Origin of the sequence: Rhodopirellula halodulae, assembly GCF_020966775.1 — a bacterium.
GTDB classification, from domain to species: Bacteria; Planctomycetota; Planctomycetia; order Pirellulales; family Pirellulaceae; genus Rhodopirellula; species Rhodopirellula halodulae.
In genome coordinates, this window is sequence record NZ_JAJKFV010000010.1 from 57,672 (window position 1) to 115,342 (window position 57,671).

At 56.7% G+C, this 57,671-nt stretch carries 44 protein-coding genes (2 of these 44 cut by a window edge); 22 read left to right on the forward strand and 22 right to left on the reverse strand.

What is annotated here, in order from left to right; translation table 11 throughout:
* Window positions 1–187, forward strand: the end of a protein-coding gene (locus LOC70_RS07820; RefSeq protein ID WP_230253049.1) for a hypothetical protein. The gene continues 875 nt to the left of window position 1, outside the view; 187 of the gene's 1,062 nt are visible here — the last part of the coding sequence; its start codon lies beyond the left edge, outside the window; the stop codon is at window positions 185–187.
* Window positions 188–667: 480 nt separating this feature from the next.
* Here the strand turns inward: LOC70_RS07820 and ribA are convergent, their stop codons facing one another.
* Window positions 668–1,888, reverse strand: a complete 1,221-nt coding sequence (ribA, locus tag LOC70_RS07825) for a GTP cyclohydrolase II (RefSeq protein ID WP_230253050.1) — start codon at window positions 1,886–1,888, stop codon at window positions 668–670.
* Between the two features lie 132 nt (window positions 1,889–2,020).
* Here ribA and LOC70_RS07830 point away from each other — a divergent pair, with 132 nt between their 5' ends.
* The gene (locus LOC70_RS07830; RefSeq protein ID WP_230253051.1) at window positions 2,021–3,145 is read left to right on the forward strand and encodes an alpha/beta hydrolase; all 1,125 of its coding nucleotides are present in this window, start codon (window positions 2,021–2,023) and stop codon (window positions 3,143–3,145) included.
* Between the two features lie 33 nt (window positions 3,146–3,178).
* Here LOC70_RS07830 and LOC70_RS07835 read toward each other — a convergent pair whose 3' ends face one another.
* A complete protein-coding gene (locus tag LOC70_RS07835) occupies window positions 3,179–4,090 on the reverse strand; it encodes a DMT family transporter (protein WP_230253052.1) in 912 nt (303 codons plus the stop codon).
* A 347-nt stretch (window positions 4,091–4,437) separates the two neighbouring features.
* On the opposite strand from LOC70_RS07835, the gene LOC70_RS07840 reads away from it, so the two are divergent.
* Window positions 4,438–5,940 carry a serine/threonine protein kinase gene (locus tag LOC70_RS07840; protein ID WP_230253053.1) on the forward strand — a complete coding sequence of 501 codons (1,503 nt, stop codon included), beginning with the start codon at window positions 4,438–4,440 and terminating at the stop codon, window positions 5,938–5,940.
* Here the strand turns inward: LOC70_RS07840 and LOC70_RS07845 are convergent.
* Window positions 5,930–7,948 carry a hypothetical protein gene (locus LOC70_RS07845; RefSeq protein WP_230253054.1) on the reverse strand — a complete coding sequence of 673 codons (2,019 nt, stop codon included), beginning with the start codon at window positions 7,946–7,948 and terminating at the stop codon, window positions 5,930–5,932. The two genes, LOC70_RS07840 and LOC70_RS07845, sit on opposite strands and share 11 nt — an antisense overlap.
* 330 nt (window positions 7,949–8,278) lie before the next feature.
* On the opposite strand from LOC70_RS07845, the gene LOC70_RS07850 reads away from it, so the two are divergent.
* A complete protein-coding gene (locus LOC70_RS07850) occupies window positions 8,279–9,286 on the forward strand; it encodes a DUF1573 domain-containing protein (RefSeq protein ID WP_230253055.1) in 1,008 nt (335 codons plus the stop codon).
* A 147-nt stretch (window positions 9,287–9,433) separates the two neighbouring features.
* Here the strand turns inward: LOC70_RS07850 and LOC70_RS07855 are convergent, their stop codons facing one another.
* The 6 genes from LOC70_RS07855 to LOC70_RS07880 all read right to left on the reverse strand — a co-directional run bounded on the left by LOC70_RS07855 (window position 9,434) and on the right by LOC70_RS07880 (window position 15,988).
* Window positions 9,434–11,062 (reverse strand): flagellar hook-length control protein FliK, encoded by a 1,629-nt coding sequence (locus tag LOC70_RS07855; protein WP_230253056.1) that lies wholly within the window; start codon window positions 11,060–11,062, stop codon window positions 9,434–9,436.
* Between the two features lie 93 nt (window positions 11,063–11,155).
* Complete coding sequence (locus LOC70_RS07860; protein WP_230253057.1) at window positions 11,156–11,806, reverse strand: hypothetical protein; 651 nt, start codon at window positions 11,804–11,806, stop codon at window positions 11,156–11,158.
* Window positions 11,803–12,297 (reverse strand): flagellar export protein FliJ, encoded by a 495-nt coding sequence (gene fliJ, locus LOC70_RS07865; RefSeq protein ID WP_230253058.1) that lies wholly within the window; start codon window positions 12,295–12,297, stop codon window positions 11,803–11,805. Before fliJ ends, LOC70_RS07860 begins: the two co-directional genes overlap by 4 nt.
* A 129-nt stretch (window positions 12,298–12,426) precedes the next feature.
* Entirely contained in the window at window positions 12,427–13,833 is a 1,407-nt protein-coding gene (locus tag LOC70_RS07870) for a FliI/YscN family ATPase (protein WP_230253059.1), read from the reverse strand.
* Entirely contained in the window at window positions 13,830–14,702 is an 873-nt protein-coding gene (locus LOC70_RS07875) for a FliH/SctL family protein (RefSeq protein ID WP_230253060.1), read from the reverse strand. Before LOC70_RS07875 ends, LOC70_RS07870 begins: the two co-directional genes overlap by 4 nt.
* 2 nt (window positions 14,703–14,704) lie before the next feature.
* The gene (locus tag LOC70_RS07880) at window positions 14,705–15,988 is read right to left on the reverse strand and encodes a flagellar motor switch protein FliG (protein WP_230253061.1); all 1,284 of its coding nucleotides are present in this window, start codon (window positions 15,986–15,988) and stop codon (window positions 14,705–14,707) included.
* Between the two features lie 273 nt (window positions 15,989–16,261).
* Here LOC70_RS07880 and LOC70_RS07885 point away from each other — a divergent pair, with 273 nt between their 5' ends.
* Both LOC70_RS07885 and LOC70_RS07890 read left to right on the forward strand, forming a co-directional pair.
* Complete coding sequence (locus LOC70_RS07885) at window positions 16,262–16,636, forward strand: STAS domain-containing protein (RefSeq protein ID WP_230253062.1); 375 nt, start codon at window positions 16,262–16,264, stop codon at window positions 16,634–16,636.
* On the forward strand, window positions 16,633–17,385 hold the full coding sequence (locus LOC70_RS07890) for a sensor histidine kinase (protein ID WP_230253063.1): 753 nt from the start codon (window positions 16,633–16,635) through the stop codon (window positions 17,383–17,385). Before LOC70_RS07885 ends, LOC70_RS07890 begins: the two co-directional genes overlap by 4 nt.
* A 73-nt stretch (window positions 17,386–17,458) precedes the next feature.
* On the opposite strand, the gene LOC70_RS07895 is transcribed toward LOC70_RS07890, so the two are convergent.
* Window positions 17,459–18,514, reverse strand: a complete 1,056-nt coding sequence (locus tag LOC70_RS07895) for a 3-deoxy-7-phosphoheptulonate synthase (protein ID WP_230253064.1) — start codon at window positions 18,512–18,514, stop codon at window positions 17,459–17,461.
* A 108-nt stretch (window positions 18,515–18,622) separates the two neighbouring features.
* On the opposite strand from LOC70_RS07895, the gene LOC70_RS07900 reads away from it, so the two are divergent.
* Window positions 18,623–21,448 (forward strand): PSD1 and planctomycete cytochrome C domain-containing protein, encoded by a 2,826-nt coding sequence (locus LOC70_RS07900; protein ID WP_230253065.1) that lies wholly within the window; start codon window positions 18,623–18,625, stop codon window positions 21,446–21,448.
* Window positions 21,445–22,926, forward strand: coding sequence for a DUF1501 domain-containing protein (locus LOC70_RS07905; protein ID WP_230253066.1), 1,482 nt, complete (start codon window positions 21,445–21,447; stop codon window positions 22,924–22,926). The genes LOC70_RS07900 and LOC70_RS07905 overlap by 4 nt, the downstream gene beginning before the upstream one ends.
* Window positions 22,927–22,961: 35 nt before the next feature.
* On the opposite strand, the gene LOC70_RS07910 is transcribed toward LOC70_RS07905, so the two are convergent.
* The 3 genes from LOC70_RS07910 to LOC70_RS07920 all read right to left on the reverse strand — a co-directional run bounded on the left by LOC70_RS07910 (window position 22,962) and on the right by LOC70_RS07920 (window position 26,922).
* A complete protein-coding gene (locus LOC70_RS07910) occupies window positions 22,962–23,945 on the reverse strand; it encodes an antibiotic resistance protein VanZ (protein WP_230253067.1) in 984 nt (327 codons plus the stop codon).
* Entirely contained in the window at window positions 23,945–26,380 is a 2,436-nt protein-coding gene (locus LOC70_RS07915; protein ID WP_230253068.1) for a flagellar hook-basal body complex protein, read from the reverse strand. Before LOC70_RS07915 ends, LOC70_RS07910 begins: the two co-directional genes overlap by 1 nt.
* A 74-nt stretch (window positions 26,381–26,454) precedes the next feature.
* The gene (locus tag LOC70_RS07920) at window positions 26,455–26,922 is read right to left on the reverse strand and encodes a flagellar hook assembly protein FlgD (protein ID WP_230253069.1); all 468 of its coding nucleotides are present in this window, start codon (window positions 26,920–26,922) and stop codon (window positions 26,455–26,457) included.
* Window positions 26,923–27,125: 203 nt separating this feature from the next.
* Between LOC70_RS07920 and LOC70_RS07925 the strand changes: the two genes are divergently transcribed.
* The 8 genes from LOC70_RS07925 to LOC70_RS07960 all read left to right on the forward strand — a co-directional run bounded on the left by LOC70_RS07925 (window position 27,126) and on the right by LOC70_RS07960 (window position 39,136).
* A complete protein-coding gene (locus LOC70_RS07925) occupies window positions 27,126–28,337 on the forward strand; it encodes a peptidase MA family metallohydrolase (protein ID WP_230253070.1) in 1,212 nt (403 codons plus the stop codon).
* A gap of 44 nt (window positions 28,338–28,381) precedes the next feature.
* Window positions 28,382–30,520 (forward strand): HlyD family efflux transporter periplasmic adaptor subunit, encoded by a 2,139-nt coding sequence (locus tag LOC70_RS07930; RefSeq protein ID WP_230253071.1) that lies wholly within the window; start codon window positions 28,382–28,384, stop codon window positions 30,518–30,520.
* Window positions 30,520–31,614, forward strand: coding sequence for an HlyD family secretion protein (locus LOC70_RS07935; protein WP_230253072.1), 1,095 nt, complete (start codon window positions 30,520–30,522; stop codon window positions 31,612–31,614). The genes LOC70_RS07930 and LOC70_RS07935 overlap by 1 nt, the downstream gene beginning before the upstream one ends.
* Complete coding sequence (locus LOC70_RS07940) at window positions 31,611–33,740, forward strand: peptidase M50 (RefSeq protein ID WP_230253073.1); 2,130 nt, start codon at window positions 31,611–31,613, stop codon at window positions 33,738–33,740. The genes LOC70_RS07935 and LOC70_RS07940 overlap by 4 nt, the downstream gene beginning before the upstream one ends.
* Before the next feature lie 44 nt (window positions 33,741–33,784).
* Window positions 33,785–34,432 carry a peptide chain release factor family protein gene (locus LOC70_RS07945; protein WP_230253074.1) on the forward strand — a complete coding sequence of 216 codons (648 nt, stop codon included), beginning with the start codon at window positions 33,785–33,787 and terminating at the stop codon, window positions 34,430–34,432.
* 6 nt (window positions 34,433–34,438) lie between these two features.
* A complete protein-coding gene (locus LOC70_RS07950; RefSeq protein ID WP_230253075.1) occupies window positions 34,439–35,209 on the forward strand; it encodes a rhomboid family intramembrane serine protease in 771 nt (256 codons plus the stop codon).
* 109 nt (window positions 35,210–35,318) lie between these two features.
* Window positions 35,319–36,605 (forward strand): DUF1552 domain-containing protein, encoded by a 1,287-nt coding sequence (locus LOC70_RS07955; protein WP_230253076.1) that lies wholly within the window; start codon window positions 35,319–35,321, stop codon window positions 36,603–36,605.
* Between the two features lie 26 nt (window positions 36,606–36,631).
* Window positions 36,632–39,136 (forward strand): DUF1592 domain-containing protein, encoded by a 2,505-nt coding sequence (locus tag LOC70_RS07960; RefSeq protein WP_230253077.1) that lies wholly within the window; start codon window positions 36,632–36,634, stop codon window positions 39,134–39,136.
* A 77-nt stretch (window positions 39,137–39,213) separates the two neighbouring features.
* Here LOC70_RS07960 and LOC70_RS07965 read toward each other — a convergent pair whose 3' ends face one another.
* The 4 genes from LOC70_RS07965 to LOC70_RS07980 all read right to left on the reverse strand — a co-directional run bounded on the left by LOC70_RS07965 (window position 39,214) and on the right by LOC70_RS07980 (window position 43,072).
* On the reverse strand, window positions 39,214–39,468 hold the full coding sequence (locus LOC70_RS07965) for a hypothetical protein (RefSeq protein ID WP_230253078.1): 255 nt from the start codon (window positions 39,466–39,468) through the stop codon (window positions 39,214–39,216).
* Between the two features lie 39 nt (window positions 39,469–39,507).
* Complete coding sequence (locus LOC70_RS07970; RefSeq protein ID WP_230253079.1) at window positions 39,508–40,191, reverse strand: hypothetical protein; 684 nt, start codon at window positions 40,189–40,191, stop codon at window positions 39,508–39,510.
* Window positions 40,188–41,672: a hypothetical protein gene (locus LOC70_RS07975; protein WP_230253080.1), complete on the reverse strand. Its 1,485-nt coding sequence runs from the start codon at window positions 41,670–41,672 to the stop codon at window positions 40,188–40,190. Before LOC70_RS07975 ends, LOC70_RS07970 begins: the two co-directional genes overlap by 4 nt.
* A gap of 134 nt (window positions 41,673–41,806) precedes the next feature.
* The gene (locus tag LOC70_RS07980; RefSeq protein ID WP_230253081.1) at window positions 41,807–43,072 is read right to left on the reverse strand and encodes a THUMP domain-containing class I SAM-dependent RNA methyltransferase; all 1,266 of its coding nucleotides are present in this window, start codon (window positions 43,070–43,072) and stop codon (window positions 41,807–41,809) included.
* Window positions 43,073–43,253: 181 nt separating this feature from the next.
* On the opposite strand from LOC70_RS07980, the gene LOC70_RS07985 reads away from it, so the two are divergent.
* The gene (locus tag LOC70_RS07985) at window positions 43,254–44,624 is read left to right on the forward strand and encodes an arylsulfatase (RefSeq protein ID WP_230253082.1); all 1,371 of its coding nucleotides are present in this window, start codon (window positions 43,254–43,256) and stop codon (window positions 44,622–44,624) included.
* Between the two features lie 58 nt (window positions 44,625–44,682).
* Here LOC70_RS07985 and LOC70_RS07990 read toward each other — a convergent pair whose 3' ends face one another.
* On the reverse strand, window positions 44,683–45,801 hold the full coding sequence (locus LOC70_RS07990; protein WP_390889018.1) for a DUF3500 domain-containing protein: 1,119 nt from the start codon (window positions 45,799–45,801) through the stop codon (window positions 44,683–44,685).
* 49 nt (window positions 45,802–45,850) lie between these two features.
* On the opposite strand from LOC70_RS07990, the gene LOC70_RS24230 reads away from it, so the two are divergent.
* Window positions 45,851–45,979 (forward strand): hypothetical protein, encoded by a 129-nt coding sequence (locus LOC70_RS24230; protein ID WP_255715751.1) that lies wholly within the window; start codon window positions 45,851–45,853, stop codon window positions 45,977–45,979.
* A gap of 137 nt (window positions 45,980–46,116) precedes the next feature.
* Here LOC70_RS24230 and nagA read toward each other — a convergent pair whose 3' ends face one another.
* Window positions 46,117–47,316, reverse strand: coding sequence for an N-acetylglucosamine-6-phosphate deacetylase (gene nagA / locus LOC70_RS07995; protein ID WP_230253083.1), 1,200 nt, complete (start codon window positions 47,314–47,316; stop codon window positions 46,117–46,119).
* 250 nt (window positions 47,317–47,566) lie between these two features.
* Between nagA and LOC70_RS24455 the strand changes: the two genes are divergently transcribed.
* A complete protein-coding gene (locus tag LOC70_RS24455; protein WP_230253084.1) occupies window positions 47,567–49,654 on the forward strand; it encodes a right-handed parallel beta-helix repeat-containing protein in 2,088 nt (695 codons plus the stop codon).
* A complete protein-coding gene (locus LOC70_RS08005) occupies window positions 49,651–51,966 on the forward strand; it encodes a TonB-dependent receptor (RefSeq protein ID WP_230253085.1) in 2,316 nt (771 codons plus the stop codon). The genes LOC70_RS24455 and LOC70_RS08005 overlap by 4 nt, the downstream gene beginning before the upstream one ends.
* A gap of 19 nt (window positions 51,967–51,985) precedes the next feature.
* On the opposite strand, the gene LOC70_RS08010 is transcribed toward LOC70_RS08005, so the two are convergent.
* A complete protein-coding gene (locus LOC70_RS08010; protein WP_230253086.1) occupies window positions 51,986–52,948 on the reverse strand; it encodes a GGDEF domain-containing protein in 963 nt (320 codons plus the stop codon).
* Window positions 52,949–53,042: 94 nt separating this feature from the next.
* Window positions 53,043–56,048 (reverse strand): serine/threonine protein kinase, encoded by a 3,006-nt coding sequence (locus tag LOC70_RS08015; RefSeq protein WP_230253087.1) that lies wholly within the window; start codon window positions 56,046–56,048, stop codon window positions 53,043–53,045.
* Between the two features lie 255 nt (window positions 56,049–56,303).
* Between LOC70_RS08015 and LOC70_RS08020 the strand changes: the two genes are divergently transcribed.
* Window positions 56,304–56,867, forward strand: a complete 564-nt coding sequence (locus LOC70_RS08020; protein ID WP_230253088.1) for an elongation factor P — start codon at window positions 56,304–56,306, stop codon at window positions 56,865–56,867.
* 16 nt (window positions 56,868–56,883) lie between these two features.
* On the opposite strand, the gene LOC70_RS08025 is transcribed toward LOC70_RS08020, so the two are convergent.
* Complete coding sequence (locus LOC70_RS08025; RefSeq protein ID WP_230253089.1) at window positions 56,884–57,228, reverse strand: hypothetical protein; 345 nt, start codon at window positions 57,226–57,228, stop codon at window positions 56,884–56,886.
* A 316-nt stretch (window positions 57,229–57,544) separates the two neighbouring features.
* Between LOC70_RS08025 and LOC70_RS08030 the strand changes: the two genes are divergently transcribed.
* On the forward strand, window positions 57,545–57,671 hold the start of the coding sequence (locus LOC70_RS08030; RefSeq protein WP_230253090.1) for a DUF4437 domain-containing protein. It continues 770 nt past the right edge of the window; only the first 127 of its 897 coding nucleotides appear in the window; it begins with the start codon at window positions 57,545–57,547; its stop codon lies off the right edge, out of view.

The window sequence follows — 57,671 nt, forward strand, 5'->3', positions numbered from 1 at the left end:
CAACGACGCCGCTGGTGAATCGTCACGAACGTCGCTGCGTGGACGTCGCGCCGACGCGCAGAGTCATGGCACCAAATCAACGCCCGATTCGTCCGCGGGCAATCGCTGGATCGTGAGGAAGCCATCGCACGCGACACCGGCTGTGTACCGGGAGGCATCGGAAGACGCCTTCGCCGATTTCCAGTGACCTGTTTGAAAGGTCAGTCGCAGATTGACGATGACAGCATCCTTGTCCGGCCCGTGTGAGGCTTCGCGTGATCGCATCCTGACGACAGTCTGCAACGCGACTTGCTCGTTGGGATCGCAGTCAGGCGAGAGGGTCTCCATCGCGTGCAAACCCTCCGCGATTCGCGAAACGTGGCCTCGGTTGCGTGAGATCGGGCCTTCGTACTCCAAGTAGGCCGCGCGGTGATCCAGCAACCGGTGAAACGGAATGGTTTGCTCGCGATGCCATTCAATGACCGGGGTCGCGAATGTTCGCAGTCTTTCAGCGACGGTTGTGGGAGCACGTTGGTCAGCGATCGACGTTGCAGCAACGATTTCGAACATCCAGTCCAGATGGTCGCCGTCGCGAACGTTGGTCGCGGTGGGCACTTGATGATGCAGCACAACGCATCGCAGCCAGCGACCCGACCTAGATTTCGCGGGACCGTTCACGAGTGCGTGATCACGACATGGGTGGCAACTGGTGCCCCATTTTTTCGCGTTTGGTTTCCAAGTAACGAACGTTGTGTTCGTTGGTGGGAGGCACGATTGGAACTTGGTCGACCACTTGAAGGTCGAACCCGCGAAGGTTGAAGGCTTGGGTTTTCTTTGGATTGTTGGTGAGCAAGCGGACTTCGTTGAGTCCCAGGTCTTTCAGGATTTGCAAGCCAACGCCGTAATCACGCATGTCAGCTTTGAAACCCAGCGCATGGTTGGCTTCCACCGTGTCCATGCCGTTGTCTTGCAAGCCGTAGGCACGGATCTTTTGGGCCAATCCAATGCCGCGGCCTTCCTGCGGCAGATAGACCAACGCACCTCGTCCTTCGCGGCTGATCATGTCCAACGCCATGTGCAGTTGGTCGCCGCAATCGCAACGCAGAGATTGGATCAAGTCACCGGTGAAGCAACTGCTGTGCATGCGAACCAAGGGAGCCGGTCCCGGTTGCGAAAGGTCACCAAAAACAATCGCGATGGGTTCTTGCGATTCGTAGTTGACTTCGTAAACGATGATCTCGAAGTCGCCATACTTCGTGGGCAACGCGGAGGTGGCAGCGCGGCTGACCAACTTTTCGCTGACGCGTCGGTGAGCGATCAGGCTTTCGATGCTGATGATTTTCAGATCGTGTTTCTTGGCCAGTTCGGCCAAATCGTCGCGAGAAGCTCGGTCACCCGAATCGTTCAACACTTCGCAAAGGACACCAACGGGTGCCAGACCCGCCATGCGAGCCAAGTCGATGGCGGCTTCCGTGTGACCAGCACGACGTAGCACTCCACCCTCTTTGGCCAAAAGTGGATAGACGTGTCCCGGCCGCACGAAATCCTCGGCCGAGGCGTCCGCGACGGTCAGTCGGCGGATGGTTTCGCTGCGCTCGGACGCCGTGATTCCCGTTTTGGCGTTAGCGATGTCGATGGGGGTCATGAAAGCGGTCTGCAGCGGAGCGTTGTTGTCCGTGACAACGGGCGAAAGCTCCAGACGCTTGCAGGCCTCGGGCAGGACCGAAACGCACAACTGTCCTCGACCACTGAGGATGAAATTGATCAGTTCCGGCGTGGCTTTTTCGCCGGCGCAAATGAAGTCCCCCTCGTTTTCGCGATCTTCCGCGTCAATCACGATGACAACTTCGCCTCGGGCGATCGCTTCGACGGCTTCGGGAATCGTGTTCAGTTCGATGGGCGATGACATGCGTGCACTTGCGGTCGCGGGAGGGATGACGAGGGGGGACGGATTGGCTTGGGGGCAATTTTCAAATGACCCAAGCGTGGACCGGTCCGTATTATACGGGGGATACAAAACTCGCCTACGGACCCAACCAGAATGCCGACAAGCTCCGATCGTTTCTCAAACACCACCGCCGTTGAGTGGGGGTGGAGCGAGAAAACCGTGATTCCCAACGTCAATCAACTCCATGTGATGGTCTGGTTGCTGTTGAGCATCGCAGTCGCCGGAGTGGTGGTCGGGCAAGACGATGTGGCGGCAGGGCAGAGCGACGTCGCGACGGGGCAGACGAGTAGTACGACTGGGCAAAATGACCAGCCGCGGCAAACCGAGCCCGCGGCACCGCTCGAAAGCGATCCCAAAACGAAGTTGCAGGTGCGTCAATTTCTGGATCAACGCTACAGCGATGCCGAGGGCAAAGCAGGACTGCTGGACGTGCACGTGCCGCTGGCCGGTCCCAATGAGATATCGGTTGATGATTCCGGTGAATTCACGGTCCATGGCGCGTTGCGTCCGGTCGTGTTGGTGATTCATGGCGGCGGTTGGGCCTTGGGCGACAAATGGACGCTGCGATCGTACTGCGACCGTTTGGCGGAGCTTGGGTTTGTCGTTGCCAACATGAATTATCGATTGGCACCGCAGCACCAATTTCCCTGCCAAGTGGACGATGTGCGAGACGCATTGCTGTACATCGCCGGGCACGCGGAAGCCTGGAAAGCCGATTTGAATCGCGTGGGTTTGTTTGGCTACTCGGCGGGAGGCCACTTGTCCAGCTTGGTTGGCGTCTTGGGCAACGAGGATCGATCGGTGCAGATGTTGGCCAGCCAATGGCCCGAATCGGATCCTCGCTGGGATCAGTTGCCGAAGGTTGCCGCGGTCTGTGCGGGAGGCCCTCCCTGCGATTTTCGCGGCGTGCCCGAAGACAATGCGGGACTGAGCTACTTTCTTGGTGGAACGCCGCGTGAAGTCCCGGACAATTACCTGGGGGCCTCGCCCACGGCCCATGTGTCACCCGGAGATCCGCCCACGCAGTTGATCCATGGCGAGAAAGACTTGTTGGTGCCCATCGTCAACAGTGAGAAGTTCGCCGAAGCGTTGCGTGCCGCCGGGGTGACGGTGTCTCTGACCGTGATCGAGAACCAAGGTCACATGATGACTTTGTTTGACCCGCTGACGAAACGGTCGGTGAAAGAGTTCTTTCTGGGCCAGTTGATGAAGCCCTGATGTCAGTGTCTGTGGTTGCCGGCGGGCTGACGGTTACGACAGAACGGCCAACGCCACGGCGAGGGTGAGCAACCCGGCCCCGGACAAACGCATCACCAACAGTTTGGACGTCAGATCCGCTTCGCTGCCGCCCCAGATCCGTGCCGCGGTGTAGGCGAGCAAGACGCCCCAAAGTCCTCGCAGGGAATACACGACGTTGAGACGTGCGGCGTCGCCGAAGACGGATACCGCCAAAGTGATGCAGAAAGCCTGCAGAGCCAACAGAACCACGGCGGGCAACATCAGTTTCCAGTTGCCTCGAGTTGGGATCCGTCTCCATCGAACCCACGGTAAAGCGAGCAAGGTCAACGCCGCGACCATGGCGAAAACGGCAGGCAGAAAACGCGTGCTTCCCCAAGCGGGCGACCAACGTTGCACCAGAGTGTCAAACGTTGCGTAGCAAGTCGCCGCGGTCAACGCCAACGCAATGGTCACGCCGATGCGTTTGGGATGATGCTGGCCGGTCCACTGAATCAACGCGATGCCCATGGACGCCAACAGTGCCGCGCCCCAAATCGCGGGTGGAATGCCATCGGACGACGACAACGCCAAAATGCAGGTGACGAACACGACCTTCACGCCGAACACGGGCGTCGCAATCGAGACGTCGCCGACCTCCACCGCGGTGAACGTGAAGATCAGCCCGAGCATGAACAGGACGGCAACAATCAACGGTTGCCAGATCAAAGACCAATTGATGGAAGACGTCGGAGCGGAGCTTTCGAAGAGCACCCCGTCAAACAGATAAAGCAGCCCCATCAATCCGGACGTGCCCAGATTCACGAAAAATAACAGCGTGATCTGATCCACTCCCTCCGGACGCACGCTGGATTGGCTGACTCGTTTGACGAATAGCAAGCCACAGACAAACAGCAGGCTAGCTAGGAGCGGAAGTAGGAGATGCATGCGGCTGACGATAACAATCGCCGCGTTATTGCGATAGTTGAAGCGCGGCGTGCCTGATTTGGCTTCGTTGATGGCTTCATTTTTCGGTCAGACCTTGCTTTGTTTCTAACCTGCAATCAAATGTAGTGGGGGGGGCAAACCGCCCTTGTGATTCGCGGCGCGGCCCGTCACATCGGCTTCGACGAGCATGGCACCAAATCTGCGGCATTGAAGATGCGTGTTTGGTCGTCGGTGCTGAGTCTTGGTTGGGCCGGTCAACCGTCACCGCCACATTTTGAACGAGCATTGTTTGGCACCGTTTCGACCAATCGGAGGACAATTCGCGGCAGCCTTTTTCGTGAAAATTGATGAATCCCAATGTAGATCCCAAGACGGAAGAGCAACTCACTCGCGATGAAGCGAGCCTGGATTCGCGCGCGACCGCGTCCGATGACTCTTCGTTTTTGTTGAGTTCAATCGACACGCCGAAGATCTGGTTCGTGCAAAAAAATCGCGGGCACCTCGGTGGATACGAGTTGCTTCGCGAGATCGGCCGTGGCGGGTTTGGAATCGTATACCTGGCGCGAGATCAAAAACTGAATCGCGAAGTTGCGATCAAGATTGCTCGTCCAGAGATCGTCAGCGACCCCATCGCGATTCGACGTTTTCAGGACGAAGCTCGCGCGGCCGCCAGTTTGGAACACCCGGGAATCATCTCGATCTACGACTGCGGTGAGCAGGACGATCTGCACTACTACGTGATGCCTTACTTGGATGGCGAGCATCTGGGCAGTTGGCTGGAGAGACAGGAGGGGCCGTTGCCGGAGGCCGAGGCGGCGGAGTGGATGATCCAAATTGCATCGGCGGTGCAGTTTGGCCACGACGCGGGCATTGTTCACCGAGACTTGAAGCCGCAGAACATCTTCATGCAGCAAACCAGTGCCGGCGGAAAGATGAAGCCGGTGGTGTTGGATTTTGGTTTGTGTGCGAGCCCTGATTCGACGGTCGCCACCACCACGATGATCGCAGGAACGCCCAAGTACATCGCACCTGAGCAAGCGATGTTTGGGAATCGCAAAATCACGCCGATGAGTGATGTGTATTCGCTGGGCGTGATTCTTTATCAGATGTTGACGGGCAAGACGCCGCTGGCACCGGAAAGCTTTGCCGAAGCGGTGTTGATGCTGCACCATTCCAACATTGATAGCCCCAAGAAACATCAGGCTGGATTGTCAGATGCGATGGAAGCCATCGTGCTGAAATGTTTGCGACGTGATCCGGACTTGCGATACGAATCCGTCAACGCGCTCGCGGAGGACTTGCAGCGTTTGCTGGACGGGCGGCCGGTGGAGGCGCGTCGTCCCAGCGTGATCGAATGGTTTGGGTACGAACTGTATCACGGGGCCTTGGAAAAGGTCTTCGGCTGGGCCGTGATAGGGATCAACCTGCTGATCTGGGGATGGGCGGGCGTCGGTGGCTTGCTCATTTGGGGACGTTATCCCAATGAACAACAACTGGTGGAAACGATCCCCGAGTTCCTTTTGTTTGTGGTGGTGATCGTGATGCCGCTGCATTTGATCGGCGGCTACTCCGGTTGGATGATGATCCAACGCACGTTGAAGTACCGGTGGCTGGCCTTCATGGGCGTGCTGTCGCTGATTTGGTCCGTGGTTCAAGCGTCCAATTTGTTCAGCGACCAATCCACGTTGAGTATCTATGAAGGGCGCGTGGTCGCCTCCACCCTGGTGTTCCTTGTGATCGCGCCTTGTTTCTTCTTCCAAGGATGCATGTTGCTGGCGGGAGCTTGGACTGCATGGCGTCGCCGTCGTGCTCTGGTGAAGGAACAAACGGCAGCGGCGACTAGCGTTTGATTTCGAACGGGAGTTCGTTTTGGCCGTACTTTTTGCCGTGGACGTCTTCCATCGTCAAACGCAAACGATAGGACCCGGGTCCCAAGGAATCCGGCAGGTACATCTGATAGGCGATGAAGTAGTCCCGCAGCTTGTTCTTCGAAATCTGCTTGTCCACCGGAAGTGATTGGCTCGCCACACGTTGTCCTGATTCATCGAGCAAGTCGTAGCTGCCTTGGAGCATTGTTTCGAAGCCTGACGTGCCGTCCGATTGAGCTTTCTTGGAAACGAAGTTCTCAATTTCACAGTACAAGATGACTTGTTGGCCAGGCGTGAATTGGCGTTTGGGAAAGGGCTTGATCTGACCATAGGCTTCGATCTCGGTGCAAAACTCAAGCGACCGAACCTCGAGAGAATCCGTTGCCGCGGCAAGGAACTCAGTGGCCTGCCGGATTTGCGGCAAAGCAGAACTGAAACGGCGTGAGGGAACCGGATGACCATTGGGATCGATGATGGTCCACAACCCCAGCAATTGGTGACGCAGGTATTCCTGTTCTTGCGTGGTCAGACCTTCGAGCTTGTCGACCGCGCGATCAGGATCGCCCGAAAGCACCATCAAGTGACGCTGGATGATTTGGCGACGTTGCTTTTGAGCTTCGGTTTCGTTGGGGACTGGCTGAGTCAGTCGGTGAAGTAAGGCGTCGTACAACTCCGAGTCGCTCAAGGTTTCGACCTGAACCGCTTGAGCCACTTGGTCGCTCTTCGTGTCTTCGTTCGCTCGAGTCGCTGCGACTTGCTGAACGTCGTTTGTGGCAGGGACGTTTAAGTTGGTTTGGGGCAACTCAAATGCAGGTTGGTTTGCTGTTTGAGGTTCGGTGGTGGATTGATCGTTCATCGAGAACGAAGCTGGCGTGGCAGCCACGGACGTCTTGGCCGGAGTTTTGTCGGAGAATGACCATCCGTTGGAAGATGCTTGCTCGGTGGAGGTTTGTGCGATGGCGGATGCGCCGTCTGCTTTGTCTTGCGGGAGTTCCGCGAAAGCGTTTTCGATCACTTGATCGGTGAAGCTGAACTCCGATGTCTCATGCTCAGGGGCATCGAATGGTTTTGTCGCGGGCATCGCGGACGCGATATTCGCGATCGCGTTTTGTGTTTCGCTGGACGGTGCTTGCGGAGATTGCGATTGCGACGATGGACTTTGGCTATCGGCGGCGGGGTGTTTGGGTCGGTAGTCCGCGGCAATGCGTTGCGGCGTCAATCCGCGATCGATCACCTCATCCGGAAGGGTTGGCAAGGAGTCGAGCGAAGACGCAATGACTTGGTCGATCGCGGTGGGTTGTTGGGTTGATTGGGCTCTCTTCCAAGACATCGCCATCAAACGGCGAATCGCTTCGCGTCGCACGGCTGGCGGATGATTCTTGAGAGCTTCCTCGATCATGCTGAGGTCCACTCCCGCGTAGGACGAATCTTCGCTGGAACGGGGTGAGGTCGCTGAAAGTTCGGCGTTGCTGTTGTTTTTTCGTGGCGCGTCGGAACCGAAGATCGGATCGTCAGAATCGCTGACAAAGCTGACCTGCTGAGTGGTAGCGTTGGAGTTTGATCGGGAAAGATCTCGCGAATCGGCTTCGGCGGCGGTTTCGGTTGCGGGACGTGCCTGGGTGCGAGGTCCGTTGTAAGTCTGAGAATGAGTTTGCGGAGTGTTCTTTGCATCCGCGGGTGTTTTCGATGTGGCCAACCGCTGCGGCACTTCCTCGGGCAACGTTTCCGGAGAAGCGTTTTCACCGGAGATGAAGATGTCCGAAGGACCCTGATTCGCGTGACGTTCCAAACTAGATCGAGAGTTCAGCGGATTGAACAAACGGGAACGATGACAACCGATGCTGCTGAAACCGGTGGCGACCAACGCGATTGCCAGGCTGGATCGTGTCAGGGCGTTCCATTGAGTGGTGAAGCACCAACGTCTCGACGAGCATGGACGGGTGGTCCATTCGGTGATCGAGAGGGCAACGTGAGTGCGTGACGCGGACATGACGAACCTGGCATCGGAGGCTGGAGGGACATTCGACCGGTCGCACGCTACGAAAACCGAGTCCTCGGCAACAATGTCAATTTGATTCAGGCATTCTTCACAAAACGTCGCCTTTTCCGGTGATTCATTGATTTCTCCCCCCAATCGAGCTTGTCCCATCGTTGCATCTCGGTAGGATTCAGTCTGATCGTTGATCAGTTCTGCTCCTGCCAGACGACTTGCTTTTGCTAGCAAATGATTGACATCGGAGCCAATGCCGACGGACGGGCATGATGGACAGGCCTTTCACGTGATCGTGTTTCCTTGAAGCTCCCCTCAGGAGGGGATCGAATGAATAGTCGAGTGTTGTTGGTAGCGTTTGTCGTTCTGGGAACAGCCTTCGCGGGAAGCGTTCAGGCGGATTGGACCCAAACCGTCTTTCCGGTCAAGAATCACAATTTTGGGACCGTGGCTGTCGCTTCCAAAACGGAATTTCGATTCCCAGTCGTCAACACGTTCACAACGGATTTGCATATCCGATCGGTTCGCGAAAGTTGTGGTTGCACCACCGCGATCATCGAGACCGAAACGATTGCTCCGGGTGAAACGGGATCGATCTTGGCGCGTTTCAACACGCCCACGTTCCGTGGCAAAAAAGGCGCCACGCTGACCGTGGTGATCGACAAACCGTTTTACAGCGAAGTGTTGCTTCGCGTGGACGGTTACATCCGCAGCGACATGGTGTTCCACCCCGGTGCGATCGAGATGGGAACGATCAATCAAGGCGAGCCAAAATCCGGAAGCACCAAGCTGTTCTACGCCGGTCGCAGTGATTGGCAGGTGATGGACATTCGGTCCAACACCCCGTGGTTGGTTCCCTCGTTCAAGCAAACCGAACGTGGTGCCGGCAAAGCTAACTATGAACTCTCGGTGGAAGTCCGCGAAGACGCACCCGAAGGCTTCTTTCAAGACGAGTTGATCGTGCAAACGAACGACCGCAGCATGCCCAACGTTCCTTTGCGAGTCACCGGCACCGTGGAGTCAGCTCTGTCGATCGCACCCCAATCGATCGCTGTGGGAACGATCAAACCGGGCGACAGTGTCTCTCAGCGTTTGGCCATCCGAGGACGCAAACCTTTCGCGATTGAGTCGATCGAATGCGAAGGTTGGAAGGTCGACTTCACCGCCAGCGAAGACGAACGCATGATTCACATGGTCAACATCACGCTGACCGCGGACTCGGCTCGCGGCAATCAACGCGTGCCAATGGTCATCCGCACCAAGGGCGAAAATGCCGTCACCGCGAAAGCCATCCTGACCGGCAACATCGCCGCCGAACAAGTCGCGAAGGCTCAGTAGTCCCTGCTGATTCAAGACGAGCGACGCTCATTGCAATGCTCAACTTCACGCCGTCTTGTGACGGCGTTTTTCATGCGCTCGCGCGTTCAGCTCAATCGCTGAATTCGACCTGATGAAATAGGCCCTGATGGATTAGGCCCTGATGGATTAGGCCCTGACATCAACGCCCGTGGTGGACGAATTCCATCCGACGGCGGCTGCTGCGACGGGCGTGTTCTCAAGCGGAGCGGTTTCGGCTCGTTGGCGTCGTCCAAAGTCTTTCGAGCGATTCGCCTCTCGATGCTGAAAATGTTCGCGATCGGCGTTAGCGTCTCCGCCAGAGAACGATTGTGAACTGTCGAAGTCGCTGCCGCCTCCAGCGTCAGTTGTGATTTCGATGGACTCCAACCGCATGCCTTGTGATTCCAATTGAGATCGCAGTTGTGGCAATCGTTCACGCAGCACTTGGCTGGCGGCTTCCGATTCGGTCACCATCCGTCCGCGGAGCGTGTTGTCTTGGATGTGCACTTCCAGGCGTACCGAGCCGAGTTCAACCGGCGAGAGCCGCATGCGAATGTGGCCGCCGTTGGTGCCCAGCGACTGAAAACCGCGACTGACGCGTTGCACCAGCTTGGCTCGTGCCACGGCTGAGTTCTGGTCCACACCGGAGGATTTGGTGCCGGTCTGTTGTGCGTCCTTCGTCTTCGCGATGGTGGCTTCGGTTCCGGTCACCGGCGTCGTTGGATCAGTCGTTGCCGATGCCGCGGTGGTTGAGCTCGCTGCGGCGGACGACCCGGTGGCGGCTCGCGCGGCAGCCGCAACCGCGGAGGTGGCGTTGACCGCTTGGCTTGCCGGCGTTGCGGACTTTGTCACGGCGGATTCGATTGCCTGTTCGAACTGTGATGGATCGATCGACTCGCTGGATTCGGCTGACTTGACCAGTTCCGGGGCGATTGAAAATCCGCTCGTCTGGGCGGTCGGGCTGGAAGCTTGCGATCCCGCCGGGGTGTTGTTCTGCGAAGGTGACGAATCGGAATATCGGCGACGCTCGGTCCGACGAATGTCATGCGCCGCGTCGTCGCCGGGCTGATCATCGGTCGTGTTAGCTTCCGACGATTCAACTTCCCCACTGGAAGCGGTTGATTCTTCGGCCGCGGTGATGGTTGATTCAGCGAAGGCTTCGTCTTCCACAACCGCCTCAGATGATTTTTCGTTCTGGCGTTGTCTTGTATCGCTCTGGGCAGCCACGGCGACTTCTTCGTGCACGACGCCTTCGTTGGCATCAACCGCTTGTGGTTCCGTCGTTGGTTGAGCGATGGATGTTTCCTCTTCCGAGATCACTTCCAGCTCGCCGGCAGACTCGGTTTCTTCGCCCACCGCATCGCTTTCATTCCACTCAATGGCCTGCGGTGAATAAGAGGTTTCTTCTTGGCCTTCGGATTCCGCTTCCGAGATCACCTCGGTTTGAGTTTCCAGCGTGTCGGTTACTTGTTCGTTTCCGACAACGACCGCCGCAACGGTGGTGGACTCTTCTGTGTCTTGTTCTTCCGTGTCGTCGCTGGATTCCGCACGGACGGATTCTTCTCGCTCGATTTCTTCTGGAGCGGCGACGGGGTCCGCGGCGGCGACTGGTTCGCTGGCCGCGATGCGAGCGAAGATCTCCGCGAACGGGTCACTCAGACCGGATGCGGATTCCGCAAAGCCAGCCGCGATCGCCGGGTTGGAATTTCCAGAAGATGTGCTGAGAGCGGCCAACGCGGAATGCTTGCGTTGGTCCGTCGTATTGGTTGAGGCCAATGCCTCGGTCCTTGATTGGACTGGTCGTGTCGTCGTCATCGCGGTCCCCCCACCGTGATCATCGGGATCCTGGTGGGACGGCCTTGACTTCAATCACCCACCGCGAGCTTCGTCGATGAGTCCGGTCGTTGGCATTCCCTCGCCGATGCGGCGTAGGATCTCGTAGAGCTTGTCCATTTCTTCCGGAGTCGCAAACTCTGCCAAGATATCTTTTCGTTTATCGATCGGCATAGCTTGAATGATACTGACAACGTCATCGATTTCATCGTCATCGTACATTCGCAAAAGCTGCTCTTTTGCCTGTTCTGCCTCAAGTGCCTGCAAAGTGCGCTGCACTTCTTGCAGTCCTTCGTCTTGAGCTCCTTTTCGAATTTCGTCCAAACTGCGGTCGAACGACGATCGACGTTCATCGAAACGTTCCCGTTGAAGCTTCAATTCGGCCATTTGCAAAGCGATGTCGTTCTTGGCCTCTTTCAAGCTGCGCATGCGGATGTCACTGTCCAATCCATCGCGTCGACGCGCGTCCAGGATTTCATCGAAGTCCGGCTGCTCGCGATCTTCGCTTTCTTGCATGATCTGGCGCAATTGATTGCCGGTGATGTCGATCCCGTTCATCAACGCAATGACTTTGGTCAGCGTGCTGGCGTTCAACGTGCCTCGCGAAGCGAAGTAACCCATCAGGATCAGCAAGGTCACGCAGGTGGCCGTGCTCATCATGGCGAACAGTCGCATCAAGAATCTCATCGTTGAGTCTCCTTGGAGTCAGCAGCATTTTGGGAGGCAATGGCTCGGCGGCGAAGCAGCACACGCGCGGAGGTCAGGTCGTCCGCTTCGGCTTGTTCCTGTTTCGCAACGAGCATCCGGTGTTCGGCCAATTGAGTTTCACGAAGTCGTTCCAAACGTTTCACTTCGGCCTCGGCCAAGATCAATTTGTCGCGGCGTTTGTTGAGCTCTTCGTGCAGTTGCGTGAGGGTTTGACGCAGTGACACCTGATCCGCGTGCAATTGCACGTCGTAGCGTCCCTGGTGGAGCATTTGATCAACAGAAACGTTGGCTTGTTGCAGCGTTTGGTGTTTCTCGGTGCGAATCGCTTCGCGTTGCCGATCGATGTCGGTGATCTGATCGTTGATTTTTTGAATGGCCTCTTCCGCCTTGCCCACTTCGGCACCCGCCTCATCACGCTCACGGGCGCGAAGATCCAGCAGCGAGTCGAAACGAAAACGGAAAGGACGCATGGGGATGAAAGAGAGGTGGTAGGAATGCGTCCGGTGGAACCGGACCTACGGGGGTGAGAGCCAACCAATACGTGGCGTCAGGCAGGGGGTGTCAGCATGACGGGGGGCAGTTCGGTCAGTCGATCGGTGTTACGGGTTATTGGTTGGTTGCTGCGGTTGGGGAGCGTTGAGTTGTGCGAGTGCGGCGGTGGCGGCTTGATGCAGCTTCTGCAATCGTGCTTGCGAATCCGTGATGGGAGTGATCTCGTTGGCGTCTTGTCGCAACAAATCATTGATCGGGTCACGCAGTGCGATTGCGGTGTCGATGCGTGGGTCGCTGCCGGCACGATAAGCACCGATGGAGATCAGGTCTTCGCTGGATTGGTACTGCACCATTTGCTCGCGAATGCCGAGCATGGCTTGGTAAACCTCACGTGCGACCAAATGGTTCGCGACCCGGCTGACACTTTCGGGAATGTCGATGGGCGGGTAGTGACCTCGGTGAGCAAGTTTCCGGTTGAGCACGATGTGCCCGTCCAGCAAACCTCGGACGGTGTCCGCGATGGGTTCGTTGTTATCGTCGCCTTCCACCAGCACGGTGTAGAACGCGGTGATCGAGCCTTTGGATGTACGGCCAGCACGTTCCACCAATTGCGGCAACATGTTGAAGACGCTGGGCGGATAGCCTCGCGTGGTCGGTGGTTCTCCTGCGGCGAGACCCAACTCACGCTGAGCCATCGCGAAACGAGTGACGCTGTCGACTAGGAGCAGAACGCGATGACCTTCGTCGCGAAATTGTTCGGCAATGGCGGTCGCGGTCCAAGCGGCGGACAAACGTTGAGCCGCAGGTTTGTCGCTGGTGGCGACAACCACGACGCTGCGTTTCAGGCCTTCGGCTCCCAGAGCACGCTGCATGAATTCTTGGACTTCGCGGCCTCGTTCGCCAACCATTGCGATCACGATTCGGTCGGCGGTGGTGCCTCGCGTGAGCATGCCCAACAGCGTGCTCTTGCCAACACCGGAGCCAGCAAAGATGCCCAACCGCTGCCCCACGCCGCAGGTGAGCAACGAATCGATCGCACGGACGCCGGTTTGCAGCGGTTCATCAATCGGTGGGCGATCCAGCGAATCCGGAGCCGAGCGTGAGGCGCTGACTCGAATCAGATCGTCGCTGAGTGGTTGACCGTCGATGGGACGGCCAAACGCATCAATCACGCGGCCGCAAAGAGAGTCGCCCACACGAAGCGTCAGTGATCTGGAAACCAGTCGCACTCGGTCGCCGGCCGCGAGCGCCGAGATGGCTTCCATGGGAGCCAAAATGGGACGTGTGTCATCAAAGCCGATCACTCGCGCCAGCGTCGGTTTCGCGTCGGGTGGCATTAGTTCGCAAATGGCACCCAGCGGAGCCGTCATGCCTTGGACCGTGACCGCGTCTCCCGTGACCGATGCGACACGTCCTCGGACTTGTGAAAGCACCAAAGACCCGAGCGAATGACGAATCGTTTCGGGATCGGGTAGACGAGGTGGATGCAATTGGGGAACGGCGGGCAAGGTCATAGGATCTCCTCGCGCAGTCGCTCCAGTTGAGCCTGCAATCCGGCGCGGATCTCGCCGCCTTCCTGTCGCACGACGACCTCGCCGACGGGAAGTGTTTCATCCGGAATCACGCAGGACTCTTCCGGCAAATCGGGACTGGCAAGCAGTTCGTCGAACCGTTGGCCAAGCTCCGCCAACAAATCAGGGTGAACCGCCAAAACCAATCGACCCGCCGAGCGTGTGCTGTGCAAAGCTTCGCTGGCCCAACGCACCAGCAGGTGTTGTTGATGCGGGCTCTCTTCATAGCCGGCTTCTTTGAGCGACGTCGGGACCGGAAGCTCGTTCAAGTTGGCTCGGACCAATCGTTCGGTCGCTGCGATGGCGGTTTCAGTCAGAACTTCCGCGTACTGCTGCATCCATTGGTCAAACTGCGCGTGCATCTTGGTGCTGGCAATCTGCAAGGCTTGCAACTGCGATTTGGTTTTGGCTTCGGCAAGTTGTGCGATCTTGGTTTCGATGTCCTGCGATGCCTTTTGCACACCGTCCTCGTAGCCGCGAGCCTCGGCGGCTTGTTTCATTTCAGCGGCTTGCTTTTCGGCGTCGGCGAGCAACTGCCGTGCTTGCTCACGAGCTTGCCGGAGTTCTTCCCGTCCTTTTTCGGCCAGGTCGCTCAGGTTGAAATCAGCCAAGCCAGAAAGCCCACCAGGTTTCTTTCCGACAACGTCTCCTGTGGACGAATCGCCTTCTGTCGCGCGGTCGACTTGTTCGGCGGGGACGCGGGTGGATTTGCCAGCTTGCGTTGGTGGCAGAGAGTCGTCCCTGGCCAGCGCTGCTAAATCGGCACTCTTTTTGGAATCGCCGCCCGAGTTGAATTTCAGAATCGAAGCCATGGTCAGGCCGCCATCGCTCGGGAAGAGTTGTCAGAGGAAGCTGCGATCACCACGGCCTCTTTTGCATCGTCGATTTCACGAAGTTCCATGGAACCCACGTTGGCCAGTTGTGTTCGAACCTGAGCCGCCTGGGCTCGCGGCAGCACGTTGATGGCAGCATCGGCGACTTTGTTGGGCAGACCGCACAAACACAGCATGGCCGTGCGAGTCGGAACGCGACCAAGTGCTTCGCACAACAAACGCGGTTTCATTTTCACGAGTCGTTGATGGATGTCGTCCGTCGACAAACCAGAGTTGGCACTTGAGTTCGCTGGTGCCGAGTTGGCGGCTGTCGCGGTCGCTGGACCGTCGTTGTGTGACGCAGGTGGTTGCGGCGAGGGCGTCGCGTGAACGGAATCGACCGCCGATTGACCGGAGTTCATCGCGGCAAGATTGGGGTGCGGAATCGTCGCGGGTGGTTGTGCCGCGTGGGACGGGGACGCCGGTGCAGCGTTGGGATTGGCGACTCCGGCGGGAGGCATTTCCGACAAGATGGCTTTCAATCGCGGTGACACGGCGGCGGCTTCGACCGGGACATGGCGTGCGGCTTGTGCCGGATCCCAGCCTTCGGTGGGTGCGTAGGCGTCGATCAAATCTTGCAGCGGATTGGACTTCGATTTCGCGATCAGCGTTTGGGCTTTGTCGCGGAAGGTGCTGGCCAAATCCTCGATCATCGAATCGGGGAACTCTTGCAAGCGGCCGATTCGACTGAGGATGTCCTGACGTTCTCGGGGTGGAAAATGCGGCAGGATCGAGGCGGCTCGACGTGGATCGATCGACGCCATGACGACCGCGATCGTTTGGGGGTGCTCGCTTTGTAGCAGTCCACGCACATCGTCGTCGCTGATGGAATCGAGGAATCCAAAGGACGAGGTGGCTGGGCTGGTGGTGGGGACGGCGGCCGAATGGCTCGGATTCGATGGGGGACCGGGAGAATGTGTTTGGACGGCGGTGCGACTGAACACAATTTCATCGACCGAGTCATTCTTGGTCGGGGGGCTGGGGCGAAGCGAACCGCTGCGACGCATGGTTCCGGCAAAGGATTCCAGCGCGCGCTTGTGTTCGAGCGGATCCACGTCGTCCAGGGCGGCGACTTCATATTGCAGCCGTTGTTGAGACTCGACCGGCAATTCGCCCAACAATTTCGCGGCGACGGGACGCGGCAAATTCTTCAGAACAATCGCCACACGTCGCAACGAAGCGGCGCGGCGAGCTTCATCGTCAATGCGTGGAGAGGCGGCAGCCACGAGGACCCCTGGTGGACGGAGACAAACGGGGGCAGAAAACGTGTGAGCTTCGAAAGCCATCCTGCCCACTCTGGTCATAGTGAAACACGGCGGTCCAAGTGAAGGCCGAATTGTCTCGATCCCCCCAGCCCGCTAAACTTGCACCCGTTGGTCACCGGCCATCCACCCACCTCCAGCGAGCATGGCGGGCCGGTTTCTCACGAATCATTCCGTGGGTGGTGCTTTTCATCCACGACGTGTCCTGTATTTCCTCTTGTCGACCCGAGCACGCACATGTCAGCCATCACCGAGCAAATGCAGGGTGAAGTATTGATCGTTGGATTCACCGACACCGCCCTTCGTGACGCCCAGCGGATTGAAACCGTTGGCCGCGAAATGCAAGAAATCGTTCCACAGGCGATTCACAAAAAGATGCTGATCGATTTCTCCGGGTTGGCATTCATGTCGTCCGCGATGATCAACAAGCTGATCTTGCTGAACAAGAGCTGCAAAGCGCAAGGCGTGGCTCTCAAGTTCTGCAACGTTTCACCGTTGGTAATGGAAGTCTTCCGCATTGTGAACTTGGGCAAACTGATCGATATCCAGGGCGATCAGGAAGTTGCCGTGGCGAGCTTTGACAAGAAGGGCTGGTTCGGCGGCAAGAAATGACATCCGCCGATGGGGCCAACTCCCGAGGCCGCGATCCGGACGCCCTCACCGGATCGCAACAAGCTGACGCCCAGCGAACTGAGGCGGAGCGGGCTGAGGCTGAACGAGCCGAAGCTGAACGGGCCGCGATTGCGGGCGAGTTGCACGATGATCTGCTGCCATATCTCTTCGCCGCCGCCGGATCCATCGCGGCACTAAAACGCAAACATCCGGAGCTCGAATCGGAGTTGCAGCCGGCGGCGCAGTGGATTGATCAAGCTCGCGAAATCGCCCGTCGAATCATGCAAGTCGCGGTCTTGCCGGATGACTTCAGCCGCGGCCCGTTGCATGCGGCGAAGGATTTCTTGGACGGCGTTGTGTTGTCGTCACCGACGTCGATCGCTTTGCAAACGCACTGGAATGGGCTGGCAGAAAGCTCGCAGTGGTCTTGGGCGGAATCCGAAACGATCGCGGTTTATCGCATTGTTTGCGAAGCGGTTCGCAACGTCGTGCGCCATGCCAACGCCTCCCAGGTGACCATCGATTTCATGGCGCAAGACGGCGGATGGGAGATTCAAATCCGCGACGACGGTTCTGGCTTCGATACGGACGGCGTTCCCGACCAATCGCATGGGATGCGTCTGATGCGGCAGCGTGCCGAAGACGCTGGACTGTGTTTGAAAGTTCAATCGAATCCAACAGTTCAATCGAATCAGTCGTCCGGTGCCGGAACCCAAGTGAGCCTTTCGCGATCCGGTAGCTCGATTTGATGCGGCCGATGGATCTGATTCAACAGCCAATTTGATTCACCGTAGTTGCCCTCGGTGAACCAAACGCCGGCCGTTACTTGTTGGTTTGACGTCGCTCGATGACGGCTTGGCCAAGGTCGCCCAGCAATTGTTCGGTTGTGTCCCAACCGACGCACGCATCGGTAACGCTCAGACCTTTGACCAACGGTTCGGCGCTCAGTTTTTGATTGCCTTCCAGCAGGTTGCTTTCGATCATCACGCCCATGATGCGATCATCGCCTTCGGAAACCTGAGCGCAGATGTCGCGACAAACATAGGATTGTCGTTTGAAGATTTTGCGACTGTTGGCGTGGCTGCAATCAACCATGATCCGCGGTGGCAAGTCAGCTTTTTCGAGCAGCTCTGACGCCATGTCGATGCTGGCGGCGTCGTAGTTCGTGTACTTGCCACCACGCAGGATGATGTGGCAGTCAGGATTCCCCGTGGTCGCGAAAATGGCGGAGGTGCCTTCTTTGGTGACGGACAAGAAATGGTGTGGACGACGGGCCGAGCAAATCGCATCGACCGCGATTTGGACGTTGCCGCTAGTGCCGTTCTTGAATCCGACGGGGCAAGACAGCCCGGACGCCAATTCCCGGTGCCCCTGGCTCTCGGTCGTGCGAGCACCGATGGCACCCCAGCCGACCAAGTCAGCGACGTATTGCGGGCTGATCAGATCCAGGAATTCCGTGCCGGTCGGCAAGCCCATCGCGTTGATGTCACTGAGAAGCTTGCGAGCGGTTCGCAGGCCGTAGTTGATTTCGAAGCTATCGTCGAGTTTGGGGTCGTTGATCAGACCCTTCCATCCGACGGTGGTGCGAGGTTTTTCGAAGTAGACCCGCATCACGATCAGCAGGTCCTCGGCATGTTTCTTTTGCTGGACCGCCAATTTTTCCGCGTATTCGCGAGCGGAGTCTGGATCGTGGATCGAGCACGGTCCGACGATCACCAGCAAGCGATCGTCCTTTTTCTGCAACACATTTTGGATCGCGGCTCGTCCATCGGCGACGGTTTGCGAAACTTCGTCGCTGGCGGGAATTTCGGTCAGCAACTCTTGGGGTGACATCAGGTTTTTGATGGCGCCGATACGAAGGTCATCGGTGCGGATCATGAGCTTGCAGTGGGTCGGGGGACGAGGATGGAGGCCGTATCGTAATTGAATTCCAAAAGATTGGAACGAGCCTTTGTATCGGCCGCTCGGGCACGAATCATTGAACCGATGCGGCCTTGGCTGGTTCGCGAAAGGTTGGAATTTGTTGAGCTGCGAAGCACCGACCCACCTGATGTCGCGGGTGGTCTATACTTGGTCTTGGTGGAGCCGCGAAATGCCCGCTCCGCTTCCCACCTCCCGCCTGCCCACCCCCGCCTCGCCATGTTTCAGTTGCCACGTTGGATGACGTTGGCCGCGCCGTTGTGGTGTGTCGCCACCACCGCATTGGCTGTGGACTACGCCGAGCAGATTCAGCCTCTGCTGAGTGAGAAGTGTGCCCCGTGCCATGGAGCGTTGAAACAAGAAGCCGACCTGCGATTGGATGCCGGTGTCTTGATTCATGAGTCCGGCATGGTTGACGTGCAGGACCCATCGGGCAGCGTCCTTCTCGCTCGTGTGATCGCCGACGACCCTCACGAGCGAATGCCGCCGGAAGGGGAAGGCGAGAAGCTGACTTCGCAGCAAGTCGATTTGCTGTCGCGATGGATCGCTGAAGGAGCGGTCTATCCAGACGATGAAGCCATCCCGGATGACCCGGCGAATCATTGGGCTTACCAACCGCCGGCCAAGACGGTGGCCTCTTTTGCGAAGGTGGCTTCTGATCCGAGTCATGCACCGAACGAATTCTGTGAATCAAAGCTGGACGAGCTGCTGGCCCAGCAGTGGGCGATTCGCGGAATTGAGCCCGCTGCCCTGGCTGATGCTCGGACGCTTGTTCGGCGTCTGTATCTCGATGTGTTGGGTTTGCCACCGACGAAAGAGGAAGTCGATCGCTATCTCGCGGACGATGCTCCGGATGCTTGGCCTCAGTTGGTGGATCGTTTGTTGGAGCATCCCGCGTACTCTGAACGTTGGGCTCGGCACTGGATGGACGTTTGGCGGTACAGCGATTGGGACGGCTACAAAGACGCGCTGCGCGGAAGTGCGCGGCATATCTGGCGATGGCGAGATTGGATCATCCAGTCGTTGGCGGAGGACAAAGGCTACGACCAAATGATTCGCGAAATGATCGCGGGCGATGAGATTGCTCCGTTGGATCAAGACGTGTTGGCCGCCACCGGGTTCTTGGCGAGGAACTTTCACAAGAGCAACCGCGATATCTGGTTGGACGCGAGCGTGGAGCACACGGCCAAAGCGTTCCTGGGTTTGACGCTGAACTGCGCCCGTTGCCACGACCACAAATACGATCCGATCGCCCAGACGGATTACTACCAGTTCCGAGCGATCTACGAACCGCATCGCATTCGAACGGATTTGGTTTCCGGAGAACCGAGCATCAAGAAAGACGGTTTGCCGCGTGCTTACGACGCTGACTTGGATGCGGAAACGTATCTGTATGTGGCCGGCAATGAAAAGACGCCTGACAAGGACAACCCACTGCAAGCCGCTTTGCCGTCTTTGTTTCAACGACCTTTGAAACCCGTGCCGGTTTCTGTTCCTCGCGAAGCGGCTTTTCCGAAGTTACGAAAGGAAGTGCAAGACCGCCAGGTTCGGGCGGCACAGAAGAAGATCGATGCGGCGACGAAAGCCTACGAGACGGCTGTTTCGTCGAAGGACGTGGATGAGTCACAGAAACAGATCGCGTTTGAGCGTCTCGCGTTGGCCCAGTCTCAGTTGACCGCCCTTCAATCACGTTGGACAGCGGAGTGGGCCGTTCTCCATGAACGGCCGGGACAGTCGGAGTTGGCACAAGCAGCCGCTGCCGCGGAACGACTGGCCCGTCTAGCGGAGACTGAACTTCAACTCAGCGAGACACAGCAGAAGCTTGACTTGGTCTTAGACAAGACGTTCGAAACGGAAGAAGCAAAGACTAAAGAAGTCGCATCGCTCGAGAAGTCACACGATGACGCTCGGAAGAAACGCGATGAAGCGAAACAGGCGTTGGTGTCGAGCGACGGTGACTACACCAAGCTCAGCGAACGTTATCCGACCACCAGCAGCGGTCGTCGCTTGGCTTTGGCGGAGTGGATCGTGGACCCCAGCAATCCATTGACGGCTCGCGTGGCCGTGAACCATGTGTGGTCGCATTACTTTGGCAAACCAATCGTTGAAAACACCTTCGATTTCGGATTGCGGTCTCCGCGGCCCCTGCAGATCGAGGTGCTGGATCATTTGGCGGTGGAGTGGATGCGGAACGGTTGGAGTTGGAAGCATTTGCACCGAATGATCCTGAATTCGCGAGCCTATCGGCGAGCCTCCAGTGGTCAGGGAAACGCTTGGGATGTCGCGCAAAAAGCGGATCCCGACAACGAAACGTTTTGGCGTGCGGTTCCGCGGCGATTGGAAGCCGAGGCAGTTCGGGACGCGTTGCTGCACGTCGCTGGTTTGCTGCGGGAGGATCGCGGCGGACCGGAGACTCCATTTGCAGACGGCGAACGCGTTTATCGACGCAGTGTTTATTTGCAACACGCCTACGAGAAGCAGAACACCATGTTGGTGTTGTTTGATGCGGCGAACCCAAACGATTGCTACCGACGCAGCGAGAGCGTGGTGCCTCAACAGGCATTGGCGTTGGCCAACAGTGATTTGGCTCTGTCCGCTTCGCGAACGTTGGCGAGGAATCTGCAGGCACAACTTGGCAACCCGAGTCCGAAGGACTTCATCCAAACCGCGTTTGAAACAGTGCTCTCGAGACCGGCCAGGGAACAGGAACTCGATGCATGCGTTGAATTCTTGCATCAGCAAACTTTGTTGCGCCGTGAGGCCGATTCGCTCACGCCGAGTCCCGGTGGAACCGAAGCCGCCGTGAAGGCATCCGGCGATCCCGATCAACGTGCCAAGGAAAGCTTGGTGCACGTCCTGCTCAACCACAATGATTTTGTGACGATCCGATGAAACGATTTGATTCAATCATCACGGGTTCCAACCCACCCCAGCCCCGTTTCGCGAATCGGCGAGCGTTTTTGTCGGAGATGGGGATGGGGTTTGGTGGCGTTGCCGCGACCGCGATGATGGCTCGCGAGGCGGCAGGCTCGGAACCACAAGTGATACATCGGCCGGCCAAAGCGAAGAACGTGATTTGGTTGTTCATGATTGGGGGGACCAGCCACGTCGAATCGTTCGACCCAAAACCAGCGCTGAATCAGTACGCGGGCAAAACGGTTCAGGAAACACCACACGCGGACGTGTTGTCGTCACCCTATCTGGAGAACGAACGGGTGGTCGCGTTTGATCCGAACAACGGTTTCATTCGCAACGAGATCTATCCGCTGCAGGTGGGCTATCGCAAACGAGGTGAAAGCGGGTTGGAGATCAGCGATTGGTTCCCGCACGTGGGTGGATGTGCCGACGATCTTTGTCTGATTCGATCGATGTGGACGGAAGACAGCAATCACGGGGCGCAACTGCAATTCCATACCGGGCGTCACCGTGTCGATGGTTTCTTCCCCACGATTGGTTCTTGGGCGAACTATGCACTTGGGACGCTGAACGACAATCTGCCCGAGTTTGTGGTGATGGGAAAACCGGTGGCGGATTGTTGCGGCGGCCGCGAATGTCATCGAGCCAATTACTTGGGGCCACAGTTTGACGGTGTTCCGCTGGACATCGAGTCGAAACAACCGATGCCCTACGCGTTGCCTCCCAAAGACGTGTTTTGGGAAGAGCAAACGGCCAAGTTTGAATTGCTGGGCAAGCTCAACGCGATGACGGCCCAACGCTATCCGAATGACGCGGCTTTGGCCGCTCGGATCCAATCGTATGAGCTGGCGGCGAAGATGCAAACCGCCGTGCCGGATGTGGTGGACCTCGATCAAGAAACCGAGACGACCCATCGCATGTATGGTTTGGAAAAGAAATCGACCGCCGCGTTTGGCAAACAAATGTTGACGGCTCGACGCTTGGTGGAGCGTGGTGTCCGTTTCGTTCAGGTGTACCACGGCAGCAATGGCGGCGCGGGCCAGTGGGATAGCCACAAAGGATTGAAGAAAAACCACACGCGGTTGTGCGAGCAAACGGATCAACCCATCGCGGCATTGCTCAAGGATTTGAAACAACGCGGATTGTTGGACGAGACGTTGGTGGTTTGGGCGACGGAGTTTGGTCGTACGCCGGGATCACAACACGGCGATGGTCGTGATCATCATCCGTACGGCTTTTCCGTCTGGATGTCAGGCGGTGGCGTGCGTGGTGGAATGGCTCATGGGGCAACCGATGAGCTTGGCTTTCACGCGGTCGAAGATCGACACTACGTCACGGACATTCACGCGACGATCTTGAATCAGCTTGGAGTCGATCCAAGGAGTCTTTCGGTGCCGGGCCGTGTTCGTTTGGAACGTGACTACGGTCACGTGATCCGCGACATCCTCGCCTGATGGTTGATCGCGAGTTAGACAACAGCCTGATTGTCTCAATCGCTTTGAAGTGTCGCGTGGATGTGATCCACCATCACTTCGACGCCGGGCCCCGGACGATCGATCAACAAACTCACCATCTTGATACGAGAGAGATCAAGTTGTCTGTCGTTGGGGCCGTTGAGCATTTCGCTGGATGGAAACACGACGTGTTGCGGTTCGTTCGCTCGAAGTGTCACGTAGTGTTTGGCCACATCGTTGTGGTAGTCCTGGTGATTCTCGTCCATCACCTTCACGATGATTTCCCAAGTGCGATCGGGATCAGGAACCGGCGTTTTCAAACGGAGGACCAAGTCGAGTTCCAACGTGTCAACCGACGTCCAATCCGGGGCGACTTCCAACAACGTCATGGCCGGGTGCGGTGCGTCTTGAGGCAGCCAACGCAGAGCAAACTTGCCGTCGGTCACGTCCTCGGTGGTTTGCGAGCGGCGACAACGATTGAAGTGCCAACGCGTGATTTCCATGCGTGTTTCGAAAGACGCAATCCTTGGAAACTCAGAATGAACGCGGAAACAATCGCGGATGACTTGAAGCGGGCCAATCCAACTGCTGGTCAGCAACAAGACGCCCAGCAATTGGAGGGCTCGACGAGCCTTCGATGATTCGAGCCCACCAGCGATGAACCATGCCGCCGCGGCAATGATGCCCAGCCCGTTTGAGATGGCGTCGTGAACGGCGGCCGATCGACCAATCATGCCTTGGACCATTTCGACCAAAACACCCAGGGCAAACAACGATACGACCGTCAGAAGAATCCGGCGTCGCCATGGAAATGAGCCCGTGACCAACGGTCGCAGGGTTTGGAGCAACACCAACGTCAACAACGTCAGTCCCGCGAAAAGTGGGGCGTGTGCCATGTCGCCGATCGCGCCCGGCATGCGTCCATGAAAGGGCATGGGGACAAACAGCCCGGTCAACGCCACCAGGAAACATCCAGGCAGCGCGAGCCAGATCAGTCGCGATGATCGGCGTTCACTCACTATCGTCGAAGGTTGAGAAGTTCGTCGATCAATTGCTGAGTGGTGGTGATCACTCGGCTGTTGCCCCGGTACTGGGTGCTGGCCAGAACGAGTTCCACCAAGTCTTTGCCGATGTCCGTGTTGGACAATTCCAACGCACCACCGATCACGGTTCCGATCCCGTTTTCACCGGGTTGGCCGGTGACGGGCAGACCCGTGTTGACGCCTTCGGCATACAGGTTCAAACCGCGAGCTTCCAAACCAGCGGGGTTGGCGAAACGTGCCAACTGCAATTGGCCCAAGTCGCGAGAAATACCGTTGCTGAAAACGCCTCGCAGGGTTCCGTCTTCACCCACGATGAAGCTGTTGAGCACCCCGGGTTCACTACCGTCTTGTTGGGTGGCGGCCAGCGTGGCTTCTTCCGTTGCCAAACCAGACACCAGCGAAAAGTCCATCTCGAATTGCAACGGCGAGACGCTGGGGATGCCTTGCCGGTTGATCGAAATGGTTTCTTCCGTGGCCGTCACGAAGTTGCCGTTTCCGTCGAACTGGATCAAGCCCGTTCCGACGGTGATGTCGGTGCTGCCGGGAACGCTGTTGTCAGGACTGTCGGCGTACCAACGATAGATGGTGGCTTGGTCGGTGCGACTTTCCAGTGTCGCGGAAACCCGAACGTTGATGGGCACACCCAGCGAGTCATAAACGACGAAGTCGCTGGAAGCACTTTGTCCGATGGCCTCTTGTTGGGTACCAAACGCCAAGTTGGGCGTGGTGACTTGACCGAATTCGTCTTCCAAACGGAAGGCCGACAGTTCGATGTCCACGGCGTTGGCTTCCCCATTATTGGAAACCAAGCGAATGCGGCCGTCTTGGATGTAGGCACCTGCCACCAAGTCGCCGGTTTCGCCTTCGATGTTGTTGTCCGAACGCGGGATGGGGTTGGCCGAGTCGACTTGCGATGTCTGGATGCCCGATGCGTCGGACAAGAAATCCAGCAAGTCCTGCATGGTGGTCGTGTCGGTGATCTCCAGCTCTTTGGTGCCGAGCGTCCGTCCGCCTTTGCGTCCGGTGTAGCTCAGCGTGCCTTCGCTGAAGACGTTTTCGTAGGTGAGCCCGTCGCGTTTCAGCACGTCTGTCAGCAACGTGTTGGAGTTCACGGCGGGACCGTTCATGTCCAACAGTTGATTGGAGGGATCGGTCAGATCCGAGATGTCCGCGTCGGTGGCGGAGTCGGTGAAGGTGTCACCGGGGGCCACTTCGCCGACCAAGTAAAAGTTGTTTTGGTCACCCGCGAGGTTGCGATAGATTCGGATGGAGTCGTACGCGGGAAAACCACCGCCGGCCGGCGGCGTGGGTGGCGTGGGGAAATCGCTGAGTGTGATGCGTCCGTCGACCACGCTCTTGGGACCCAAGAACGAACTGGGGCGGCTTTCCGGATCACCTGAGCTGTAATAGGTGATCATGTAGGTGTAGTTGCCCGTCAGGGTGTCTTCGTTCAGTGGGGTTCCCGACAGTGGCACCGAACCGTCGTCGTTGTAGGTGCCGCCCGCAGCCGCGGAAGCCAGGAACTCAAAGTCCGAACCATTGGGGCCGGTGCGATAGATGTTGACCGTCGGGTAATCACCGCCGGTGGGATCCGCCGGCAAGTTGCTGAAGTCGACATTGCCGTTTGCGCCCACGTTGAACGAACGAGCCGAGCTGGGCGCGCTTTCATTGCCACTGGCATCGACCAGAGAGAAACGATACTGGTACGTGCCGGCAGCGAGCGAACCTGCGCCGACCGTTCCGCTCACGGTAACCGAGTCAGCGATGGGTGCGGTTTCGATCGATACTCCGGTGGCGTCCGGTTGAGGAACTTGGCTGTCGCCCAGGTGCAGGCTTTCGATGACCTGAGCCGCCGTGGCCACGTCGCCTTCCGGGGTCAATGTGCCCTCGAAAGAAACGTTCTCGGTCGCCTTGGCAACGGTCTTGGTTCCCAGGGGCACGGACAAGGGAACGAGTTCCGAAGTCTGCAATCGAAACTGCTCGTCGATGCCGTAACCCAACAAACGCTGACCGGTCGCGTTGACCAATTCCGCGTCACTGTTGAGTTTGAAAATCCCGTTTCGGGTGTAAAGCTTCTCGCCGTCGGCAGCTTCGACTTGGAAGAACCCGTCGCCTTGGATGGCCAGGTCACTACTGCTGCTGCTGATTTCGATGGTGCCCTGGTTGTGGTTGGCCGCGATTTCAGCGACTTGAACACCCAGACCGATTTGTCGTGGGTTCGTACCACCGTTGTTGGCGGAAGGGCCGGCACCCAGCGATAGCGTTTGCAAAAACTGCGTGGCAAACACCGCGTCCGACGACTTGAACCCGACCGTTTGAGCGTTGGCCAGGTTGTTACCGATCACATCGATCTGTGTTTCAGCGGCACTCAGTCCGGTCAGGGCCGTCGTCAGTGCTGATTGAAGTCCCATCGGTGGTCGTCTCCACAGTGTTTAGGTTGCATCGTGAGCTCACACTGAGGATCGACCGGTATAACCGTCAAACTTTACTCAGTTTGAATTTCACGTATGTTCTCTATTTGCATCGTCTTCTGACCCACGTGAACTTTGACAGAACGTGTTTCGTTGTCCTCATTTGTTTCAACGGTGATCTTGTCAACGACTCCCGTGGTGTTGGTTTGGTCGTCGGCCAAGCCGGTGACGGTGCGGCCGATCAAACCGCTGGCGGTCACCAATTGCTGGCTGTTGGACAGATTGCCCAGCGTTTCGGTCAGTTCGTCCGTCGCACCGATCTCGCGGATTTGACCGATCTGTTGGACCATTTGAGCGTTGTCGACGGGGTCCAGCGGATCCTGGTTCTGAAGCTCGTTGATCAACAGCTTCAAAAAACTGTCCGTGTCGAGCGAATTGTATCCGTCATTGGTTCCGCCGCTGATTTGGCCCGCTTTTTCACTGGAAGAGAAATTCGCGTTGGCGAGCGAGCTGGACGTGGTGGGTTGGCTGGCGGAGGACATAGCGCAATGATCCGTGTGAGTGGCGTTCCGCCGGCGTGCATCCACGCCGCGGTTCACGTTGCGATAGCAATTTTGGGGAATTCAACGCGAGTCCATTTCTGCCTTTCGGCGAACTCGTGGCTTCCCTACACTCGCCCGAACGCGACCAAGAATGATTCGAGGTCCGCTCCATCGAAGTTCCCAACGGCACGGAGGCCTACGGCATGGAAGCCAAAAACGTCCGGCAGTCTGTTTCTGCACCCATCACACTTTGCAAGCAAATCGGGGTGTCGTGCGGTGTCTTTGCTTTGGTGGCTGTATTCGCTTTGCAAGCAAATGCCGCCAACTATCGAACTCGGAACTTCATCATCGAAGCCCCCTCGGCTCAGCTTGCGAAAGCCGTGGGAGACGCAGCCGAAAAATACCGTGATGACTTGGCCAGCTATTGGACCGGCAGCAAATTGCCGCCTTGGCCAACGCCCTGCCCCGTTCGCGTGGTGGCGGGAAATTTGCCAGCTCAGGGAGTGACCACGTACAACCCCGCGCCCGTTCGTGATTTCCAAATGGAAGTCGTCGGAACGCCCGAGCGAATTCTCGATAGCGTGCTGCCTCACGAAGTCACCCACACGGTCTTGGCGACGCACTTCGGTCGGCCGCTTCCACGTTGGGCGGATGAGGGCATTTGCACGACCGTGGAACACGATTCAGAAAAAGCCAAACACGAAGCCAAGCTTCGCGAGTTTTTGTCGACCCGACGTGGCATCGCGATGAACCGTTTGTTCTTACTGACGGAGTATCCTTCGGATGTGTTGCCGATGTACGCCCAAGGCTACTCGGTTTGTCGTTTCTTGATCGAACAACAAGGCCCCGAGACGTTCATTCAGTTTCTCGGCGACTACATGCAACGTGGCTCGTGGACCAAACACGTGCAACAGCATTACGGATATGATTCGCTGGCCGAGCTTCAAGAGTACTGGTTGGCATGGGTGGAAGCGGGCAGCGGCCCCGTCGCACAATTCGCGAAACGCTCACCTCGTGGACAGGCAGGCAACACACAGATCGCTTTGGCAAGTGCCACCGGTCCTTCGAACGCACCGGCGCCAACCAATCCAAATCGCGAAACGCGGGTGGCTCCCGCAACGGCACTCGCGGCCGCCAGCGAGTCGTCGTCTTGGTACGTGCGGCAACTCAATCGAAAAGACGCCACATCCGACGTCGAGACCATTCCCGCGGGGCCTGGTTCGTCGATGACCAACGCGACGGCTCAAGCTGCATCCGCAGCCATGGCCGCGGAGCATGGTCCAAGCGTTCGAACCTCAACGTCCGAATCCTCGCCACGTTGGATGCCGCCTTCGGTCAAATCCAGCGGTCGCTATTCCGTTTCCACGCCGCAGGGTGAGTCCAGCGGATCTTGGGGCGGGAGTCGATGGCGATGATTCATCGCACCGCGAAATAGCGATACACCATTGATAGAGGTTGGATGACAGCCGCCGCGTCGAGTGAACCGTTTGTCTTTGCACCTGGTGGGCCCGCAACCGCGGAAACCACCGGGACCGGTCCACATACGCGCGGCCCGTTCACCGGCGGCTCTTCTGCCCATCTGGTGGATCAGGCTCGGCAAGAGATCACGCAGATTGTCCGCGAGGTCGCCGCCGCATCGCATCAACCAAGACAACGCGCCGAGTACCTTCGCTTCCTGGCGGATCGAGTGCTGCGAGCCATGGCCGGGCATGGCGTTGTGATTTGGACCCGACCCGACCAAGAAAGCTCAAGTGCGAACGACTACTCGGCGGAATGTCGATTGGGACGTGTCACTGATGTCGCCTTGGTGGACGAAGCCGTTGCGGTTCATCAGTGTTTGCTCAGCGAAGTGGCTGACGATGGTGTCCCGGTGGTGGTGCCGTCCACTCCCGACGCGCGGCAACCAGACGTTCCGGCCAATCCTTTGCCCTATCCGGCGGCCATCGTTCCGATTCGGATTGATCCGTCGTCAAAGTTGCCTGAAGGATTGATCGAAGTTTTCCTCGAAGATGGTGGGACCGCGGCGAGCCAACGAGGAAGCCTTCGTTTCCTGGCTCAGATGGCGGACTTGGCTGGCGAATTTCTTCGCACGCGACAGTTGCGAAAGCTTACACAACTGTTGGATGCCACCAATCGCGTTGATGCGGCGGTTGAACGACTGCACCGAATGACCTCCACTCGCTCCATTCAAACCGCTTGGGTGGATATGACGGCCGAGTTGTTGCAACTGGATCGAGTTGCCCTGTGTCAAATGGATGGTGGGAAGCCAAAGTTGGTGGCGGTGAGTCATGTGGACCGGATTGATCAACATGGTGACGCCGCAGAGAAGATTCGACACGCCGCACAGAAAGACTTGCAGCCTCAACATGGTGTTTGGATGGCCGAACGTGTCTCTGATGCGGGCCAAGAAGACGAAAGCACGTCGCAACCAGAGGGGCCTTCGTTTGTGGTGGCGTTGCATCCTCATTCGCAGTGGCGATTGATCGGGTATCGAACCTCTTCGCAAACCGCTTTGTCAGACGAGGTTTACTGGGGAACGCTCTGTCGCTTGCTGTCCGGAGGCTCTTCCGCCTGGACGGCGGCTCGCCGAGTGGAATCCATTCCCGGTGGCCGTTGGTTCTCGCGTTTGCTCGTTCAGCCAGAATGGAACGAACCTTCTGCTGGCATGCATGCTGGCGGAACGCCATCACAATCTGCGCCAAATACTCCGCGAATGCTTCGTGTCAGTCGGATCCGAAGGTTGCTGTTTGGGGGAGTGATCGCGATCTTGGCCAGCGTATTGCTGTGTCTGCCCGTGCCAATGCTGGTTCCGGTTTCCGGCGTCATTCGACCGCTGAAATTGGACACCTATCACGCGGCAAGCGACGCGGTGGTGAAGGCACTGCACGTTCAGCACGGACAAACCGTGCAGCAAGGTGATTTGCTGGCCACTCTTGTCTCGACCGACTTGCAAGAACAAGAAACCCAATTGCTGGGCCGCCGAGCTGTTCTGATAAGGCAACGTGAGCAATTCAATCAAACGTTGATGGCAAATTCGGCGTCCGCGGATGAAACCCGTGCGAGTGACGGTCGCGAATTGGATGAAGAGATTGATTCGATTCATCAGCAACTGGAGTTGATTCGGCAATCGAAAGAACAGTTGGTCGTGCGTGCGGAAAACTCAGGACGCGTCGATGCGTGGCGATTGAATGAACGTTTGGCCAATCGGCCACTGCGTCGCGGAGATCCTCTGCTCAGCATTATTGCGGAAAAGACCGACTGGGTCGTGGATGCCCGGATACCTCAAACCCGGTTGCAGTCGGTCGATTCGGCACTGCAAACCGATCGGCTAACCGCCGAAGTGGGCACGACTTGGTCGAGCCAGTTGGAGATGACCGGGACCGCCCAGCGTTTCGGGCCGATTGTTCCGGATCCGAGCGACGGAACGCCTTCCGTGGTGATGAGGCTGGCGTTGGATCAGCCTCCCGAATTGGGAGACCAACCGCTTTCGGAGGTGCCGGCTCGCGTGACGCTGCACTGCGGTCAAACACCGCTCGGTTGGATGTTGGTGCAGGACTTCGTTCATTGGTGCCAAGTGCAATGGGGAGGCTACTTCTGATGTCTCAGCGAAACACAATGCGACTCGGTTTGCGAAAATACCATGGCGATTCACTCATACTCGTTGTCGCGTTGGCTTGCGTCGCGACCGCCTGCATCGCGATCGAGCAGAAGGTGGTCGCGGACGAAGCCTCGTCCGGCAAAGTCGAAACCAACGTGGTGGAAGTCGACGACGTGGTGGTCGATTTTCGCGAGCAGGTGGATGTGCCGGCGCTGCAAAGCGGCGCGGTGGACCAGCTAAACGTGCAGATGAATCAGTTCGTTCGTCGCGGAGAAGTCTTGGGGCGTTTGGACGCTCAGTCGCTGACGATTCGCCGACGAGCGGCTTTATTGCGTTTCGAATCGGCCAAGTTAATCACGGAAGATGACTTGGAATTGAAGTTCGCTCAAACGTCATTGGAAGAAGCGGAAGCGGAACTCGAAGCCAGTCAAGCCACCGAGCAGAAATACAGTGGCACGGTGGCTGTGAACCAACTTCGCCGAATGCGATTGGCGGTGGAACGTGCCAAGCTAGAGGTCACCCGAACGAAGAAACACATTCGGCAGGCCGAGATTGACACACAACTCGCAGCCGCGGATCTGGCGTTGATTGATGATGAACTATCTCAGTTGGCATGTGTCAGTCCGTTGGATGGTGTGGTTCTGACCGTGCACCAACAACCCGGGGAATGGATCGCGAAAGGGCAGCCTTGGGTGACCATCGCAAGTGTTGGCGAATTGACGCTGCACGCGTTGGTGAATGCGGACGAGCTTTCACCGGCAACGTGCATTGGTTTGCCGGTCACCGTGCATTGGGGAAGCGAATCCGATGGCACCGCAAAGACGCTGACCGGGAAAGTCACTTCGGTGGATCCGAAGCGTTTGCCAGGCAACCGATTTCGCTTGCATGCCGAGGTGGTGAACCGACGCCAAGGTCACGATGGCACTGTGCCACCGGAATCAGCCATCGTTCCGGGATCAGGACACCGCGTGGATCATCATTGGCAATTGCTACCCGGCGCGAAAGTCTCGATGCGCATTTATCGTTCGCGAGCCGAGATGGCTTGGCGATTGAATTGGGATGAGTCGTCATCAAGCCGCGGAATGATGCGATGAATCGCGATGGTCACGCAGCAACGTTGACGGGAACGCCTCGTGAATCCACGGCGGGTTCGCTGAGGCGGGATCTGCGTGTCATGCCGTTGCCGGATGGACGTGGGTTGGTTGTTTTAGATGACATCGCCGGGCGATTTGCCAGGACGTCACGGCGAGTGTGGCAAAAACTGACCGCCGCCGAACGAGGCGAGCGGTCGGATGTGGCCGCCAATTCCGATGCCATGTGGAACGAAGCTCGTGCGGCGGGATGGTTGCGACGATCCGCGAGTTCATCGCGGCGGGTTGCCTCGGAGGCTCGGTTCTCGTTGCTCTCTTTCCGGACGCCGATCGGTTCCATGGATCCCTTTGCCAAACGATTGGCTCCGATCAGTGGCATCGTGTTTTCACCCATGGCAATGATGTTGTGGTGTTGGGTCATCATCGTGTCTGTCGTGTTTTGGATGGTCCGTTGGCAGCAATGGGTGGGGGCGGTTCCTGCGTTGCAGACGTATTTATTGGAACTGAAGCCGGTCGCCATGGCACTGACGTTTGTGTTCACAAAAGCGGCTCACGAGTTGGGGCACGCTGTGTTGTGCCGTCGACTGGGATCGCGTTGTGGCGTTTTGGGGATTTGGTGGCTGTGTTTCATGCCTTGCCCGTATGTCGATGTGACGGATGTTTGGCGCCAACCGACGTCGGCACGCCGTGCGGCCGTGATGGCGGCGGGGATTTGGGTTGAGTGGTTGATTGCCGTGGTCGCGTTGTGGGTTTGGTGGTTAGCACCATCCCATGATGTGAAGATGACCGCGATGAATGTGGTGTTGGTTTGTGGAGTGAGCACGATCCTCTTCAATGCCAATCCGTTGATGCGATACGACGGCTACTTCATCCTGAGTGATTTGTTGGACACAGCGAATCTGCGAGGCGAGGCTCGTCGGGCTTGGCGTCTGTGTTTGATGTCACCGATGGCTCGATGGTGGCGTCTTGGCATGCGTACTTGGTCGATGACGTTGTATCACCTTTCGTCAAAGATCTATCGCGTCTCGATCACCTTGGCCATTGCGGGGTGGTTGTTGAGCTGGGCAGATGGTTGGGGGCTGTGGCGGATTATGTTCGCGGGGATGGTGATCGCCTCTCTCGGTGTTGCGACGCGTTGGTTTGGCAGCCTGCGTCATTTGCTGCGGGGAACGAATGATTGGAATGGGATTGCACGCGGCCGACGGTTTTGTTTGCTGGCTTTGGTCATCGCGTTCGTGGTGGGATGTTTGACCATTCCGACACCTCGCTATCGTCACGTTGAGGGAACCTTGCGTGCGAAGGAGACTTCCGCGGTTTATTTGCCCAGAACAGGCAGGATCGAATCGGTTGAAATTCGAGTTGGCGAATTCGTCGAAGAAGGTCAAACGCTCGCGAAAGTGACTGACCTGGATCTCGAGCGTCAATTGGCGGCCACCGTTGGCAAACAACGCGTGCTGCAGCGGCGGGTGGAAGCGACACGTTTGGTGTCTCTCAAGACGGGGCAGTCGCCAGCGGATTGGGACGCGTTGGAAACGGCGACGACATCTTTGGAAACGACACGAAACGAATTGCAAGAACGGCGATCGGAGTTGATCCGAACCAGTCCTCATGCCGGAATTGTTTTGCGACCGACACAAGTAAATCCGACAAAGCCCGCCGAGAGCGATTGGCGGATGAGTGACCCGTTTGCGTTGAGCCCTCACGAGGGGCAACCGGCAGACGATTCGCGGCCTTGGTGCCGGATTGCTCGTTCGTCCGCGTTGGAGGTGGTGCTGCCGATCGACGCCGAAGATCGTCAATGGATTGGACCCGATGCAAAAGTTTGTTTGACGCTTTCGTCCATGCCAGGCGAGAAGGTGGAGACTCGCGTGCGTGATGTTTCTCCCGTGCAAACTGAATTGGTAGGTGACAAATCGCATATGACGCAGTCTCAGGTAGGACGTGCTCCACACGGTGAAGGCCCACAGAACTATGAGGCGGTTTGCGATCTGTCGTTCGTGAATTCGCCGGGGGCCACTGATCGAGAACTCGACCGCTTGCTACGCTGGGACGGAGCCAGTTGCCAAGCGGTTCTACGTTTGCCTTCGCGTCCCCTTTGGAAAGATTTGAAACGTTCATTGGAGCGTTGAGTGGGGATCTGATTCGTCCCGCGTCCATCTCAAGTGTTTCCGTCTTGTCACGTCCACCATTGTCCAAAGATTCCAATCCCATTTGGCCATCAGCTGAACAGCGGATGAAGTTGCCGGTGGTCAATGGTTTGCATCCGAGTTTGCAACCAGAGGACGAACTGCTGAAGCATTGTCAATTGCGAACGCAGGCTCGAAGTGGCCCGGGGGGACAACATCGCAATCGAACCGCATCGGGGGCGTTCCTCACCTACGACACTCGGCATCCGGAGGTCGGCCCCATCACGGCGGAAGCAACCGAGCAGAGGCAACAGGCACGCAACCGTTCGACCGCACTGACGCGATTGAGGTATTTGTTGGCGGTGACCCTCCGCACGTCCTCGCCGGAGTATCCTTCCAATTCAACGGAATCCGGGAAGATGGATCCGACAACGGAATGCCACGTGCTGGAGAGCGAATTGCGAATGCGGTTTCGCGGCACCGCTTTGAAACTGAATGACCAAAACGCGGATAAGCCAGCGTTGTTGGCCTTGGTGCTCAATGATCTTTGGACCGCCGGGGGCCAACCCAGTTTGATTGCGGAGTGTTGGAAGGTCTCGACCACCAAACTTGTGAACTTGGTACGCGATCATCCTCCGGCGTTTCAATTGGTCAATCGCATTCGGCAACATCACTCTCGGCCCCCGCTTCGATAGAACAACATGATTCCAATCCGCGATGACATCCCGAGTCGTACGACACCGCTTGTGAACTATTTGGTGATCGCGTTGTGCGCGGTTGCATTTCTGGCTCAGCAAGCTTCGTCCGACAACAGCGAAAGCATCATTTCAGGGTTTGCGATGGTGCCGCTGCGATTGACGGATCCATCGGCCACGCCGGTGATGCAGCAGCGTGTTCCGGTGCGAACACCTCGAGGGGTGGAGGTGATGGAAGTTCGCCAAGAGATCGGGCCGCCCGCAGTTCCCGCCTGGATGACATTGATCACTTGCATGTTCCTGCATGGCGGTTGGATGCATTTTCTCGGCAACATGTGGTTCTTGTATATCTTTGGCGACAACGTGGAAGATCGCTTGGGCCATTTGGGGTTTGCGCTGCTGTATCTGGGGACAGGAGTGCTGGCCGGTCTCGCACATTTATTGAGCGACCCGGGGAGCCCGGTGCCGACGCTGGGAGCCAGCGGTGCGATTGCGGGAGTGATGGGAGCGTACGCGTTGCTCTATCCGCATGCACGGGTCTTGGCCGTTCTGCCGTTGATGTTTGTGTTTCCAACCTTCGTGTTGCCCGGGCCGGTGTTTCTGGGGATCTGGTTTGTCATTCAGTTGGTCAACAGTCTTGGATCGCTGGCGGGTGGCGAGGCCGGCGGAGTTGCGTGGTGGGCTCACGCGGGCGGATTCATCGCCGGAGCCTTGGCTGCGTTGGTGATCGGACGTTCTCCTCTCGGGCACGAAGCGGTTCACGAACGTCGCTTTTGAATCATTGTCGAGCCTGTTGTCGAGGATTTCTGCTCCCTCGATCCATTTGGACGCGGTTTCAGATGCCATTGTTGTTGGTTGACGTTGGTCGATTGGCTAGAATGGCAACATGTCTCAATCAAGCTCTTATGATCGTCGTCGTTTTGTGCTTCGTTCCATGGCGGGCTCGCTCGCTCTGCCCGGGTTGCCGTCGTTGATGGCCAACACGGTTGGATCCAATTCACCGGTCTTGGCAACCAGCGGTGCCGGCGTTGGAGCCCGACGTTTTGTTGCGGTTGGCAATTTGCTTGGATTTCAGCAAAAGCATTTCTTCCCGGAGACTCCCGGCAAAGAATTCGAAGAGACCACCTTGCTGAAACCTTTGGCGGCCAACCGTGATCAAATCACCGTGTATCGCGGTTTGGACCATGGCATTCGAGGCGGGCACTTTGCGGTCCACACGTTTTTGTCCGGCGTCTTGCATCACGAGTCCAAACATCGGCAAGACGGAAACGTCACCATCGATCAATACCTTGCCGATGAGATTGGCAAACAGACGCGTTTCGCTTCGTTGACCGTTGGATCCGAAGGCGGCATCCACGGCGGATGTCAATTGTCATGGACCAAGTCCGGCATTCGTGTCCCACCCATCACCGGGCCGGCGGAGTTGTTCGATCGTTTGTTCAAAACAGACTCGGAGCAGCGTCGTTCGCAGAAAGTCCGTGAGAACTCGCTGCAGGCATCCATACTGGATTCGATCACCGAAGAAGCGGGCGCTTTGTCCAAACGCGTCAATCAAGAAGACCGGGCCAAACTGGACGAATATTTCAGTTCCATTCGCGATGTGGAAAAACGTTTGGAAGTGCGTCGCCGTTGGGCGGACCAACCCAAACCGGAAGCTCCGTTCGAAAGACCCGCGGACACCAACACGGTGGATGATTTGCCGATGTTGTACGAGCTGATCGCTTTGGCTCTGCAAACCGATTCGACTCGGATCGCGACGTTGGAAATTGGTGGTAGTTTCTTGCCTCAAAATTTGGGCATTGATAAGTCGTATCACAGCCTGTCTCACCACGGCAACGACGAGGAAACGGTGGCGCATCTGGTCACGTTGGAGACTTACCAGATTGAACAGTTCGGAAAGTTCTTGACTCGGTTGTCTGAAATCGAAGACGGCGAGCAAACATTGTTGGATTCAACCGCGGTTCTGTTTGGTAGCGGAATGGGCAACGGCAGTTCTCACACCAACACCGATTTACCGATCGTGTTGGCAGGCGGAGGCTACGGACGGGGCGAATACAAAAAGGTCAACGGAAACCGCCACAAGATTCCTCTGTGCAATTTGTACGTCGACATCGCGCAGAAAATGGGAGTTCAAACGGAATTGTTCGGTACCAGCACCGGCAGTTTCTCTTGATCGCAGCCTCGTTGAATTCAATGAACGTGCTTTCGAATCAGACGCTCCGGATCGGCGTCGCTTGTTGCATCTTGATGGGTTTTGCGGTCGCGGACGTCACCCAAGCGGATGCCGAAGAAACATCAACGGGCGAGCCTGCCATCGTCACGGACTTTTTGAGCAAGTATTGCTTGGATTGTCACGACAAGACGACGGCGGAAGGGGAACGCGAATTTGAGTCTTTTTCGCTGCCGATTCGTTCCGAACAGCAGTTGATCAGCACTGATGAGATCATCGACCAGGTCACGCTGAAGGCGATGCCCCCGGAGGACAGTGAGCAGCCATCGGACGAAGAACGTTTGGAGTTGTTGCAAACACTTCGCGACGGTGTTCAAGACGCGAAAGATCTCTTCGCCGGGCGATCCGGACGTACCGTGATGCGTCGTCTTTCCAACCGCGAATATGAGGTGACTTTGGCGGCGTTGTTTGGTCGTCGTGTCGACACGTTGGGTTTGACTGCCGATTTTCCAAAGGAGAACACCAGTCATCATCTCGACACGATTGGCGAGTCGTTGATCACCTCGGGGTTTTTGTTGGATCAGTACTTCCAAGCCGCGTCGCGCTTGGTGGAAATGCGGTTGGGAAAGCCAGACGTCGAACCAAAGTCGTGGCACTTCACTGAGAACTTCAAGCAGTACGAGGAGTTGTCGGGGGCTCACAGCAGCGTGCTGAAGAACAAGTTCCTGTGTTTGTACGAGCAACCGAACACGGACACACGCCAGGGCGGGTACGGACACATTGAAGACTTCCTCGAGGGAGTGCCCGTGTCCGGTTTGTATGACATCGAAGTCCATGTTCAGGCGATGCACCGCGACACGCACTACGATCCCAAAATCTTTCGAATCGACTTTTCAGAGCCTTTCCAAATTGCGGTGGTCCCCGGCGATGTGACCAAGGGACACATTCATTACCCGCAAGCAATCGAGCCAGTCTTGGCGACCGCGATCGTGCCGGACGATGAACCGGAATGGCTGAAGTTTCAGGTTTGGTTAGAAGCGGGACAAACCCCTCGTTTCATCTTCCCCAACGGTCCCTACGAATCGCGGGCGTCCGTCATTGAGGTGAACCGCCGCTACAAGGACGAGTTTAAAAATCCAAAAGTCGGTGTCAGTCGAACCTCGTTGCTCCGCGAAGGTTTCTTGCCGCACATCCGAATTGGCGAAATTAAAATTGCTGGTCCGTTGAAAGAGCCCGGTGGAAGCTTGGAAGAGCGTGCCGTGTTCGGCGAATCCGGATTTCAGGCGGAGCAGGCGCTGCAGCAGCTCTATGATTTTGCGCAGCGAGCGTATCGCCGACCGTTAGAAACTGCGGATCAGCAACGAATCCAGGCGTTGTTCGAGAGGCGTGTTGCAGAGGAAGCGAGTCCACGTCAGGCGGCTCTCGACGCGGTGAAGATGATCCTTTGTTCGCCGTCATTTTTGTATCTCAGCGAGATCACGCCAGAGGATCAGACTCGTCTGAGTGCATTCGATCTCGCGTCACGGCTGTCGTACGCTCTGTGGGCTGCACCGCCGGATGACCAACTGTTTGAATCGGCCAAAAGCGGCAAGCTCGATGACGTTGCCGAGCTTAGGAATCAGGCGGATCGGATGTTGGCTGATGAACGGTCGAAAGAATTTGTCCAAGGATTTCTCGATAGCTGGCTGAACTTGCGAGACATCGGGAACTTGCCGCCACCTCGAAAGAAGGTGCCCGAGTATTACTCTGAAAACTTGCCCGAATCGATGAAGCAGGAAGCAAGGCTTTTCTTTCGCCATTTGCTCGATGAGAACGGGCCGGTGATGGATCTGCTGGATGCCGACTACACGTTCGTCGATAAGAAACTCGCGAAGTTGTATGGGTTGCCAGAAAAGGATTCGATGCGTTTGGCGGATGGGTTTCAACGAGTCAGTCTGGCGGGCAATTCCCAGCGAGGTGGCGTGTTGGGAATGTCAGGTGTGCTGACCGTTAGTGCCAATGGTGTCGACACATCGCCCGTGACGCGTGGCGTTTGGGTGCTGGAAAACATTCTCGGGACGATTCCACCACCGCCACCGGACGAGGTACCCGCGATCGATTCCAACGTCAGCGGAGCGAAGACCATCCGCGAACGTCTCGAAAAGCATCGTGAAGATCAAGCGTGTGCAGTGTGCCATCGCAACATTGATCCGTTGGGTTATGCGTTGGAAACGTTCGATTCAGTTGGCAGATGGCGAAGCAAATATCCCAAGGTCAAAGGATCGGCGGCGAAGGTGGATGCGTCGGGCAAGTTTCCTTCGGGAGAGGAATTCAAAGGCTTTGACGATTTCAAAGACAAACTGCTCGAAAGTCGTCGAGAACAATTCTCTCGGGCATTGATTGAAAAGATGCTGGCGTATTCCACCGGGCGTCACATGGAACCCACCGATCAGTTCGAGATTGATGAGATCTCGAAGACAGTCGAAGACAGCGGTGGTGGACTGCGGACGATGGTGATCGCTGTGCTAACCAGCGATCTCTTCCGATCTCGCTGAGCTGAATTTCCAAACGGCGTCTCGAAGTCGTGTCGCTATTCACTCTGCGAACGAGGCACCGGACAACCAATGCAACGTCAGCTTCCAACCGCCTTGTTCGTCACATCGTCGTTCTTCGAACTCGACTGACCCAAGTTGTCCGTCGCACCCTGCTTCTCCAGCCGATAGCCAAATGCTGCGAATAAAATCCACGCGATGGTTGCATCGGTCAACAATCCTCTGAATTTTTGATATGCCGGCAGAGATTGCAGATCCCAAATGCTGAAAAACCTCATCGTGTTGGTTGGGATCGCATAGATGAAGTGCTCGTAAACGACAAAGTAGGCAGACACGAAAAACCACAAGACGGCGATTAGAAAGACTCCAAGTCCTCAGTTTCGCAATCGGTGGGATGGATGGAGACGTTGTGCGAAGCAGCCGGTTCCCGCGATGGCTAGTGCGATGGCAACGCTGTTCAACATCTCAAATGCCTCCCACTTCGTCGGGGACCACTCCAGCCAACGAAGGATCGCCGCGAAGATTGCTGCCAACACAGTCAATGCCAACAATCGTTGAATGGTGATCGATTGCTGGGTGATTGCTTCGTGTGGCAACGTGTCCTCTGGTGATGCCTTTCTAGCTAGGCGACGGTTTCCAGTGGTCAACCACAACATCCCAGTCGCCAGCATCCAGTAAATGGACTGGACGATGTACTGGAGGGCACGGCCGTTTTGCCAATCGTCATTGAGTCGCCATCGAAGGAGCTCCCAAGAGTCAGGACGAACCACCCAAAACCCTTGGACCGTGGCCGCAAAGAGAGGAAGCAGCACGAACACGAACAGCACGACCAAGAGTCGCGACAGCGTGTTGAGTACAGTGACCTTCGCCGGCGAAGTGAACGCGATCAGAATCGCGGTTGCCGTGTAGAACACGTCATTCGCGTGATTGGCCCACCAGCTCCAGGATCGTTTTAAATCGGGGTGCATGGTCCAGTGGAGACTCGACCACGCGAGTGGCAGCGTATTCACCGCGAGAACAACGACGACCAAGAGTGGAAGGATCCATCTCATTTTCATGATCCGTCTGATTGCATTGCGCGCTCGCGGCGTTTCAGCTCATTCAACAGACCCAGAAGCGTCTCTCGTACTTTGGGTTCTGCGTCCACGGCAAGGTAACTGGATTTGGCTCGCCAGGTTTCGTAACCACCCAATGCATGTTGCTCGGGCGTTGGGAGGTAACCGTTGTATCCGTTGGCCAATTCGATCGTGAAAGTTGGTTGGAAGGGACTGGCTTTTTTGATCGCTAATCCGGTTTCCACGAAGGTTTCGCAGGGGCTGCTCACGATGGCTAGATCGCCGATTCGGATGGCTTGTAACTTGACCGTGACGGTGTCCGGGTAGTCGACTAAGTCAAGCGTTTCGTTGGCGTAGATCAAGCGTCGGTCTGACCAAGGACCCGAGCCGGCTTCGGCGATCAAGTTCTTGGCTCGAGTGATGTCTTCTTCGGTGGGGTGGCGAACACCAAGTTCCAACTCGGTTTCCAGCATGTCGATGCTCACCCAGTCTTCCATGACCGTGCGTTGGTGGGCGACCATGGCGGAGGTCGCCACATCGTTGGCGACCACTCGAATTTGTTCGAATGGCTCTTGCCGGGGATGGCCTTCGAAGAAGTTGACGTTGTTGATGTCACCACTGGTGCCGTTGGTCATGGTGACAACCACGGGTGACCGAGCGTCGTCGCTTTCAAGCATTTGTGTGACCTGCCGCGCGAATTCACCGAAGTAGTCCGCAGAAAGTGATTCCGATGGCACGCCGCCGACATAGTGCAGCGAATAGTTGCCCCAAACGGCGATGGGTTGACCCTCGAGATCTTGCACGCTGAGCACGGGGATCTCCGGATCAATGGGCCCCGCGGGGCGCAACAGCGTGGGGCTGTTGGCGCTGGGATTCATACGGACTCGATCGGTCCCCTCATCAAATGGGTCTGTAATCGCAGTGCCGGGCCGAAGGAACCATCTGCGGTTGAAGACTTGGCGGGGATTGTTGCCCACCGCCCAGCCCACCTTGGCGGGCTTCAATCGCGAATGAGCCTGGACAATTCCCTTCGCGATTTGTTGAGTCAGGAACGGGATGTAATCGTGTTGAACCTCGCTTTGAAATGTGGGTGCCACTGACACAGCCGTGTGCGTGTGCGTCGCGGAACAAAGCATGTGATCGGTTCGAATGCCGGTTGCTTCAGAGGCAATCGTCTTGGCTTCGTCGTAGATCTCACGCGGGATCATGCAGCTGTCACAGGTGACCAACGCGATGCTGGTTTCTCCGTTATCGAGAACCAAACAACGTGCGTGCAATGGATCGTGTGCGCGAATTGCTTCTCGATGAGTCATGCTGCCGGAGGAGCTGACCGGGAATGACTCCGGCGTGATATCGATCGCCACCGCCCCGGCACGAAATTGTTTAGGCATTTCGTCGGCTACGCCGTGGGGCCGTGTGAGAGCGGCGAAGATCACGCCGAGCACCACGCCAAAGATCACCAATGAGCATGGCAAAGAGTCCATGCATCGTTGCCCTGTTCGCTCGCAGTTCATCCTCATCATCGACCTCGCATTCCAACAATGGACAGTCTCTCGTCAACCTCTCATCAACGAGGAGCCATGCTAACCTTTCTTCAAGGCCGAGGAGGGTTTCCGAGTCAATCAGAGTCCTCTGATTGCGAACGTTTTTGAGGCGGCGGCTTCGGACCTTGATATTGGTAGTAGGTGCACTCGATCCGGCCGTTGTAAAGTTTTCGCCGGCGATTTGCTTTGCGTCCGATCGCTCGTTCCAGATGCGGGTAGGCGGTCAGAAAGTAGTGCGACCAAGTCGGGAGTTTTTCAAACAAGTCGGGCAGTGATTCGTAGAGAGCGTCCAGTTCTTGGTCTTCTTGGCTATCGCCGCCGTATCCTGGAAACCCGCTGTCGTCATGACGTGAAGACGGGCCCGAACCGATGCGTTGCCCGTATGGCGGGTTGGTGATCAAACAGCCGTATTGCCTTTTACTACTGATCTTGGCCGCCGGCATGGCCTGAAAGTGAATGTCATCTTGCACACCCGCGCGAACCGCGTTGTCTCTTGCTGCCGTTAGGACTCGGCCGTTGATATCGCTGGCAAGGATTTTCTCCTCCAACGCGGGAAGAGCTTGAGCTGCCGCCGTGGTTCGGCAATCCGACCAGAGTTCGTCGGAATAGTCCGGCCAATCCTGGCAAGCAAATTCGCGATCCAGTCCAGGTGCCATGTTTCGACCGATACGAGCCGCCTCGATGGGAATCGTGCCACTGCCGCAAAAGGGATCGATCATGGCTTTGCCGGACCGCCAGTAGCTGAGCATGACCATGGCTGAAGCCAGTGTTTCTTTCAGCGGCGCCGCAGAGATGTGTGTCCGATAACCACGACGGTGCAGGCTGCGTCCGGTGGTGTCGACGGTCAACGTGGCGACGTCTTTCAAAATGGACACGTCGACTTTGTAGAGAGGTCCGGTTTCCGGCAGTTGCTGGGTGCCGTGGTCGCGCATCATCGCATCGACGATGGCACGTTTGACGCTGCGTTGGCACGCAGGAACGCTGGTCAGAGTGGATTTGATCGAACGGCCGGTGACGGGAAACGCGGCGTCGACCGGCATCAGTCGACCCCAGGCGATGTTTCGAGTTGTTTCAAACAAGGCGTCGAAGTCACCAGCAGGAAATTCACCGACCTGAATCAACACGCGGTCCGCGGTTCGCAACCAAAGATTGGCTCGACAGATCATTTCTCGAGTCCCGCGAAACGAGACTCTTCCCGTGTCGCTGATGCTGGCTTCGATGTCGATGCCTTTCAGTTCTCGTTTGACTACCGCTTCGAGTCCAAACGCACAGGGCACGATGAGATCGAACATCGGCTGATCGGAGGGCGGCTGGTCGGAAACGGGGGTGTCAGCGGTCATTGATTTACTCGGTTGAGTTTCCATCGTTGGTCGGACGCGGTCTAGGATGGCTCGGAGTTGGTGTGAAGATGGTTCGGGAATAGAGTTGCGTCCACACGGCAGCACACTGTAGCCGATCGTCTGGAAATTGCGTCTACACTGAGACGGGTTTCGTTTCTTCAACCTCCTCCTAGGGTCTGTCATGCGAAAGACTTTGGCGGTCTTGGCAAGTTTGTGGGTGTCCATTGCGTCAAGCAGCGGACAAGCTCCGTCCGCGACAGACCTACATTCGGACGACGGTGAACGACCCAATGTCATTTTGATTCTTGCGGACGATCTGGCGGTCGGCGATCTATCGCATCGAAACAATGGTCTGACAAGGACGCCCAATCTCGATCGGTTGGCTACCCAAAGTGTGCGGTTCCGGAATGCCTACAGCGGATCATGTGTTTGTGCACCAGCCAGAGCAGCCTTGCTGACCGGGCGTTATCCTCATCGCACCGGAGTGGTGACGCTGAACCAGGAACGCTATCCGGACTTGACTCGACTGCGAGCCGATGAAACCACCATCGCGAATGCGTTGAGCGACCGGGGATACGCAACCGGGTTGGTCGGCAAATGGCATTGCGGAATGGGAGAGAAATATCACCCGTTGCGTCGGGGTTTCGATGAATTTGCTGGGTTCATCGGTCCAAACACTTACAGGCGCTATCGCTTGGACGTGAACGGGATGGTGTCGGAGGCCAATGAGGGATATCTGACGGAAGAACTAACCGATCGAGCGGTAGATTTTGTCAGGCGTCATCAGGATCATCCGTTCTTTCTTCATCTCGCCCACTACGCACCGCATCGACCGTTGGAAGCCCCTGAGGAAGTGGTCCGTTTCTATCAAGAGCAGGGATTCGATGAATCCACTGCGACCATCTACGCGATGGTTGAGGTCATGGACCGCGGCATTGGCAAATTGCTTGACGAGCTGAAGCAGTTGAAACTCGATTCGCGCACACTGGTCATCTTCGCGAGTGACAATGGCCCTGATCCTCTCACGGGTGAACGTTTCAACGAAGGTCGTCGCGGAACGAAGTACCAGATTTACGAGGGAGGCATTCGAATTCCGCTGTTCTTGCGTTGGAGCGGAAAGATTGAACCAGGTGATCGAGACACGCCGGCTCATTTTGTCGACTTGTTCCCGACGATCGTCGAAGCTTGCCGTTTGGATTACGAAACAAGCTTGCTGCTTGATGGTGTGAGCCTACTTGGGCTGCTGGACGACAATTCTGTTCTCAGTCAGCGATCGTTGTTCTGGCAATGGAATCGCGGTTTGCCGAACTACACACACAATGCAGCCATCCGAGACGGCGGTTTCAAGCTTATCAGGCCGTACGTCACACGTACCGCGAATCCGAAAGACTCCCGGCAATCGCCTCAGTTGTTCGATCTCACCAAGGACGAAACTGAGCAAAATGATGTCTCGGCAAAGCATCCTCAACGCGTCAACGAAATGCTCCGTCAACTGGACCAATGGTCGAGGAATGTGGAACGAGATCGTGTCCGCAAATCGAAGGGGCGATAGCGGACGAGCGTGAAGGACGGACGCGGGAGCTTGCCATTGGCGGCCAAGTTTGCCGCGATCAGTGTGGATGTGATTGGTAGTGCTGACGCAAAATATCCTTGCCGTAATCGTTGCCGTTTGGTGTGCGGACAACGGTGTGGATGTGATCGCGAGTTGGCTCGGAGGTTCGGAAGGGAGCGACTCGCCGTTGGTGATCGAACTCGATCAGGATCACAGGGCTGTGCACGCGATAGTAGTAGACACTTTCGTCGGTCATTCCTCCGATCCACGCAAAATAGGTGTCGTTGAGATGTTCCTTGACCTCTGACATGCGAACTTTAGCATGACCTTCTCGCATATTGCCGACGTACTCGGCGATGAGATTCAGTAATGCCTGTCGTTGCGATTCGTTGAGCTTGGATCCGATGATCCCGGCATAGTCCAAGACGACGTTGTCTCGGTAGGCTTCAGTCAAATTGTTATTGCCATCTTTTCGGCTCATGAGAATCGCTTCGGACTGTTGATCCTTCGACAGCATCTGAATCAACTGCAACCCTTTTTCTTGTTCTTCCTGCAATACAATTGTGCCTTCGAACCGGCCCGAGTCGGCTTCGATCGGTTCGGAACCCATGAAAACGGGGCTCATCACGACTTGGTCACCAAGAACGAAGTAGTTGATGACGACATGGTGTCCGTCTAGTTGCCATCCCCAGGGTTTGGTTTCCGAAGGTTCACCCATGATGGTGATCCAGTAAAGCCACTCGTTGTACTCTTCAGGACGTTTCGCAAGCTCGCCAAGCGTTCCGTTTAGCTTCATGATGTCCTGCGTCTTCTTCAGACCCTTTGCGCTAAGACTTTGTTGAAGCATCGCGAAGGCGAGATCGCGTTGGGTTTCATTCATTTCTTCGAAACCAATGCCCTGACGGGGGCTGCGATGGCGATTGTCCCACTGTCGCCACTCGATGTCGTCCGCCGGGAATACGGTTCGTTTCCGCTGAGATTCGTCAAGCCCCTCAAGGAAGTCCCGAGCAGCATCGCGGACGGGCGCGGTTGAGACACCGGTTGATTCGATTCGAAACAATCCCTCAGAGGTGCCTTCCGATGTTCGAATGCCCCGAAACGGCATTTCGACGGACCGACCACCACGAGGCGGTTGTGCCACGGCATCGAAGGTGTTTACGCCAAGGAGAAAGCTTATTGCGACAAGTGTGTTGGATAGTTTGGGACGATACATCGAAAAGTCCTGTGTGAGTGAAGTGACAACGGCACTGTTGGGTGTCTTTGTAGCTCAATCCGTCTTCGAAGGGATTGAGCTTTGTAACAAGTGGTTGCGAGTCGTTGGGATCCGAGTCATCGAAAACAATGGAATGTATTAAATGACGATGTCTTTTCGGTTGTCGCCGCCAATCAGCAAACTCTCTGTGTTTATCAACATTTCCGATCAGCGAATCGGTGGATGACGGAGTCTCAGTGAGCGCGTACGACGTGTGGCCTGCTTGAGCAGGACCAACGCTCAAGTGGCGTTGCGAATTCGCTGACCGTTGATGTGAACACGTTTGACCTGTAGTGACTTGTTCAGCAAGATGATGTCGGCACGTTTTCCGGGGGTGAGACTGCCGACTTCCGCGTCGATCCCGGCACGCTCCGCGGGGGTGAGCGACGCCATTCGCACAACCTCATGCAGAGGAATGTTTGCGTTCCGATGCATCGTGCGAACCATGTGGTCCATGCCCATCACGCTGCTGGCCAAGGATCCTTCGGGTGCCCAACCGACATTGCCGTCATTAGTAAACCAAGAACCATTGGATTCGGGACCGAAGCGATAGCAACCCGGTGGCATGTCGAGCGCCCGGTTGCAATCAGTGACGAGGCACAACCGGTCGCTGCCCTTCATCTTCCAAGCGAAATGCAATAGCTCTGGGCTGAGGTGCATTCCATCGGCGATGACTTCGGTGCTCATCTCGGGATTGGACAGGACATATTCCAACATGCTTCCTCGCATCGGAAAACCAAAACGTTTTCGAACGGATGAAACGTTGCTCATCGCGCACCAGAAATGGTCCACGTGTCGCATGCCGTTCTTGAAAGCCGCGCCCATCTCATCCCAACTGGCGTTGGAATGCCCGCACGTGACCAAGCAGCCTTGCTGGGTTGCGTGCCGATAGAACGCAGAGGCTCCGGCGAGTTCCGCGGCGCAGGTCGCAATCTTGACGATCCCGGTTTTGAAGTACCGTCGGTACTCGGTTGACTTGGGGGCTCGGCAAACGGAATCATCGTGACAGCCGACCTTGTCTTTCGCGAAGTAAGGACCGTAGAGGTGAACGCCCGCGATCTTGCTGCCCATCGAAGCGTCCCAGTTGGTTCGCACCTCATCGCAAGCTGACAACATTGCATGAATTTGCTCGTCGGTGCCAGTGCTGGTCGTCGGGAACAAACACGTGGTCCCGTGTCGAGCGTGGGCCTGGCACACCGTCGCGATTGCTTCGGGCGAAGCGTCCATCACGTCGGCTCCGCCACCACCATGAATGTGAATGTCCACAAAGCCAGGCGAAATGAATCCACCTTTGACATCGACCATGTCCGCCGATTTGGGAACGCGAGATCGAGCTCGACCAACATAGACAATACGTTCGCCTCGGCAGAAAACAACGGCATCGGGAAGAACGCGGTCTGGCAAGATTGCCGTGCCATTGAAAAAGCAGATGGATCGCATGTGCGGAGCTTGGAGATTGTCGGAGGAAACAGAAAGCGAAGCCGCGGAGTCGCTATTGACCGGTGGCGGTGCATCGAAAAGGCCGTGCTCATTGTGAGCGTGCTTGCTTGTTCAGTGTTGTCCAAAGGAATGCACTGATTTTGCGTTTTCGATTGACTGTAACGGTTAGGAAGCCGATACGGGGAATGACGCAGCCGTGATAGGGGGAAGGATTCCGCTTCAGCGGCGCGTGTGTTTCAGGGAGTCGCCTGTGTCCTGCCGATTGTTGCCTGCCGTGATTGCGATGGTGCTATGTTGCACGTCGTTGCTGGCGCAGTCGTCTGGTTTGGTGATGACCACCAGCGGCGAATTGGCCTACGCCGCGAATGATCCGCCATATCGAGCGTACGCGTCTCTCACGGGACGGGCCGATGATCCGTCTCGAGTCCACACGGACTTGTTCGCGCCGATCATTGCAACACACGACGATCTTTTGTTTGCCGATGTGCGTGGTCAGTTTCTGTACGGGGGCGGAGCGGAAGGCAATCTCGGATTGGCGTACCGGCACATGTTTGGCGGAAGCCACATCGCGGGCGTGTATGGGTTCTACGACGTCAAAGAGTCCAAGAACGAAAACACGTTTAACCAGGCCACCTTGGGTGTGGAGTGTCTGAGCGATGTTTGGGAGATGCGTTGGAACGGCTATCTTCCCGAGGGCGGTTCGGCGCAAGCCGCCAATGCGACCGCGGTGATCTCGGCCGGCAACCTCGTTGTTCAAAACAATGTCGAACGGGCGTACTTCGGGACGGATGCCGAAATCGGTGTCTTGCTTTGGCGATTGCCGACTTGGTGCGATACAGAACTCAGAGGCTTCGCCGGAGGCTTTCACTTCGACACGAACTCACCCGCCGCGACGTCGATCGCGGGACCTCGGTTGCGAGCGGAAGTGCGTTCTTTTGACTTGCCGTTCTTGGCGATGGATTCGCGATTGACCGTGGGTCTTCAGTACCAACACGACAACGTTCGCGAATCGCAAACGTCCGCTACTTTTGGCGTTCGGATGCCGTTTGGGTTCGATCGAAACCGTCGGCGAAAGATGACCCGCATGGAACGGCGGATGACCGATGCCATCGTTCGCGATGTGGACGTCGTTTCGGAAGTCACGCCTGTTCCTGGCGGCAAAGAAATGGCACAGCACGCCAAATACGATTTCGAAATTGGTTCCGTCACCGTGGTGGATGCCAGAACCGAAGATCTGCAAACAGTTGTGGCTAACGCAACCACTGACTCTGTGATCATCAATGGAACGTACGGTGAGATCCGACTGTCGGATCCGATCGAGGTGCAAGACGGGCAGCAGTTGCTTGGGGGCGGGTTGCCCGTGAAAGGTGCGGTGACCGGCGTGGAAGCGATTTTTGGTTCCCCGGTGCGGCTTGTAGGAACGGATCCAGCGCGAGCTGTCATCCTAACGGCCGATCACAGCGTGATCTCAGGATTCGACATTCACGGTGGCCTTCACGGTATCTCCAGTGACCTTCCGGGTGGGCTGGACAACTTGGTCGACGTTCTGATCTTCAGCAACAATGTGACCGGAGCGGATGACAGCGGTTTCCGGTTTGGCGAATTGGATATCGACAGCGTCATCGCCCACAACCGAGCCACCGGCAACGGTGGACATGGTTTTGACGTCGAACTCAACGAAGGCGAATTCGTTCAGAACAACGCTTTGGGGAACGAAGGCAACGGATTTGACCTGTTCGACAACCACGGGACGGTGTCGCTCAATCGGTCCCTTCGCAACGAAGGTTTCGGATTCTTTGCCGACGATAACTCGGGTGATTTCAACTACAACGAATCCTATGAGAACGAACTCAGCGGATTTGACTTCCTGGATAACAACGGATCCATCGTTGGCAACTTGTCAGCGGACAATGGTTTGCAAGGTTACACGTTTGCCGCCAACAACGATTTGGTGGAAGACAACTGGGCGTTCGACAACGGATCGCTTGGCTTTGACTTTGACGACAACAACGGAACGATCCAAGACAACCTCGCCTTTGACAATGGCGATGTGGGCTTTGATTTCGCCGACAACTATGGCGATTTCCTAGACAACGTGGCGTCGGGGAACGGCCTGTACGGGTTCTCGTTCAACGACAACTTCGGCAACTTCCTTCGAAATGGAGCGGACTCCAACGACGACACCGGATTTGACTTCGTCGAAAACGCCATTGGTGGAACATTCTCGGACAACGTCGCCAATGACAACGGATCGTTCGGCTACGACGGCGTCAACAACGGAACGGCTAACAACAACACGGGTTCGGGCAATGGCGACGGAGGCAACACGTTCCCATGACGCCTTCGCAAACTCGATCCAATCGACATTCATCATGGACGGTGAGCTGGCTGGTCAGCCTGATGGCGGTCGCTTTGTGTACCAACATGACCATGGCGCAGAATCCGAAACCTTTGCCGGTTGGAAGGCTGCAAGCTCCAGTGACCAAGGAAGCTTTGGCAGTCCAGAATGAAAAATCGAACGACGAGCTAGATGACGAGGCCGCGCTCAAGGCGGACGCTCGTGTTGCAAGTCTGTTTGGCGATGTCAATCAAGTCAAAGACTTGCCGCCGGATCGTGAGCCGCTGGCGAATTCTCCGGCGGCCGATGCGGTGTTTCGCGAAGAGGCTTTGGGGCGACGCACGGCGGACATCGGCGATTTGCTCAGACGTTCCAAAGGGGCGCACGGAGTATCAATTCAAAACCGAACCCCCATCGTCAGTGACACTCGAGTCCGCGGGCAACGTGTGGGACAGGTGTTGGCATCCGGATCGTATTGGGCGCCTGCTCGAATGGATTTGGACACCATGATGAGCAAGATCGATTCGCGTTTGATCCAGGATTCGATCTTGATCAAAGGGCCGTATGCCAGCCGCTATGGGCCGGGGTTTCGGTTTGTCGACTTGGAGTTTTTGCAGTCGCCCCGTTACGAGAATGGTTACGAGGGACATGGCGCGACCAGCGGCACCTACAACACCAACGGCGAACAGTTTTATGGTCGGCAATCGTTTTGGGGTGGTGCCGAAGATTACGGGTTTCATCTGAGCTACGGTCATCGCACGGGTAACGATTATGAAACCGGACAAGATGGATTCTTCATTCCAGCGAGCTACAAGTCACGCGATTTGTTCGTGGCGTTCGGATTTGACTTGAATGAGAACGAACGAATTGAATGGAATGCGTTGCGACTGGATCAAACCGACGTGGAATTCCCCGGTTTGGTGACGGACCTGAACTTTCTGGTGACCGACGGATACGAAGTCACCTACGTCAACGAAGCTCCCGGCTTTGCGGACTACTTCACATCGGAGGTCTGGTACAACCGAACGCGATTCGAGGGCGACACAACGCGGCCGGGAAAGGCTCGGCAAATTCCAACTTTGGCCGACGCGTTCCAACCTTCGTTCCTGGGTGCGGACGACGGGTTCACCAACACCGATGGAGACGCTTTGTCGGCCGGGTATCGATTCGAGTCCACGTTCTTCAGTGAGGGTGCTCAGTGGTCGATCGGGACGGACCTGATTTATCTGAACCAGGAACTGAACGAGTACGACTTCTACGATCCAGATCCGAACGACAATAACTTCCCGATCCCACGCAGTGACTCGATCGACGTCGGACTATACGCCGAAAGAATCGTGCAGGCGACGGATGATCTGGTGCTCACCGCAGGCACGCGTATCGATGGCGTCTTCACCGATTCGAGGGATATCGTGCAGGGTGTCCCGGCTCCGCTCAGTGAACTCGAAGGCACAACGCTGGACAAAGAGTTTTTCTTGGGAGCGGCTTACCTGACCGCGAATCGAAATTTGGGTCGTGGTTGGATTGGCAGTGCCGGGATGGGATTCGCGATGCGGCAACCGACACTGACCGAAATGTACGCGGAGTACACGTTCATCGGCTCGTTGCAACGAGGACTGACGTTCTTGGATGGTGATCCGCTGCTGAGTTCAGAGAAGTTGTATCAGCTAGATCTTGGTGTGGAGTACAACGACGACCGGGTTCAGTTTGGCTTGCACGGACACCACGCGTGGGTGCAAGACTTCATCACCTACGATTTGTTTGATCCCGCCGGAACCATTGATGGTTTTCAGCAAGGCGCGTCGTTTGTGAATACCGACTTGGCGACTTTGATGGGTTTTGAAACCTACGGGCAAGTCGAGTTGTCGTCGATGCTGTCGCTGTTTGGGATCCTGACCTATGTCGAGGGCCGCGACCGTACACGCCTCGAACCGTCGCGACACACTGGTGATCCGTATCGCAGTGGCAACAGCACGGTGGATGCCGAACCGCTGCCGGGGATCGCGCCGATGGAAGCTCGCACTGGGGTTTTGATTCATGACCCGCGACCATCGGATCGTTGGGGAGTCGAGCTCGCTGCCCGCATCGTAGACAACCAAGACCGCGTCGCAACGACGCTACAGGAAATCGAGACGCCAGGCTTCACGGTCTATGACATTCGGGCCTATCGCCGTTTTGGAAGCTTGTTGGTCACGAGCGGTTTTGAGAATGTGACTGACAAGTTCTATCGCGAGCACATCGATTATCGGTCAGGGCTCGGCGTCTATCGGCCAGGGTTTGGCTTCTACGTGGGAGCCGAGTTGACGTACTGAGTCTGGATGGCCGAAGCGATTAGGCTTCGCCACAAACTCGGTTGCGACCGGAACGTTTGGCTTCATAGAGCTGGTTGTCGGCCGCTTCCAACAACTCATTGGTGGTCTTGGGTGACGATGGATTCATGACCGCGAATCCGAAGCTGGCGGAGATTGCCAGCGGGCCCGCGGCCGTTTCGAACGGTTCGCTGCAAATGACTTGGCGGCAGCGTTCCGCAATTTCGTGAGCTTCGTCGGAGCCGGTCGCCGCCAACACCATGCAGAATTCTTCACCGCCGTAACGGGCTAACAAATCGTCGACGCGGCAAATCGATTCGATACGTTTGCCAAAGGTTTGCAATACTTCGTCGCCCACCAAATGACCGTGCGTGTCATTGACTGATTTGAAGTGATCGATGTCCAGCATGACCACGGTCATTTCCAACTGTGAACGCATTGACCGAGAAATTTCGCGGCCGAGGGCTTCCAGCATGTACCGCTTGTTCAACGTCCCGGTCAGGGCGTCTCGGGTCAGCGCGTTGTAAACCGTTTCGTGATACTGCGTTTCGATGCTGTCCGCGGACAGGAAACGAAACAGGAAACTTCCGATGCGTACCGTGTCGCCGGTGTGGAGTTTGACATCGCCCTGAATTTCACGCTCGTTCACGAGTGTTCCGTTCGTGCTGTCGAGATCACGAACCACGTATCCATCGGCGTCGCGAATCAATCGGGCGTGACGACGCGAAACGCTGCTGTCAAACAGCGGCAAATCGGATTCAGGCGACCGACCGATTTGGAATTCGTCTTGTTCGAGTAGCATCATGCCATCGATGACATCCGGTGGGTAAATCTGGACCAAACAACATTCATCTTGTGTTGGCGCGGTCGAAGCAGTGGGCGTTTGACGCAACGTGGCTTCGGCGACGCATGCGGCGTCCGATTCCGATGAGCCGAAAGCGGGTGAACAAGCGGCGCCGGGACTGAACGAGGAAATGTCTGACATTGGAATCAGCGGGTACGGAGGGCGAATGACGGAACGAGAGAAAGAACGTTCCTGAACGACGGTGCATCCGAATCAAACATGGGTCACTCTGTGCTCAATCCGAGTCCACGTGGGTTGGCGAGTCAAAGGAGTTCGAGGTTTCAAATTCAGTGGTTCGGGTTGTGTCGTTTGTCAGGTCTGACTGGTCATGTGTGATCTGCTGAAGTCGTGCAGCCTGCTCTTCGGTGAGTTCACGTCGATCGATTTCGTTGTGGAAAGACCGTTGTTGTTTTTCGAGTTCCACGATCCGGGGCGTGTTGTCCGGCGATGAAGCGTCGTGAATCAAATGTTCCAGCAATTGCAACACATCGAGCAGCTCATCGTTGGAGAGCGAATCGTGGTCGTGAAGTACGTCAAACGCCGTGACGGCGTCTTCCGCGTGCTTGCGAGTTGAGTCGGAGAGTGAGCTCGCGTTGCGGTTCTCCAGTGAAACCAAGGCGAACTTGGTTTGCGCGTAACGTCGCATAGTTTGAGTCGTCATGTTCTCGCGAAGGAGTGACTCATATGTCTGCAGCGATCGATTCAGCAGTTGTTTGGCTCGCTCGGGTTGTTGCGATTCGCCATGAGACAAGAGCTGACCCAAGTTGTTTTCCGCGGTTGCCAAATTGATTCGGTAGAATCCGTCGCTGTCAGTCATCCGCCAAGCGTGTTCCAGCGATTCAATGGCGTCGTTGTAGTCGTCGGCCGCTGCTGCGGGTTGATGGCTCGCAACCCGTAGGTTTCCTCGCTGCAGCAAGGCATGTGCGAGAGATTGCAGAGTGTCGACTCGGTCAGGAGATTGCAGACATAGTCGTTGAAGATCGGTGATGAGTTCGGACCATGCATTGATTGCTGGTCCGTGTTGCTGTGCGAGTTGCAAACGCTCCGCTTGGCGCTGTTGAATGGTTTCATTCAGACGATGATCCGCCGCGGTGCCACGGAGCGACACCAAGGTGCGAGCGGACCGCACTGCGTTTTCGAAATCGGTTGGATCCCATTTCCTATCAGTTCCATCGCTGGACGTTTCAACGCTCATGCTTGCCAAGCGTTCGAGGGCGAGTTCGAGTCGAACCTTCGCCGAGACGACTTTGCAATGGAATGGCGATGGGATCGAGTCTTGCGTGTGCACGGAGTCTTCGCGAAACGCATTGCCGCGAGAGTTCAGCCAACGCCGGGCTGTTTGGATTTCTTGCCATGTCTGTGCGATCGATGTCTCGGAAGAAGCGAGCAACAATCGCCCGATCAACGCATTGATGCGTTCCAGTTGCAACTGAGTCAGGGGATCTGTTTTGGCATCAGCAGTGAGTGACGTGTTTCGAACGACAAGAGTTGAACGTTCGCCGATCGTTGACAGACGTTTTTCCGCGGCGGCGTATTGTTGTTGAGCCTCTTGGTGGTCTCCCGTCAGTCGGTGCAAGTCACCCAATCGCAGCCGAGCCCTGACTTCACCAAGGACCGCCAAAAGATCGCTGTGGTTGAACTGGGGGGAGATGCTCGATGCATGAAGGTTCTTTGATTCAACCAGGTTTTTTTGGAAGTCAGAAGCGATGGTGCTGTACTGCTGAATGGATTGTTGAATCAGCTCGTTCCGAATCGGTTCAAGTCCCGGATAGAACTGCAACGAACCACTGAGTTCGACCAACCAAGTGTCCGTGGTTTCGAGCACTTCACCGAGTTGCTGAATCGTCTCTTGATGGGCTCGCTCCGCCTCCATGCGAGCCATTTTTTCCGCCTGGTGTGAACGGTGAATGACAAATCCAAAGACAAGCGATGACAGCATCAGCAACAAGATCGATGCGGTGGCGGTTGCTGTGATGCCCTGGTGATATCGACACCAGCGAACGCCGCGTTCCCAGAGGTTTTCTTGATGAACGCTGACAGAATCACCAGCGATGAATAGGCGGACGTCACCGGCGAGCGACGCGGCATCCGCGTAGCGATCAAACGGCGATGCCGACATGGCCTTGCGAACGATCGAAAGAAGCGGCGCGGGTGTGAGCGGCTGGACGGTCCGCAGATCGGGGGCATCGCCACGGGCGACCTGTTCGAGAATCCGCTCGACTCGTTGACCGTGATAGGGACTTCGCCCCGCGACGAGTGTGTAAAGGATCACGCCAAGCGAATAGAGATCCGAACATGAACTGATTCGCGAGATTTCTCCGCGTGCTTGTTCCGGTGACATGTAAGCCGGCGTGCCAACGATTGTTCCATCGGGCTCGATGAGCGTCGACACATCGGCGTGCCCGCTGGGTTGGTTCCGTGTCTTTGAGGAACGATTGTTATCGGGGCTTTGCGAACCATCTTGCTTGGACGACTGTGCCAACCCCCAATCCAGGACCACGGTCTCACCGAAGTCACTGATCATGACGTTGGATGGTTTCAGGTCTCTGTGGACGACGCCGCGTTGATGGGCATACGCGACCGCATGGCAAACATCCACAAAACGCTGAAGAAGTGGTTCCAGCGAATAGCCGAACTGGAACGACGTCTGTTTACCGTGGGAATGGTTGCGATGGTGTTGCTTGAGGAAGTCGCTCAGCGTCATCCCGTCCAGCAGTTTCATCACATAGAACGCATTCTGCCGATCGCCAAGTTCGTGCACCGGAACGATGCCGGGGTGTTGCAGTTGGCTGGTGACTTTGGCCTCGTGAAGGAAGCGTTGCCGTTCTTGTTCGGAGACATCTTGCGCGTCGCAAAATCGCTTGACGGCGACTTCACGGTCCAACTGTCGATCCAGCGCGCGGTCAACAATTCCCCAACCGCCTCGACCGACTTCCTCGAGACTCTCGTAGCGGGATGTTGGCGAGTCCGGTGATTGCTCGCGACGGGTGGTGGGCGAGTTGTTGTTCTTGTTCGAGGGCGAGCTCTTGTGAGATGTCCCGCCCAGTGTTTCGCCATCGAGTGAATGCTCGTCCGTTTCACGCCCGGATCTGGCCCGCGTTGATCGAGAACGGCTCTTGCGGAATCCAGCCGATGCATGGCTTCGATGACTGTCGCGAGAGTCATCTTTGCATTCGTCACCAAGGTTGCCGACGCTGAAGTTTCCGGTCGGTTCGCTGGGGTTGGAATGATGGACGGTCATGGTGGGGCCGTGATCGGCATTTCGAGTTGGGTTCGCTTCGCCAAACGTGAGGAACCCTAATTCCTGGGGTCCAAAGAACGATAGGTTGCTCAATGCTGACGACGGAAAACGGGGGCTCGGTGAGGGTGACTCCAGTTCGGTTGGTGGAGGTTTGTGTTGGTTGCAGCAATTGGTGGGCTGGATTGGGGCTGTTCGATTCAGCGGGCGAGTACTATTTTTGCCGCAAAATTTTCCTCCTCGTTTTGGTGTTCAAGCATGCTCGCGAAAGAAGTGAAGTCCGGTACGGTGGTGGTTCATGATGGCGATCCCGTGATGATCGTCGGCATTTCGGTCCAATCACCCTCCGCTCGTGGAGCCGCGACTTTGTATAAGTTCCGGGCTCGCAACGTGATGACTCGCAACAAAGTCGACATCACGTTGAAGGGAACCGACGTGCTTCAGGAAGCCGACTTCTCACGTCGTGACGTGCAGTTGATGTACACCGACGCGGACCACTTGCATGTGATGGACAAAGAGGACTTTCAGCAGTACGAAATCCCACTGGAAGACGCCGAGGAGCAGTTGCCTTACATCACCGAAGGGCTCGAGGGACTGCGAGCGTTGATCTACAACGACGCTTGTGTTGGTGTGGAAGTTCCCGCGACGGTCGAGCTGAACATCGCGCAGTGCGACCCGGGCGTGAAAGGAAACTCCGCCACGTCACGTACCAAGCCGGCAACAATGGAAACGGGTTTGGTGGTGCAGGTTCCGGAGTACATCAAAGAAGGTGAGCGACTGAAAATCGACAGTCGCACCGGCCAGTTTCTTTCGCGAGCATGATCGCTCGGCGAGTCAATCAACGCGCGGGTTCGGGGACGACCGTTGCTTGGCTGGAGTTGATCATGGAGGGGAAGTCCTGTTGCGGTTGCACCCAACCGGAAGAAGCTGAGCCGTCGGTTGGCGCGCCCTGCATTGGAGTGCCATCGCTAAACGTCGAGTCGTACGATTCGCTTCGTTCGCGATAGTGTTCTTCCATCATCTGCGAATTCCGGTCTTGAGCCTCCATGTACTTTTGGATCTCCGATTCCGGTTCGCCTTCGACAACGTTGTTGGCGACCGGAACGGTTTCAGGAACTGGTTCGGTGCATCCGAGGTTCAAACACAAGAGTCCGAGAAAACAGCCGGTCCATACCGTTCGCATTGAAGAAGCCCCCGGGGCACTGAAGGATGGGCATCGAAAGATTCAATGCTTCCACACATCATGCGCATGAAGTTATCGGAAGAAATCCAAAAAGGAGAAGAGACCGCATTGTGGTTGTGTCATTGGAAAACTTCAAGTTGTCCATTCGCAGCCTTCGGACGCGGGACGTCTTGCCGGATGCGGCGGAAAACACGGCAACTGAACGTGTTTTGGTCTCTTGGGGGAAACTTTTGAAATTTGAGCGTTTTCCTGATGGAAAAATTCGCTGGATTCCGCACTGGGTCTCAGATCAGCCCATTAACTCCAAGGGAATCCAATGTCAAACAACTTACGCCCCGCGTTTTCAGGATTGCTAATCGCCATCGCGATGTCCGTTTCGTCGTTCGGGCAAGACACCTTTCGTGCCGAATCTTTGGACCGATACCCCATCGCGAGAACGCAGG

Bases quoted from the DNA above. Each gene is read 5' to 3' on its own strand.
- ribA (WP_230253050.1), bottom strand. From the start codon at position 1,888: ATGTCATCGCCCATCGAACTGAACACGATTCCCGAAGCCGTCGAAGCG.
- LOC70_RS07830 (WP_230253051.1), top strand. From the start codon at position 2,021: ATGCCGACAAGCTCCGATCGTTTCTCAAACACCACCGCCGTTGAGTGG.
- LOC70_RS07835 (WP_230253052.1), bottom strand. From the start codon at position 4,090: ATGCATCTCCTACTTCCGCTCCTAGCTAGCCTGCTGTTTGTCTGTGGC.
- LOC70_RS07840 (WP_230253053.1), top strand. From the start codon at position 4,438: ATGAATCCCAATGTAGATCCCAAGACGGAAGAGCAACTCACTCGCGAT.
- LOC70_RS07845 (WP_230253054.1), bottom strand. From the start codon at position 7,948: ATGTCCGCGTCACGCACTCACGTTGCCCTCTCGATCACCGAATGGACC.
- LOC70_RS07850 (WP_230253055.1), top strand. From the start codon at position 8,279: ATGAATAGTCGAGTGTTGTTGGTAGCGTTTGTCGTTCTGGGAACAGCC.
- LOC70_RS07860 (WP_230253057.1), bottom strand. From the start codon at position 11,806: ATGAGATTCTTGATGCGACTGTTCGCCATGATGAGCACGGCCACCTGC.
- fliJ (WP_230253058.1), bottom strand. From the start codon at position 12,297: ATGCGTCCTTTCCGTTTTCGTTTCGACTCGCTGCTGGATCTTCGCGCC.
- LOC70_RS07870 (WP_230253059.1), bottom strand. From the start codon at position 13,833: ATGACCTTGCCCGCCGTTCCCCAATTGCATCCACCTCGTCTACCCGAT.
- LOC70_RS07875 (WP_230253060.1), bottom strand. From the start codon at position 14,702: ATGGCTTCGATTCTGAAATTCAACTCGGGCGGCGATTCCAAAAAGAGT.
- LOC70_RS07885 (WP_230253062.1), top strand. From the start codon at position 16,262: ATGTCAGCCATCACCGAGCAAATGCAGGGTGAAGTATTGATCGTTGGA.
- LOC70_RS07890 (WP_230253063.1), top strand. From the start codon at position 16,633: ATGACATCCGCCGATGGGGCCAACTCCCGAGGCCGCGATCCGGACGCC.
- LOC70_RS07895 (WP_230253064.1), bottom strand. From the start codon at position 18,514: ATGATCCGCACCGATGACCTTCGTATCGGCGCCATCAAAAACCTGATG.
- LOC70_RS07900 (WP_230253065.1), top strand. From the start codon at position 18,623: ATGCGGCCTTGGCTGGTTCGCGAAAGGTTGGAATTTGTTGAGCTGCGA.
- LOC70_RS07905 (WP_230253066.1), top strand. From the start codon at position 21,445: ATGAAACGATTTGATTCAATCATCACGGGTTCCAACCCACCCCAGCCC.
- LOC70_RS07915 (WP_230253068.1), bottom strand. From the start codon at position 26,380: ATGGGACTTCAATCAGCACTGACGACGGCCCTGACCGGACTGAGTGCC.
- LOC70_RS07920 (WP_230253069.1), bottom strand. From the start codon at position 26,922: ATGTCCTCCGCCAGCCAACCCACCACGTCCAGCTCGCTCGCCAACGCG.
- LOC70_RS07925 (WP_230253070.1), top strand. From the start codon at position 27,126: ATGGAAGCCAAAAACGTCCGGCAGTCTGTTTCTGCACCCATCACACTT.
- LOC70_RS07930 (WP_230253071.1), top strand. From the start codon at position 28,382: ATGACAGCCGCCGCGTCGAGTGAACCGTTTGTCTTTGCACCTGGTGGG.
- LOC70_RS07935 (WP_230253072.1), top strand. From the start codon at position 30,520: ATGTCTCAGCGAAACACAATGCGACTCGGTTTGCGAAAATACCATGGC.
- LOC70_RS07940 (WP_230253073.1), top strand. From the start codon at position 31,611: ATGAATCGCGATGGTCACGCAGCAACGTTGACGGGAACGCCTCGTGAA.
- LOC70_RS07950 (WP_230253075.1), top strand. From the start codon at position 34,439: ATGATTCCAATCCGCGATGACATCCCGAGTCGTACGACACCGCTTGTG.
- LOC70_RS07955 (WP_230253076.1), top strand. From the start codon at position 35,319: ATGTCTCAATCAAGCTCTTATGATCGTCGTCGTTTTGTGCTTCGTTCC.
- LOC70_RS07970 (WP_230253079.1), bottom strand. From the start codon at position 40,191: ATGAAAATGAGATGGATCCTTCCACTCTTGGTCGTCGTTGTTCTCGCG.
- LOC70_RS07975 (WP_230253080.1), bottom strand. From the start codon at position 41,672: ATGGACTCTTTGCCATGCTCATTGGTGATCTTTGGCGTGGTGCTCGGC.
- LOC70_RS07980 (WP_230253081.1), bottom strand. From the start codon at position 43,072: ATGACCGCTGACACCCCCGTTTCCGACCAGCCGCCCTCCGATCAGCCG.
- LOC70_RS07985 (WP_230253082.1), top strand. From the start codon at position 43,254: ATGCGAAAGACTTTGGCGGTCTTGGCAAGTTTGTGGGTGTCCATTGCG.
- nagA (WP_230253083.1), bottom strand. From the start codon at position 47,316: ATGCGATCCATCTGCTTTTTCAATGGCACGGCAATCTTGCCAGACCGC.
- LOC70_RS08005 (WP_230253085.1), top strand. From the start codon at position 49,651: ATGACGCCTTCGCAAACTCGATCCAATCGACATTCATCATGGACGGTG.
- LOC70_RS08010 (WP_230253086.1), bottom strand. From the start codon at position 52,948: ATGTCAGACATTTCCTCGTTCAGTCCCGGCGCCGCTTGTTCACCCGCT.
- LOC70_RS08015 (WP_230253087.1), bottom strand. From the start codon at position 56,048: ATGACCGTCCATCATTCCAACCCCAGCGAACCGACCGGAAACTTCAGC.
- LOC70_RS08020 (WP_230253088.1), top strand. From the start codon at position 56,304: ATGCTCGCGAAAGAAGTGAAGTCCGGTACGGTGGTGGTTCATGATGGC.
- LOC70_RS08025 (WP_230253089.1), bottom strand. From the start codon at position 57,228: ATGCGAACGGTATGGACCGGCTGTTTTCTCGGACTCTTGTGTTTGAAC.